The organism is Mucilaginibacter aureus, assembly GCF_053514885.1.
In genome coordinates, this window is record NZ_CP170601.1 from 4549591 (window position 1) to 4607261 (window position 57671).

Genomic DNA, 57671 nt, shown 5'->3' on the forward strand with positions numbered 1-57671 from the left:
CCGAAATACAGGAAAATAAAAAGAAACCTGAGGATAAAACCAAAAAGAAATCGGCATTTGCACAACGTATGGATGATTACATGCGCCAGCAACAACAAATACAAGCTAAAAAGAAATAAGCTTATTCCGTTTGAATGCTAAGGTAAGCTCTGTATATTTGGTTATACAGAGCTTTTCTGTTTAGTATAAACTATAAACCGGCTTATTGCATGTTGCGTACATTTACTGTTTTTATACTGGTCATTATTGTCCAGATTTCATTTGCACAGGAAACTATTGAATTAAGTGCTTATCACGGCGGAGGTATAACTGAAAGGTATCATGCGCTGAAAACCGACCGCAAAATAAAACAAGGTTTATATCAACAGGTAACCCGTAGAAATACCGCTGTCGTATCCGGAAGCTATGAGCATAACAAACGCGTAGGGATCTGGCACTTTTATGATAAGGAAGGAAGAGTAAACGAGTTATATAATTACACCACCGGCAAATTACTTTATGAGGCACCTGTTGATAGCGCCCACGAATACATCGGGTATATTTTTGATAAAAGGGTGGAACGTACCGATACTGCAACCAAACCCATCCGCATTGGCGGCACCTGGTTTGGTTACATGCCTTATATTAAATTGTTTAAAATAGATCCCGGAAACTTTTATGCTTCTGCACCTATACGTGCCTTTTTACAAATGCTGGTAAGCCCGGGCGGCCGCTTATCCGAATGTAAGCTGCTTGTACAGTTAAAGAGCAATAATAGTATTTTGGACACCTATTTACTAAATAACGACCTGTTAGATGAATACGATAAGCAATTTGTACCCGCTACCGTTAACCATCAACCTGTTGTATCAACCATATCTGTCCTCGTTAAAATAAACGACGACTGGACGATCAGCCTTTATTAAAAAAGGCCCCCTTTAGTGGAAGCCTTTAACGATATATTATTGTTTACTAGGGGCAGGTGGTGGTGGCGGGCCCTGTGGGCGTGGCGGACGCATTGTTTTTTCTACTTCGGTATATTTAGTAAACTGCGCCGGTGTAAGCACCTTTTTTATCTCGGCATCCCTGATAGCTACCAGGCTATCGGCCGATTTCTTTTTTCCAGGCGGTAATGGCGGCGGTGGTGGTGGCGGCGGCATTTTGCCCCTTACTTTTTCCATGCTTGTAAAAAAGCTTTTGTAAGCTGTTTCAACTTTTAATTTCTGTGCAGGGGTTAGCGTCAGGTCTTTTTCAAGCTTAGTGCTCACCTGCTTTGAATGCTCTTCGGGCGATGGTGGTTTTGGGCCCGGTGGCGGCCCTTGCTGTGCCTTAACCACGCAGGTAGCTAAAAGCAAGCCGGATAATAGGATGGAGATTTTAGTTTTCATAATTTAATTGCTTTTAGTGTATTAGATGTCGCTTTGATATAAATCCTGCGTTGTGGTTATTTTATTGCGGCGGCCCGGGCGGAGGGCCCTGCCCTTCACCTGGCGGCGGTGGCGGAAAATCACCTCCCCGGCCTGGCGGTGGTCCTTGCGGCCTTCCACCTCCCGGCCCCATCATGCGCAACACCTGTTTAATAATATTATCAAATTTTGTTTTTTGCGTATCGTTACACAACGCCCTTACTTTTTTAAAGTGCTCGTAAGTGATCATATCCAGCTTACGTTCGCACTTCGCGATGTGTGCCGATAGTGTATCTACCTCTGCCTGTGATGTTTCCGGATGCGCTATTGAGTTAAAAAATGCATCTTTTGCTTCCCTTAAATCATCCTGCACCCTACCTACATTTTCGCGATGCTGTTGTACCAACTCCTCATAGGCCCGTTGTTGCGAAGCATCCAAACCTAATTCGGCAATAATAAATTTTTGGGTGTTTGATTGCCCGCGAGGCAGATCAGCTATTTTATTACTGTGAAGCTTGATATACCAGAAACCTGCAAGCGTTGCAATATTGGCCACAACCAATAGGCCTACAATAAAGCCCCACATCCTGTTTTTTAATACCTGATCCATTATCTTTCCGAATTATTGTATATCGAAGTTGTGTTCATATTGTATTCAACTGCAAAATTTTGCAGCGCATTGGCAGATTTCGCCGTGTTTGAATTAACCGGCGCCATTCCCTTAATGGCCATAATATTCAACACTAAAAATACGGTAAGTACACTAACCGCTATTGCGGGCCGGTTTAACATTTGCTGTAATAAGCCATCAAACATCGATGTTTTTCTTTGGTGCAGCTTAGCCTCGAGCCGGGCATAAAAAAACGGAGGCGCCTCTGCCCTGCTTATCCCGTCAAGGCTATTTAGCACAGCCTCAATTTTGTTATTGATATCACCCTTGTTTTCCATTGTATTTGTTATTTATCGGTGTAATAATAAGTCTGTAACAGCTTTCGTAAATTTTGCTTTGCGCGATGCATGTACGATTCGACCGCGCCAACGCTAACGCCCATAATATCCGCCACATCCTGGTAGTTTTGCCCTTCAATCTTATTGAGTACAAATGCCACCTTTTGATTTTCGGGCAATTGATCGAGCGCTTTAAACAATATTGCCGATCGTTCCTTGTTCTCCATCAGTACACCCGGATGTACAAAATCGGGAACATCCCGTTCTACCTCGTTATTAGCGCCGAACAAACTGGTTATTAAGGCAAATCGTTTTTTACGTTGTTTGTGTCGTTGCCAATCCAATACTTTGGTTATGGTGATACGATAGATCCAGGTTGATAATTTTGATTCGCCTTTAAATTTTTGCACCGATTCATAAACCTGTATAAAAACCTCCTGGGCAATATCTTCAGCCTCTTCCTGGTTATGTATCATACTTAAAGCAGTATTAAAAACCATATGCTGAAACTGATCAACAAGCTGCCTGAAAGCGTTTTGCTGCTTGTTTTTCAATGCCAAAACCAAATGTTCTTCGCTCAAAACCAACGGTGTGTTTAGGGGTTAGACGATATTGTAAAAATAATCCTGCGGTGTAATTTACTTTTTTTTGATAATTAATTATTGATATCCAAAATTTAACCCGGCGACCGCTTAATTAAAGTGTTAAATTTTTGCAACAACTGTGTTAACGCTTACAGATATGCCATTTTAGTAATACCTTAGTAATTGTGAAAAAGTACCCTCTGCTTTTAATTTTAGTTTGCATGTCGGCCGTTTTAAAAGCCCAAACGGATACTGTTGCAGCTAAAATAAGTAAGATACCGGTTATACATGTCGACGTTTTGGCCAAATTTCCGGGCGGCGATTTTACCAAATACATTGCAGCTAATATCAGTTATAAAAAAAAGTCTGACAGAGATTTACGCGGCCAGGTAATCATATCTCTAAAGATAGACACCAACGGCCATGTATCCAATGTAAATGTGCTGAAAAGCGTAACCCCGCAAATAGATCAGCAAGTAGTCCATGTGATCAAATCATCTCCCAAATGGCAGCCCGCCATGACAAAGGGTAAACCTGTAGGCGTTTATATGGTTTTTAATATCGATATGGGAGTAATAAGCGCCCTTGCTCTTTCGGCACCAGCTAAAACACCGGTAGTAAACGCACCGGAGGCGATCAAAAAACCGGTAATAGAACCTGTAACGACTAATAAAAAGCCCCCGGTAAGTGAAAAGAAAGCAGAGGCATCGCCCATTTTAAATGAGAACAAACCCGGTTTAAAGGCCGTTAAAAAGCCGGTTCCGCCGTTTGATAAAAAACCTGTACCTGTTGAAAAGAAGCCGGTTGCGCCAGTTGTAAAAAAAACGCCGCCACCGCTACCGGTTAAGAAAGCTGGACCCGTAGCAGTTAAAAAGCCTGTTGCTGCACCGGTTATTAAAAAAACACCGCCACCGGTGAAGAAGCCTGAACCAGTGATAGTTAAAAAGCCGGTTGTACCGGTTGCTAAAAAAACACCACCACCGCCACCGGCTAAGAAAACTGAACCGGTAGTGGTTAAAAAACCTGTTGCTGCACCGATTGTTAAAAAAACGCCTCCACCACCACCGGTAAAGAAGGCGGAGCCGATAGTAGTTAAAAAGCCTGTTGCTGCGCCGGTGGCAAAAGTGACAGCTAAGCCTGCTGAGAAAAAACCAGTTGCAGCACCGGTGATCAGGCACAGGGTACTGAGCGCTAAAAGCAAACAAAATCCGGCTGATGATCTGAATCAAACACTCGGCCCATCATCAGAGGCACAATTCCCTAACGGTGGATTGCCTGCTTTTTTTAAGTATCTAAGCGATAATATTCATTACCCCATCCTGTCTAAAATAAATAAAATAGAGGGCGAGGTTAATTTAACTTTTATAGTTGATAAAGATGGCACGGTTACTGATGTTAAAGTAATAAGTGCGCCGGCAGAGGATCTGGCACAGGAGGCAAAGCGTGTTATCCTGGCAGCGCCTAAATGGAAACCCGCTATGCAAAATGGCGTAGCTATAAAAGAAACGTTTACCGTGCCTATAAATTTCAAGTTTCAAGACAAACCAAGTCAACCTTAAATTATGAAGTATATTTTTTTGCAGTTATTGTTTTTATTCCCCTTCGTGTTAAAAGCGCAAACAGTAACCGTTACCAAACATGCCAACACGGCCCTAAACTTTAAAGCCATAGATGTTGAACCACAGTTTCCGGGTGGCACCAAGGCCTTTAACAAATACTTATCTAAAAATGTGATCTATCCCGCAAATGCTACCGCTCAGGAGATGAACGGTTCGGTAACATTGGCTATGGCTATTGAAAAAGACGGGACTATAACAGATATCAAGATCGTAAACGGATTATCGGAAGTAATGGACAGAGAAACCGTGCGCCTGATGACCGCCTCACCTAAATGGAAGCCAGGGGTGCAGCGCGGCCAGCCTATACGTGTGCGTTATACTTTTACTATTAACTATGCACAGATCGGCGATAAACGCGGTTAAATTGGGGGCATACCCCTATCTCCCTGAAACAAAATAGATATCCAATAAAAAAGCCTCACCAGAATATCCGATGAGGCTTTTTATATTGTTGTTTGCTGATTACTCAGCAGCTGGTGCTTCTTCTGCTTTATCAGCAGCTGGCTCAGCTTTTTCTTTTTTAGCTTTTGGTGCTTTTGCTACCGGAGCGGCTTCTTCTGCAGCTGGTGCAGCTTCAACAGCAGGTGCTACGGCTTTAGGTGCTTTTTTTGCAGCAGGTTTTGGTGCTTCAACAACAGCAACCGGCTCTGGTGCAAATGGGATAACTGATACGTATGAACGGTTATCTGCTTTCTTTTTGAAAACTACAGTACCATCGATCAAAGCAAATAAAGTATGATCTTTACCGATACCTACGTTTTTATCAGGATTGTGTGGAGTACCACGCTGACGAACGATAACATTGCCGGCAATAGCTGGCTGACCGCCAAATATTTTAATACCTAAACGCTTGCTATGTGACTCGCGACCGTTTCTGGAACTACCGGCCCCTTTTTTGTGTGCCATTTTTAATATTTTTTACGAGCCAATAACAGGCTCTTGAGGTTAATAATTATAAAGAAATACCTGTTATCTCTATTTTAGTGAATTGTTGGCGGTGACCATTTTTCTTTTTGTAACCTTTTCTTCTTTTCTTTTTGAAGATAATTACTTTATCACCTTTTAAATGAGACACGATCTTAGCTGTTACTTTAGCGCTCTTCAAATCAGAACCTAATTTGAATTTACCTTCGTTTTCGGCTAACAATACTTTGTCAAATTCAATACTAGCGCCTTCATCTCCCTGTAAACGGTGTACAAAGATCTGCTGGTCTTTTGCAACTTTAAATTGCTGTCCGGCTATACTTACTATTGCGTACATTATTGTTAATTATTTAGTTATTTAAAATGAGGTGCAAATATAGGGTTTTGTTTTAAAAAATGCAAACGGTAATATGTTTTAATGTTGTAAGGTTTGAAAGTTACGGTATCCGCTACTACCCCTCACGCAAACTATTCGGCACTACCTATTTCCGATCCCTGCTATCGGCTTCGTCAAGACGGGATTGCAGCGACTTCACCATCATTTCTGCTGCATCTTTCAGTTTAGGGTCGCCGTTAAAGGCATCATCAAACCAAACGGTTTTGGTTTTTCGCTTATACTTAAACTGAATATAATAGTGGGGTGCTTTGTTAAAACCAACCTCCATACTATCGTAACCTATTTTGGATGGAAAATCCCAAAAACCGAGTTCGGCAGCTTTTCTGTGCAGAATCAGAAAATCGTCGTATGTCAATCTTAAATGCTTTTTAACCAACGAATCGTGCGAGTTTACGTATTGATAGTTACCCGTTTTAGAGCTGTATTTATTGATCAGGCTGTCACCTGTGCCATAATTAAAAGTGATGGAATCAAATTCGGTAAATTTATACGGAGCGTTTTTAAGCATTATCCCATAATAGTAAAAACAGTAGAATAAAAACGGTAATACAATACTTACCAGGAGAAATATTTTTTTGGCTCTGAGGGACATTGGTTATTCGTTATTGTGTTATTAGTTATTGTTAAACAGGGCTCAAAGTTAATTGTATTATTGGCACGCATGCAATTTTTGTGATCAATTACTTTGTCACTTAATAATCTATTAACCTATAACAGTCTCTTCTGCCAATTCACCTTCCCACTTGCTTACTACCGCTGTTGCCATGGCGTTACCCAGCACATTGGTTGCTGAGCGGCCCATATCCAGCAATGGATCGATGCCTATCAATAAAGCCAAACCTGCTTCCGGGATATTAAACGTAGCAATAGTACCGGCAATAACCACTAATGATGCCCGCGGCACACCCGCTACGCCCTTGCTTGTAAGCATCAATATCAGCAGCATGGTTAGCTGCTGCCCTAATGATAACGGGATACCATATGCTTGCGCGATGAACAGCGAGGCAAAGGTCATGTACATCATAGAGCCATCAAGGTTAAACGAATAGCCCAGGGGCAATACAAAGCTCACTATCTTATCTTTACAGCCAAATTTTTCGAGTTCGATAAGTACACGCGGATAAGCGGCTTCGCTGGTTGAGGTGCTGAAGGCGATCAGGATGGCATCTTTAATATTATTAACCAGCGTAAACGCCCGGCTCTTGAGCACTACAAAACCAACGCCAATGATCACGATCCACAGAATTAATAAGCCTGAATAAAACTCGCTTATAAATACCGCGTAGGTCGACAAAATGCCCAATCCCTGCTTGGCTACAATAGCGGTAATGCTGCCAAACACCGCTAACGGCGCCAGGCTCATTACATAGCCGGTTATCTTCATGATAATGTGGGCAATGGCATCCATGGCTTTGATCACGATCTTGCCCTGTTCGCCTACTGCTGCCGTAGCCACTCCAAAAAATATGGCAAACACCACTATTTGCAATATCTCATTATTCGCCATCGATTCGATAAAGCTTCGCGGAACAACGTGGCCGATAAAATCCCGTAAGGAAAGCGCCGACTTTTTAATATCGGTACCTAAATGACTATCAGGTAACGGAATGTGCATATGGCTGCCCGGCTGGTAGATATTAACCAGTATCATACCCAACAGTAGCGATATTAACGTGGCCGAAATAAACCACAGCATGGTTTTACCGCCAATACGCCCCACGGCGCTGATATCGCCAACCTTGGCAACGCCTACCACCAGCGTAGTAAATACCAGCGGCGCTACGATCATTTTAATGAGTCGCAAAAATATATCACTTAAAATGGTAAAGCCCTCCAGTTTATCTTCGCGAATGGTGTCGCTCTCTTTGCGGATCTTTACATTGGCTGCCCGCAGCGCTTTTAAGGCTTTGTAGTCTGCCCGCGTAGTATCTTTTATTAAAACGATCTGGTTATCAAGCCCCTTTATGGTGGTTTCGGCAGTGGCTATTTTATCGTTATATGGTTTAATAACGGTTTCGTTATAAATATACCCGGCAATAACGCCTGCAATTAATGCGATAAAAATATAGAGTGTCAGTTTGTTTTTAATCATTTGTGGTTTTTATTGGATCACGAAAATATAACAAAATTTCGATTGTACGTGTTTACAACACAGCATGTTGGTACTACATACGCCAAATTTAATTGTAACGTTGCGTCGGCGTATCAACAATAAATCATTATTTTGCCAATATTTATGAGCATTAAGCAATACGGTTTACAGGAAATAAAGAAGGAGTTGCAGCACCTGGATGATAAACAGGCCGCTTTGCTTTTATTGCGTATGGCGCGCTATAAAAAGGAAAACAAAGAACTACTTGCTTATTTATTATTTGATGCTGATGATGAACTGGCTTTCGCCGAAAGTTTTAAACACGATATCGGCCTGATGATGAGCCAGGCCCCCTCACGCAGCTATGATACTGCCAAGCTATTACGTAAGATTTTAAAACTCACTAATAAATACATCAAATTTACGGGCTCGAAACAGGTTGAAACCGAATTGTTGCTGACATTTTGCCGCAATTACCTGGATTATGTTGACAGGCGCACATCATTTAAACCTTTAAGATTAATATTGGTTAAGCAGCTCGAAAAAACCAAAAAGGCCATTGATAAACTGCACGAAGACCTGCAGTTTGATTATATGACCGAATTTGACGCCCTGGTTGAAGACGCCGAAAAGCGTTTACCCTGGTTCTATAAAAATGAATTAACGTTGTAACAAGTATTACCTCCCTTCGTCTAAACCAATATAAATTAAACTTAAGTGACCAATAAAGAGGCGGTTTTTAAACAGATTTTTGAAGCTAACTCAAAAAAGATCTTCCATTTGTGTTATGGTTATACCGGCGACGACGATGCCGCGAACGACCTTTTGCAGGAAACTTTTTTGAAAGTGTGGCAAAACCTCGAAAAATTCCGCAACCAGGCTATGATCTCGACCTGGATCTACCGGATTGCTGTAAATACCTGCCTAACCTACCTAAGATCGGAAAAGCGACAAGCTAAAGACGAACTGACTCCATTTATCGCTGAAACTAAAATAGACGAGGTGAGCGAGAAAAACGAGCAGGTTGCCTTGCTGTATAAATGTATATCCAAGCTTGATGAATCGGAAAGAATAATTATCACTATGGTTTTAGATGAGATGCCGTATCCTGAAATAGCAGAAATATCGGGTATATCCGAAGGTAATCTGCGCGTAAAAATTTATCGTATTAAACAGAAATTAACAGATTTATATAACCACTATGAAAGACTTTGAGCATTTGATGGCGGTCTGGCAAAACCAGCCCGTAAAGGAGCAGCTTTCGGTGGATGAGGCTCTTAAGCAAGTAAAAAAGGGAATGGGCAGCCTTAGCCGGAAGTTGATGTGGGGGATTGTGGCCATGATAGTTGCTATAGTGAACGCCTTTGTAATTTTATTTTTTATGGTATTTCAGTCGTGGGTAACTTATGTGGGGATATTGATCATGCTGGTACCCATGGTGATCTACGTGGTGATGATGGTGCGCGATTACCGCCTGATACACCGCCGCGATGTTACCGTTAACCCTACCGATTACCTGCAAAGCCTTAAGGAATACAAAAAGAACCGTGCTGTGTTATACGGCAAATTATATTACTCATACATTATATTGCTCAGTATAGGGCTTGCGCTTTACTTTTTAGAGGTATTGAATGATGCTACCCTTGTAGGCAAAATAGTTGTTTATAGTTTAACCTGCATCTGGTTTTTGATATGCACCTTTTATTTGAAAGACCGCATTGTAAAAAACGAAGAAGAAAAGATAAACCTTATTGTTGAAAGGTTGGAGCGGTTGAAAGATCAGTTTGCGATGTAAAAAGATGGAAGATGTGAAAGGTAAGATGGAAGATGTAATTGACATCGTTCAACTATTCCTTTTGAGATGATAATTTTATACTGGCAAATATCTTTTTCAATTCAGTAGCTTCCTGAATGTGCTTTTCAAAGCTTAGCTTATAAATATCTTCTTCGTATAACTCACGCAAAACCCGTAACCAGTATACCGACTCCCTTGCTTCACGATATGAAATATTAATCCTATTATTGAAATCTTTCTTTGACGAAGCCCCTTGCGCTTCTTCATAGTTAGCACCAATAGAACCAGATGATCTGGCAACCTGAAGTTTTACAACTTTATAGATTTGATCCTCCGGCAAGCTTTTCAAAAACTTAAGAGTATTTACACCGAAATAAAAAGTGCGATCGAGTAGTTGTAGCGTTTTTTCATTCATTTTTGAATATACATAATTTGCATTATTTCAAAAACTCCTACACATCTTCCATCTTACCTTTCACATCTTACATAAGGTTTACCGTGTATAATTCGGTGCTTCTTTTGTTATGGTAATATCGTGCGGGTGGCTTTCGCGGATACCAGATGCCGTGATGCGTACAAACTGCGCCTTTTGCAAAGTTTCGATATCTTTTGCACCGCAATAGCCCATACTGGCGCGTAAGCCACCTACGTATTGGTACATTACTTCGGCTAAAGTACCTTTAAATGGTACACGGCCTACAATACCTTCGGGAACCAGTTTTTTGATATCATCTTCCACATCCTGGAAGTAGCGATCTTTTGAACCCTGTTCCATCGCTTCTATAGAACCCATACCGCGATATGATTTAAACTTACGGCCTTCGTAAATAATGGTTTCACCCGGCGACTCTTCCACACCGGCAAACAAAGAGCCTGCCATAATGGTACTGGCACCCGCGCCTATAGCTTTGGCAATATCACCTGTGTGTTTTATACCACCATCGGCAATTACCGGAACGCCTGTACCCTGCAAAGCTTTGGCACATTCGTACACGGCATATAATTGTGGTACACCAACACCGGCAATAATTCGGGTGGTACAAATTGAACCCGGCCCTATGCCCACTTTAACCGCATCAGCACCGGCATCGGCCAGGGCCTTTGCACCTGCACCTGTTGCCACATTACCTACTATTACCTGCAGTTTAGGATATTTACTTTTTACTTCTTTCAGTTTATCAATAACGCCTTTACTGTGACCGTGGGCTGTATCAATAGCGATCACATCCACACCGGCTTTTACCAGTGCATCTACCCTATCTAAAGTATCGGCGGTAACGCCAACAGCGGCGCCAACACGTAAACGGCCATGCTCATCTTTACAGGCCGCAGGGAAATTTTTAAATTTCTGGATATCTTTAAAAGTGATCAATCCGCATAAACAGCCATTTTTATCAACTACAGGCAATTTTTCGATCTTGTAGTTTTGCAATATCTCTTCGGCCTGTACAAGGGTTGTACCTTCGGGTGCAATAACCAGGTTATCTTTAGTCATTACTTCGCTAACCGGTTTAGCCATTTGTTTTTGAAAGCGCAGGTCGCGGTTGGTCAGGATGCCCTTTAATTTTCTATCAGCATCAATAACCGGGATACCACCGATCTTGTACTCCTTCATTATTTTAAAGGCATCGGCCAATACCGCAGTTTCCAGTAAGGTAACCGGGTCTTGTATCATGCCACTCTCTGATCTTTTCACCTTGCGTACCTGTTCGGCTTGTTGCTGTATGCTCATGTTTTTGTGCAACATACCAATACCGCCGGCCTGTGCAATGGCAATGGCCAGTTGCGACTCTGTTACGGTATCCATAGCGGCCGAAACGATAGGCACATTGAGCCTGATATTACGGGTTAAAAAGGTACTGGTGTTAACTTCGCGCGGCAGCACATCAGAGTAAGCCGGGAGCAATAAAACATCGTCGTAAGTTAAACCTTCGGAAACAAATTTGGCGGGATCGAGTGACATGGCAAATGAAGATTAAGTTTTCTTATTTGCCGGGCAAAGATAGGTTTTTTTATGGAAGATGCGAAATGGAAGATGGAAAAGATAACGATTTATAAAAAATGTAATGACTAGTCATTTAAGCCCTGACATTGGCTCCTGGCGATTGTCCCAAAAGCAGATAATTAAAATTGTGTTTTCGTATATGGTATAGAGTATTGAGCAATTTTTATGTAATATACATTTTCGCACACCTGTTTCTTCATCAATAAGCGGGTACAAGTAGGTGTAACTTCAATTGTTTTAAGGCTGCTCCAAACCTTAGCTTCAAATTTCGATACGAAGACATCGCCCCATCTTTGTTGTAGCTGTGTTATTACCGCATCAAAAGTATCTTCAGCTTCAGGGGTAAACCTGATTTCAAAATTCATTTTTTAGAAAAATGTTTTTGAGTAAACTCATCTAAAGAAATTGTCTGCCCGGCTTCGTATTCCTTAATACTCTTATTAATACTGGCAGTTACATGAGGAGGTAATGTTGCTGTTTGAGATTCAAACGGAACTTTTAAAGCTTTTAATACTGCTTTTACGGTTTTTAGTTGAGTTGCGTTTTCGGGATGTATCAGTATAGCTTCCATTATAACAAATATAACAGAAGATGTTGTTACAAACAATAATCATTGGTAATTTACCTATGTGTAAGTTTCGAGTTATCTTTGAATATGTCATCTACCAACCTGCTTAACATCGCCAAAAGGCTAAAAACCATGTCGCATCTTGGCTTAACTTATGCCAATAACGAATACGATACCGACCGTTACAAAGAACTTGAACAGATCAGCCTGGAGCTGATCAATATGGTTACCGAACATCCCCTGGAAATATTAACCACTTATTTTCATCATAAAAAAGAATACATTACCCCTAAAGTGGATATACGGGCGGTGATTTTTAATCCGGACAAAGAAATACTGCTGGTTAAAGAAAAATCAGATGGCCGATGGTCGCTGCCGGGTGGTTGGGCCGATATTGGGCTTTCGCCGACTGATGTGGCGGTAAAGGAAGCTCTGGAAGAAACCGGCTTTACGGTGAAACCAACCAAGTTACTCGCTGTGATGGATAAACGCTGCCATACCCACCCACCTGAACTGGACTATGTATATAAAATTTTTATCCAGTGCACGATCATTCATGGCGAATACCACCCGGCTTTTGACATTTTAGAGGTGGGCTTTTTTGGACGGGATGCCATACCGCCGTTATCGTTGGACAGGGTTTTGCCCGCGCAGATCGACCTGATGTTTGATTATCTGGATGATCCGGATAAAGTGGCGATGGTGGATTAAAAATTTAAATTTAGTACTCACATGAAAAATTCAAATATACCCACTCTCTACGAATGGGCCGGCGGAATGGAAACCTTTGAGAAACTGACTGTTTTGTTTTATGCAAAGGTTTTAAAAGACGAATTGCTTGAACCCATATTCAGGCACATGTCGCCGGAGCATCCAAAACATGTGGCACATTTTATTGCCGAGGTTTTTAAAGGGCCCGAGATTTATAGCCAACGGGAAGGCAGTCATTATCAAATGATCCAAAAGCATTTTATGAAACACCTTACCGAAGCGCATCGCCAGCGGTGGGTTACTTTGCTGCTGCAATCGGCGGATGAAATTAAATTGCCGAATGACCCGGAATTCCGCTCTGCATTTATGGCTTATATTGAGTGGGGAACGCGTATAGCGGTAATTAATTCGAACGTCGGCGAAATCCCCATGCATCCGGAGGCACCAATGCCTAAGTGGGGCTGGGGCGAACCTGGCGGCCCGTATATTCCGGAACAATAAAAAACCTCCCCGGTGTTATTGGGGAGGTGGTCTATAATTGGTCAGTCAACACAACCGCGTGGTTAATGCGGTATCTCTTTAAGCTGCGCTGTCCAGCGCTATTTTTTCGGTTTTTAAGCTTTGCTCTATCTGGCTGATGGCGTGAACAGTTTTGAAGAACGAATCGGGCGTAACCGAAATGGTATCGATACCCTGTTCTACTAAAAACTGTGCAAAATCAGGAAAATCTGAAGGGCCCTGGCCGCAAATACCTACTTTGATATCAGCTTCTTTTGCAGTTCTGATCAGCATTTTGATCATTGATTTAACAGCATCGTTACGCTCATCATAAATATGAGCTACCAGGGATGAATCGCGATCCAAACCTAAAACCAATTGGGTCAGGTCGTTTGAGCCGATGGAGAAACCATCAATATGTTCAGCGAACTGGTCGGCCATGATCACGTTCGATGGCAATTCTGCCATCAGGAATACTTCCAAACCGTCCTCACCCCTGTTCAGGCCGTATTCGTTCATCACCTCGTAAACCTGTAAAAGCTCTTTTACCGTGCGGCAGAAAGGGATCATCACCACCACGTTCTTCAATCCCAGCTTTTCGCGAACCAGTTTAATGGCTTTACACTCCAAACCAAAAGCTTCCTTGTACTCGGGTGAGTAATAGCGGGATGCGCCTCTCCAGCCGATCATGGGGTTTTCTTCGATAGGTTCGAAATATTTGCCACCTAACAGGTTAAAATACTCGTTGCTCTTAAAATCGGAAAAACGAACGATCACTTTATTAGGGTAAAAGGCAGAAGCGATACGGGCAATACCACAAGCCAGTTTTTGTACAAAAAAGTCCTCTTCGTTTTTAAAACCGCGGGTCAGGTTATTGATCCGGGCGGTTAAATCAGCATCGTTTAATTCTTTATGATGCATTAATGCCATTGGGTGCACCTGGATGTAGTTGTTGATGATAAACTCTTCGCGGGCTAAACCAACGCCTTTGTTTGGATAATGCGAAAAGTTGAAGGCCATATCAGGCGAAGCTACGTTGAGCATTACCGGTGTTTCTGTTTCTGGCAGTTCATCCAGGTTGTATGTCAATTCTTTAAAGGTTATTGCACCGTTGTAAATGAGGCCATTATCACCCTCGGCGCATGAGGCTGTGATCAATTGATCTTGTTTTAAAAGCTCGGTAGCATTACCGCAGCCAACAATGGCAGGTACGCCCAATTCGCGGGCAACAATGGCTGCGTGGCAGGTACGGCCGCCTTTATTGGTAATGATAGCCGAAGCAATTTTCATGATCGGCTCCCAGTCGGGGTCGGTCATATCAGTCACCAGCACATCTCCTTTTTTAAAGTCGATATGGGTGAGATCATCTTTATGCTTAGCTACCAGGATGTTTACTTTACCTGTGGCAATTTTATCACCAACGGCAATACCTTTTAAGATCAGGTGCTCGGCACGGTTGGCATCATCAATGGTATAACCTGTTATGGTATTGTATTGCTTACGCGAGTGGATAGTTTCGGGGCGGGCCTGAACAATAAACAGCTGACCGGTTTCGCCGTCAACGGCCCATTCAATATCCATTGGGCACCAGCGGTTTTTAATACGCGAGTAGTGCTCTTCGATAGTAACTACCCAGCGGGCCAGTTGTAATACCATCACATCGCTTAAGCAAAAACTATTGAACTCCGCAATGTCGGTATCCACAATTTTAACCCGCTCACTTGCCGAATCGCCGTACACCATTTTTTTATCCTTAACGCCTAACTTACGTTCGATGATGGAATCAAAACCCTGTTTCAGCGTTGGTTTAAATACCATAAACTCATCCGGAGAAACCGAACCTTGAACGATCAACTCGCCCAAACCGTAAGAACCATTGATAATTACCGCATCTTTAAAGCCACTTTCGGTATCTAATGAGAAGGCTACACCTGATGCGGCCAGATCTGACCGTACCATTTTTTGCACACAAACCGAAAGGCCGATATCGAAATGATCGTATTTAAAGCTTTCGCGATAGCTGATGGCCCTGTCGGTAAATAAGGAAGCAAAGCAATTACGCACAGCATCCAGTAACCCGTCAATGCCGCTTACATTTAAGAAGGTTTCCTGCTGACCGGCAAATGAAGCATCGGGCAGGTCTTCGGCTGTAGCTGATGAACGTACCGCAACATCGAGATTATTTTGACCGTATATTGTTGAAAGTTCGTGGTATGCATTGGTGATCTGTTCGGTTAACGCAGGCGGAAAAACACCCGCTGCCACCATACGCCTAACTTTCTGACCTGTTTTGCGCAGCGCATCAAGATCATTTAAATCTGTAGACTGGATGATGCTCTTAATTTGCTCTTCCAGTAAATTATACGAGATATATTCATGATAAGCTGCAACAGTGATGATATAGCCACCCGGGATACGGATATTCAATTTAGTTAAGTGTTGGATCATCTCGCCCAACGAAGCATTTTTGCCGCCTACTATATCTATATTATCAATACCAACCTCGTTCAGGTTTAGAATGAATTTTGTATGTTTCATAACAATTGGTTTTTTATGTATTTGAATACGATACAAAGAACAGACTTATTTAAGTAACGGTTTGAATACAAATTAACCATTTTTGATACTATCTTAACCACTATTTTGTATATATAGCATTTTATAGGTTATCTTAGTACTATTAAATGAATCCACAACTATTTAAGATATCAACCGGCGCCGAATACTCCTTTAGTATTAAGCACGATATTGTGTCTTATTTTTACAATCAGCTGCACTATCATCCCGAAGTTGAACTGGTGCATATCATCCGCGGTACGGGCAGCCGTTTTATTGGAGATAGCGTACATGGCTTTAAAGGTGATGAGTTGGTGCTGATCGGGGCAAATGTGCCCCACCTGTTCCGTAATGATGATGATTACTATAACGATCTGCCCGGTTTAAAGGCCGAAGCAATAACGCTGCACTTTTTACCCGAGATATTTGGCGCGTCATTTTTAAGCATACCCGAAAACAGACCTATCCGGGATCTGCTTGACAAAGCGCAATATGGCATCACCATCCATGGTAAAACAAAGGAACTGGTAAAAAAACAAATGGAGGCGCTGAGTTTTGCCGGTAAAAGCGAGCGCATTATTTTACTGATGCAATTGCTGAACACTATCGCGGCGTCACCGGATAACCAACCTATCGCGCATTTTAATGCCAGCCATGTGCTTAATAAGTCCGACGAAAGCCGGTTAAACCGCGTTTACCAATACACTTTAAACAACTACGCGCACGAAATTACACTGAAGGAGATAGCCGCTATTGTTTACATGGTACCCCACTCCTTTTGCCGGTATTTCAGGCAGCGTACAAAAAAAAGGTATTCACAGTTTTTGCTGGAAGTGAGGGTTAGCCAGGCATGTAAACTGCTTTCGGGGACAGATTACAGTGTCGCGGTGGTGTGTTACGAAAGCGGTTTTAAAAACTTCAGCAATTTTAACAGGCACTTTAAGGCCATTGTAGGCAAATCGCCGTTAGAATACCGGAAAAGCTATCGCACTTTGCAATAACGTTTACAATTTGTAGCTTTAAGCACCAATTATAAGTGTCAAAATGAAAAATATTTCTACATTATTAATTACCGGTCTGCTTTCGATAACTGCTACTGCTTTCGCCGATAAAAATCCGCCCGCAGATACCGTTATCCACTCGAACAGTAACCCAATCATTACCCACAAGTTTACCGCCGACCCTGCCGCAATGGTTTACAAGGGCCAGGTTTATTTATATACAGGGCATGATGTTGCACCAGCCGGCCGCGCCGGTTATGTAATGCACGACTGGCTTTGTTTTTCGTCGCCAGATATGGTGACGTGGACGGAGCACCCCAGCCCGCTAAGCGTAAAGGATTTTGCGTGGGCAAAAGATGATGCCTGGGCCGGACAGGTAATTGAGCGTAACGGCAAATTTTATTGGTATGTGGCTATCAGTCATGGTACGATACATGGCAAGGCAATTGGTGTGGCGGTGAGCGACAGCCCGACTGGGCCGTTTAAAGATGCGCGTGGTTCGGCAATCATTACCAATGATATGACCACCGACACTAAAATAAGCTGGGATGATATTGACCCGACTGTTTTTATTGATGACGACGGACAGGCTTATTTGTGCTGGGGCAACACCTATTGTTATTACGTTAAGCTGAAACCCAATATGATCGATATGGATGGGCCGATAGTTAAAATTGACGGCTTACCGCATTATACCGAAGCACCGTGGATTCACAAGCATAATGGCTGGTATTATTTATCATACGCCTACCAGTTCCCGGAGAAAACCGCCTATGCCATGAGTCGCAAGGTTACCGGGCCGTGGATCTATAAAGGTATATTGAATGAAATTGCAGGCAACTCAAATACCAATCACCAGGCTATTATTGATTTTAAAGGAAAAACGTATTTTATTTATCATAACGGAGCTTTGGTACCTGATGCCGGAAGTTTTCACCGCTCGGTTTGTATTGATTATTTATACTACAACCCCGATGGGACCATGAAGCGTGTGGTAATGACCAGCGAGGGGGTGAAACCTGCTAAGTAAATAATTATATTAACCACAGAGGTCACGAAGAGAAAGAACACAGAGAGACACGGAGCTTATATGGATAACCCGGTGCCTCTCAGTGAAAAACGCTGTGTACTTTGTGGTAAAAAAACAAAAAGGCCCGAAATTTTTCGAAGCATTATATATGTTTAATAGTTAGATGTGCTGTTAAGCGCGCATTACGCCGATGTGCTCGCCGTTCCAATCGGGGAACAGGGATTTATCGTTTTTAATGTTCAGGTGCCTGTCGGCTACTTCGCTAAACACCGAGCGGAAATCGGTAGTAACTGCCAGGTCGCGGCCATCCTCTAAAGTTTCGAGGCTCATTGGCTGTACTTTGTTGTGAACTATACCACCGTTAACATCATTACCCAAAATAAAGTTACATGATGCACGGCCGTGATCAGTACCGCCGGTTCCATTTTGTTTAACGGTACGGCCAAACTCGGTCATGGTCATCAGGGTAACATCGTCGGTATACTGGCCAAGGTCGGTCCAGAAGGCTACGATACAATTGCTCAAATCGTTCACGTTACGGGCAAAGATACCGGTGTCCGATCCCTGGTTAAAATGGGTGTCCCAACCGCCCGATTCGGTAAAGGCGATCTCCAAACCAACATCCATTTTGATCAGTTGGGCAATTTGCTTTAACGAGTTACCTACCGAAGTATTTGGATAAACTGCGCCATTGGCCGGTTTGTAGTTTTTGATATCTGTTTTTTGAAGCATTTTCATCGCATCAAAACTTTCTTTACCTGTTGATTTCAGCAAACTTGATGATGTTTGATCGTACAGGTCTTCAAAGCTTTTTGCAGCCATATTTACACCTTGCGGGTTGCCACGCATCTGGATAGCAAAATCCTGCAGGTTGCTGATAGCTACCGACGGGTTATCGCCATAGAACGAACGAGGCAAGGCTGAGGTTAAGCTCACGGCCTGGAACGGTGTTGCAGGCGCACCCGCATCATGACCCAACAATCCAACCGCACGGTTTAACCAGCCGCTTGCAGTACCTTTGTTAAACGGCGTGCCCGACTCCATATAATCCTGCGCATCAAAGTGAGAGCGGGTGTTATTTGGTGAACCTATACCGTGCACTATAGCCAGACGCTTATCGCGAAAAAGCGGTTCGAATGCACTCATTGACGGGTGCAGGCCCCATTTGCCATCCAGATCGATGAGCGGTGTTTTGTTGCCGTTACCACCTTTGGCTGCTGATAAAAACAGCGTTGGGCGATTGGTTTGCAGATATTGCTCGGTAAATGGTGTTACAGCCATTAAGCCATCCATAGCGCCGCGCTGAAAAATACAAACCATTGTTTTTTTCTTTTTATACGGGCTGATGATCTTGTCGCTGGCTGCGGCTTCGGCTATAAATGATGGGATACCGCCCATTAAACTTATTCCAAATAAGGCTAATCCGCCTGCTTTAAGGAAACCTCTTCTCGATGTCATGATCTATAAATGTTTTAGGTATGTGTCTTGCTTTTAATTAAAATCTCAATTTTAACGGCGTTGATACTCGGGCGAACCGATCAAGATGCCAACAACCTGTGATAGCATGGTGTTTTGGCCCGGGCTGTTCTGCATCGCGTACATCAGCCTATCGCCAGCCGCGCCGCCGCCTTTATTTAATTTAGCTTTATAGTTTTTAGGATTATCGGCCATCTGCATCATGTTGGTATCATCGCTGCCAGCGTTCATATCCTGTACCGATTTAGTTTTACCTGCTGCTTCATCAATCTTCCTACCCAATTCCGGGTCGTTTAACATCGGCGTTAAGCGTGCTATGGTTTGATCTAAATTACGCTCGGGCATAATGAGTTTGCCATACGTAACTAAACCTTCCTGCGCACTTTCGGGTTCGTGATTATTGTTCAGCGCTTTCAGGTCGAATGTGATCCCTGGTATACGTTTGGTGGCCAGGGCCAGGCCAAAGTTCATGCGGTTAAGCAAGGCACCGGTATTGATCCAGTATTGGCCCCTATCAGGGAAACCGGTTGGCGCCTGGTAATAATATAATTTTTGGCCCATTTTAGTGATCCATAAGTAAAGCGGATAAGGAGCAACAACGTGCGCGTTTAAAGCACGTACCGAACTGATAGCCAACTCAAATGGCGATTTTGTTTTTTCGCGTAAGGCCTGGGCACTCCAAAACTCGGGCGACGAAGCCATAGTGATCAATACTTGTTTGATATCGCCATCGTGATCGGTAAATGACCTGGCCATTTTATCCAGTAAGCTTTGCGGAGGCACATCGCTCACAAAACGAACGGCAATTTTTTTGGTGATAAATTTAGCTGTAGATGGGTGGTGCGCCAGCATTTCTAACAGGTCGACACCTTCCTGATAACCACCACCGGCAGGGAAAACATGGCCCAAAACTATTTTCTGACTTTCTTCGTGGCGGTTGGCGTTGAATAAAAAGTCGCCATCGCGCACAAAGCCATTTTTTTCCATATTGGCGGTGCCATAAGTATCTACAATTTTGCGGGCTGCGTTGCCATAGCCATCATTCATAGGATAGATAGTCCAGCCGGTTAACACTTTTGCCGCTTGTGTAACGTCGGTTTGTGTATAACCACCATCAACGCCTAAAGTATGCAGCTCCATTACTTCGCGGGCGTAATTTTCGTTTAGGCCCTGGGCCTTTTTAGCTTTTTGCGCGTTAGCCAAAAATTTAGCCTGAGGCGAGTTTGGATTAGCCTCCATCATTTGTTGTTGCTGTTGTTGTACCAACTGGGCACGCCTTGCGTTTGGTTGTTTGGCGTTGGGGTTTACGCCTACACTGCTAAAGTTATCTAAAAAGTATAACATGGCCGGCGATTTGGCGGTTGCCAAAAGCAGATGATCGAACTTGCCCAGAACATTTGGGCGGATAGCATCGCGCTCGTAAACCGGTATAAATTCGGAACAGTCGTTTTTTGTAAAGGATACATTAAAATGATTGAACCAGAAATCGGTCAAAACCTCCTGTAATTGATTATTGGTGTAAGTAGCTCTTAATATTTTGGCATTAACAAACTGGCGTAAAAGTTCACCCTGAGGCTTTAAGCCTTTTTGATCCATCAGCTCCTTTATTTTATCACGGTATTCTTTTTTGTCAGTTTTAACAGAGTCCTTATTAATCAAACCTTCTTTAACGGCCATTCGTAACACCTGCCCATTTTTTGGATATTCGGCAACTATTTGTTCGTTGTTTAATTTAAGCGCGTCGTATTGGTTAAGCATGCTATCAAGCGCAACATCACCTTGTTTGGCTTCCAACTGTTGCTGAAACCATTTTTCGAGCCCCATTTTCACTACGGCATCAATCTGGCCCGGTGTTGCACCATAAGTAAACCTGTTTAATAAATGTGCTGCCGCCTGGCGCTCGGTTAAACCCGCCTTTTGATAAGGAAACGAATAAGATTTTGCGGGTAAGCCTGGCCCCCTGAAAAACGAGGTGAGGATCACTGCGCTTGCGATAAACGTTGCAAATAATAGTAGGTATTTAAACTGGGCTTTCATAATAAATAGCTTTAGGTTAGCATTTAACTGTGAGACGGTTAAAAATTACCGAAGTTTAATCGGGTAGTTAAATTTAATGAAAATTAGATGAAAATCGGAGAAGGATTTGTTTCCTACCAGGATAACAAATAATTTTCAAGCTTATTAAGTTATGTTTTGAGAGGTTTAAATAAGGGATACCTATAATTTTATTGGGCGTTGCCTGCGGCCGCGCTATCCGCTCATACTACACAGGCCTTAACTACGGGGCCGGTATCCGCTGCTATCGCTAACGCAAGTCTTTTGGTAAAAAGTTAACATTAATTTAATATTGCACAATTGCCCGTTGTTTAAAAATAGCTAATTTAGCATTCTATGAAACTTCAGAAAAAACTCATTTTAATTGCACTTTGTATCTATATGCCGATACAAACCATGGCATGGGGACAATTGGGGCACCGTGTTGTTGCACAAATTGCCGATAGCTATTTAACACCTAAAACACGCTTAGCCTTAGAAAAAATATTAGGTAACGAGTCGCTGGCAATGGCTGCCAACTGGGCCGATTTTATCAAATCTGACCCAAACTATCGTTATTTATCATCATGGCATTATGTTGACCTGAACGCAGGCGAAAGTTTTGCTGACGCGAAGGCTTATCTGGAGAAAGATACCATACCCAACGCTTATAACAAGCTTAACTTTATGATCGGGCAGCTAAAAACCAATAAGGCTTTACCGGCTGATAAAAAGTTATTGTATGTACGGATGATCATCCATATTGTTGGCGACCTGCACCAACCCTTCCACGCCGGCCGTGCCGACGATCAGGGCGGTAATAAGATACAGTTGATGTGGGGTAACGAGCAAACCAACCTGCACAGTATTTGGGATAGCAAATTGATAGAGACCCAGCAATACAGCTATACCGAATACGCGCACAACCTTAACCACACCACAGCGGCGCAACGCGCTGAGTGGCAAAAAGCAAGTTTGATACAGGTTATCTGGGAATCGAACCAGATAGCCGAATCGGTATATAACGAAGTTAAAGAGCCCAATCAAAAGCTCAATACCTATAACTATGTATTTGCACACATCCATACTGCCGAAGAGCAAATGCTTAAGGGCGGTGTTAGACTTGCCGGTATTTTGAACAGTATTTTTGGATAAAAACTTAAAGCCATGTCTGCTGACCTGTTAAACCAACAATATGAGTTGCTCAAAGGCAGCAGACAGGTATTATTTGACTATTGCGAAAAGCTTTCGATAGAAGAATTTACCAAAGAAATGCCGCAATTCGGGCATGGCAGTATCCGCAATTTGTTTACCCATATTGCTGATGTATATATCCATTGGCTGCAAAACTTCGCGCTAAGCAGGTTAACACCTTACCCGGATCCATCTGATATAAAGCAGATGAGCGATGTGCACCGCATATTTACCCAGGCAGACCAATGTGTTGAAGATTTTATCAAACATTTTGGTGCTGATGTGAACAAAGAAATTACAGCTCCTATCCCGCAAGGTAATAAAACACTCACCACTACCCCATTAACTTTATTTAGCCATGTGCTTACGCATGAATTTCATCACAAAGGGCAAATTTTATCGATGAGCCGGCAGTTAGGCTATACGCCTGTTGATACGGATATGATCCGTACTTAAAACAACTGTTTATATGTTGATAAATTAACTATCGGCTAATAAAATGTTAGGTTAATTTAGCAGCCTGATATTTATAAATTAAATTATTAAAGTGAAGCTAACCCGATCAATGCCAATGGCGCTGGTTATTATTGCTATAGCGATAAGCCAGGCTTTTTCACAAAACGCGGCTGCCGTACTGGCGCGCAAACAAGTGCCTATTTTATGCTATCACCAGATACGCGACTGGACTGCCAAAGATTCCAAAAATGCTAAGGACTATATCTGTCCGATAGCTACCTTTAAAGCGCATATGAAAATGCTGGCCGATGAGGGTTACCATACCATTTTGCCCGATCAGCTGTATGCTTACCTCACTACGGGCGCTGCACTGCCAAGTAACCCCATTATGCTTACTTTTGATGATACCGACCTTGACCAGTTTACGATAGCTGACCCGGAGCTAAAGAAATATCATTTTAAAGCTGTTTATTTTGTAATGACAGTATCGCTTGGCCGCCCGCATTATATGACGCCGGAAATGGTTAAAAAGCTATCTGACGAAGGTAACGTGATAGGCAGCCATACCTGGGATCACCACATGGTAACCAAATATTCGCATACATCGGGTATGAAAATGGCTCCGGATAAAAAACATCCTAACGGTTATACCAAACCAATGGACGACTGGGTTACCCAGATCGATAAACCAACTAAAAAACTGGAAGAGATTACCGGCAAAAAGATAGAGTACTTTGCGTATCCGTTTGGTTTATGGAACAAAATGGCCATAGCCGAGATCAAGAAACATGGTTTTAAAGCGGCCTTTTCGTTAGCTGATAAACGCGATGACGCCGACCCATTGTTTACCATTCGCCGGATTATTACCAGCGGGTACTGGAGCCCGAAAACTTTGAGTACCAGTATTAAGCAATCGTTTTAACTGAGTGGGGATTACACCGATTTGTGTGTGATTACACTGATACAAAAAGGTTACGGTAGATGATATCGTAACCTTTTTGTATTGCTAACGGTGGAGTTATTTGCCTGTTAGCTGTGGTAAACCGATCCGGATGTAAACGGGGGGCTTGCGTGTGGGGTGAGCGCTCCCTCTACGCCGCCCGGAACACCACCGCTATGAACAGCGTTTTGACTAATCAGGTGCAAGCCAGGCGCTTCCCATGTTTTTTTTGATACAGGGAAGCCTAAATCATCTTTCTGTTTGTTTTCCATCATATGCAATCCGGGTCTACCTTTTTTTCCAGTTCGGCTTTCTTTTCTGCTTCGCGCTCTTTGTCTTTCCCGATCATTTTTAACAGAACCGGTAATACGATCAGTAATAAAGGCAGGGCAAATATCAACCCGCCGATTACCGCAATAGCCAGCGGCTGGTGTAATTGCGCGCCTGTACCTATACCTAATGCCAATGGCAACAGCGCGATGATAGCGCCGGTAGCCGTCATTAACTTAGGGCGTAAACGCGCGGCAATGGCGTGTACGATACTCTCCTGGGACGTCCACGCGTAACTGCCGGTATCGTATTGATGATAGGTAAAAATGGCGTTTTCGGCAATGATGCCGATGATCATGATAATGCCGGTGTAGCTGCCTACGTTTAGAGGCGTATGGGTGATGAGCAAGGCCAGGAAGCATCCCGCCGCTCCTAACACCGCCAGGAAAATAATAATACCGGCTGCCAAAAAGTTACGGAACAATACCAGCAACACGATGAATACCAATATACTGGCTGTGATGAGGATGATCAATAACTCTTTAAAAGCCTGTTGCTGCTGCGCATAATCGCCGCCGTACTCAATGTGGTAGCCGTTGGGCATGGCCAGCGTGCTCAATTTAGCCTGTATTTCTTTTAAGGTGCTGCCCAGGTCGCGGTTATCAAGGCGGGCTGTTATTACGCCCATCATCTTTTGATTTTCGCGAACGATCTCGGCCACACCTGATTCTATCTTAACATTAGCTAAGGACGAAAGCGGCTTGCTTTGTCCGTTTGGCAAAAATATGTTTGCCGCACGAAATTGCTGAACCGAAGTTTGCGAGGCATTAGGATAAATCATCCGGATATTGACCGATTGTTCTTTATCTACAATACTACTAATCACGTTTCCGTCGAGCTGGGCCTGTAATTGGAACTGGAAATCGGCGGGGTTCATACCTAACTGGGCCAGTTTGGTTACATCAGGGTTAACGTTGATCTCGGGGCCGGCAATGGTTATCCCGTTAAAAACGTCGGCGGTGCCTTTTACTTTTTCTACCAGTTCGGCAGCTTGTTGAGACAGGTCCTGCAATTTGGCCTGATCGTCGCCATAAACTTTAATTTCAATAGGCTGCGCCGATGCCATTAAGTCGCCCAGCATATCTCCTATCACCTGGCCAAAATCGACGGTCAGCTGCGGCAATACGGCCTGTATCTTCGCGCGGATCTCGTCAGATACCTCGTCGGTGGTTTTATCGCGCTTCTTTTTGAGTTGAATGAGATAATCGCCGGTATTAGGTTCGGTAATAAAAAAGCCCATCTGAGTACCCAGCCGGCGCGAATATGAGGCTACTTCGGGTGTATGCAGCACAATATCGTCCACCTGTTTTAACATGCGGTCGGTTTCTTCGAGGGTAGTTCCGGGCGGGCTCTTAAAATCGAGCACAATGGCGCCTTCATCCATAGCCGGTAAAAAACCCGATTGCAGTTTGCCGGGTATAATAACGATCATGGCGATGCAAACCGCAATAAATACGATGCTGATAACCGGTACCCGTAAAAAGAATTTGATCCAGCCGTCTTTTACCGGTTTCTGCTTATGTTCTTTTTTCGGCTTAAGCGGGATAAAAATAAACAGCATAGGCAGCAGCAGCCAGGTGACAAAAAACGACATACTGAGCGTAATGATCATGGTGAAGGCCAGCACTTTAAAATATGCGCCTGCTACCCCGCTCATCAGCACAAAGGGAATAAATATCACAATGGTGGTGAGCGAAGAGCCTATCATTGACGGAAAAAGGTACGAGATGGCCTTACGCACGGTATGGTGCATGCCTTCGGCTGGATGCTCTTCGTAGCTGCGGAAGATCTGCTCGACCACAATAACCGCGTCATCTATCATTAAGCCTATAGCTGCGGCTATCGCGCCAAGCGTCATGATATTGATACTGTAGCCGGTTACCAATAAAACAACTATGGATAATGCTAATGTGGTTGGGATGGTAATGAGGATAATGGCGCTCGCTCTAACCGAACGGAGAAAGACGATCACCACCAATATAGCCAGTACCAAACCTATCCAAAGCACATCTTCGATGCTCTTTACGCTGTCGTGAACAAAATCAGCTTGTTTGTAGTAGGGTTTGATGTGTACATCTTTGGGCAGTATTTTGCTTAGTTCGGCCACCTTTTGTGATACATCGTTATTCACATCGATCAGATTGGCATCGGGCTGTTTGATCACCGCAATGAGCGGTACATCTTTACCGTTGGCATTGATGCGTACGTACTCCTTTTGCTCAGTAATTTTGACATCGGCAACATCTTTTAAAAAAATGGTACGGCGTGGGCTATTAAGCACCACCAGGTTTTGCAGTTTATCGATATTATCGATAGCGTTGTTGGTGAGGTTAAGATAAAGCCTGCCATGATCATTAATATACCCGTTTGACGCCAGGATATTGGCCTGGGTAATGGCTGTTGATATTTGCGAGGGCACAATGCTGAGGGCCGATAACTTTGCCGGCTGCAGGATAACCTCGTATTCTTTGGTTTTACCGCCAATAATGGCAATATCGGCAACGCCAGGCGCCGCTGCTAAATACGGGCGCACCTGGTACTGGGCTATTTTTTTAAGCTCGATGGCTGACCGGTTACCTTCGAGCGAAAAACCCATGACCGGTAAAATGGAGGGATTCATTTTCTGGACATTGATCTGCGTATTGGCCAGCAGGTCGCCTTTTACCTGTTCGGTTAAAGCCTGTACCTGCGCCATTGCTTTATCGATATCGGTATCCCAGTTTAAAAAAATATTGATCTCCACACTTCCGCGCGATGTAGCTGAACGGATAAGGTTTAACCCTTCGGTGCGCTTAATGGCATTTTCGAGCGGGATGGTAACCGTGGTCATCATTTTATCTACCGGCTGCTGCCCGGCATCGGCTATCACCTTTATTTTAGGGAAGGTAATATCCGGAAACAAGCCTGTTTTAAGGTTGTTAAAGCTATACACGCCACCCATAATGATGAGGATGAGTAAGCCTAACAGCGGTTTTTTGTAACGATGATGAAGCCCCCCTAACCCCTTAAAGTGGGAGTTTGCACCTTTTGGCTGATCAGTCATTTGACTTTCCTCCGCCTACTTTTACTTTTGATGAATCGGCTAAGCCATAAGCGCCATCCAAAATAATTTTATCGTTTACGGTCAGTTGGTTGGTTTGCACTTCCTGGAGCGAGTCGGGCGAAATTTTGCCTGCCTTTACGGCTATCTTGTATGCCTTGCCATCGGCACCTAATTTAAACACCCAAAAATGCTCCTGTGTTTCGTCGGTTTGCACAGCCTTAACCGGGACAGCCAATCCTTGCTGGGGATCGGACAACGGAATAACAACCTTTAAATTAGCGCCTTCGGGCAATTTTGCGGATAATATGGGAACGATAAATGATTGCGTTTGCGATGCAGGGTCGGCGGTTGGCAAACCCGACTGCAGGATTTTGTTTACTGTACTGCCATCGGGTAATATAACAGTACAGGGTGTACCGGCATGTACTTTTCTAAGATATTCGACAGGTACATTAACCAGCAATACCAACGACGATTGCTGGGTCATGGTAGCCAGGATATCGCCTTCGGCAACATAATCGCCGTTTTGGTAGTTTACCGCTGTAAGGATACCGCTTGTACCGGCCACCACAGGGATGGGCGCACCGAATTTGGCCAGTATACCCGATTCGTCGATCTTTTTAAGCGCCTGCTGCTCTTTACTGGTAATGGTGCAATAAACGCTGCCTGCCTTTACGTTATCGCCCATTTTCCAGCCCCGGTGGTGTATATAACCGGCAATAGCTGCTCTTATAACCGCTTTTTGCTGGTATTGGGTTGTCCCTGTAAAGGTAATGCTGTTGCTAAAGGTATGGTTAACCGGGTTACCAACAGTAACCACGGGGATGCTTGCTACCGCGGCATCCTCACCGGCAGCCGGTGGGGCACTTGAGCATGCCGCCTGCAATAAAAGCAAAGTACCTAAACCCAAAATGAGGTGAATGTTATTTTTCATTTTACCAGTTATAATAGTTGTATTGGTTGGTGAGCGTAAACAGCTGAACCCTGGCTGTTGTAAGGCTCTGTCTAACGGTAGCGTAATCCTGTATCGATTTTACGTATTCTAATATGGATAGCTGCCCGTGTTGTAATTTTTCCCTGTCTATACGGATCAGCAGCTCCTGTTTTTCGCTGAGTTGTTTGATCAAACCAATGCTGGTGTTGAACATATCGATCTGACGTTTGATGTTTTGCAGGTAGTTTTTTTGTTGCGCGGTAAAGTTTTCGCGGGCGTAAGTAATGTTTTGCTGACTTATTTTAACCTGGGCATCATTGATCTCTTTTTGTTTACCATCATAAAGTGGTATATTGAGATGTAAGCCTGCCTGCATACCTACATTGTGATAAATATTGGAAATGTCGGATGATAAAATACCAGTATTGGCTGCAAGGCTTAACTGCGGCTTGTATTTGTTATTAAACACATTTTGCTGCGCCACCAGGGCCAGGCTATCCAGCTTAAATTTTTGTTTGTAATAGTAAGCCTGCGGATCGGGCGCGATGGTGAGGTTAGGTTCTGATAATTTAACCATGGCGGTATCAGTTATTACCGCCGAGCTTTTAAGAGCCATGTAAGCATTAACTTCGGCTATCCGGGCTTGCGCCAGATCGTTCTCATGGCCGTTCTGCTCAATTTCGAGCAGTAAATAATCGCTTTGCTGTAATAAGCCGTGTTTTACCAATGCCTCAACCGTAGCTTTACGGTTTTTTACTTCGTTTACTATCTGAGTTAAATATTCTTCCTGCTGCTGAAACTGGTAAACCTGGATATACTGGTCGGTTATAGCTTTACGCAGATCATGCTCCAATTGCGCTTTTGCATTACTATTGATGGCTGCCTGATTGTTATTTTGCTCCTGCAAATTGTTGATAATGCCTTTATTGAACAAGTTATAGGATAAGTTCAATTGCGTTGCATACAAGCCACCGTTGGTGAGTGCCGGGTCGTAACCAAAGGCATCGGCGGGCGGATTGGGTGAGATAGTTAACGCACGGCCGCCGCCAAAATAGGGTACAAATAAATAATCGGACGTAAAATTAACCTGCGGCGCCTTGTTTTGCGCATTGATCATCCTGGTTTGCAAAGTATAAAACTGCTGCTGGTTAATATTTTGCCTGATACCGGGATCGTTCTTTAAAGCGTGATCGATAAAGTAATTTAAATCAAGCTGTTGCGCCTGCGCGGGCTTAAACAAACACAGCAAGATACAGGAGGATATAATAGATAGTATGGTGGACCTCATTAAAACAAAATTGCTTGTATATAACGAAAATAGCATTTAAATCTGTAGAAAAACTGAATCAAGTAAATATAGATATTTGCAATATGCCTACAGCACATCCACGTGCCGACTTAGCTTTATCACACAGATATTACAATAATTACTTAGTGATGTTTTAAACTAAACTGGATTATCTTAATCAAATGCCTAATTTTACCAATAAAATAATCCGGGGTAACCCGCCTATATGACAGCTACCGATAAACTGTTCGATGAAGCGCTTGCTTTGCTTCAGCACCTGATAACAACGCCATCTTTTAGTCGTGAAGAATCGGCTACAGCCGAAATTATTAACGACTTTTTAACCAGCCGTGGTGTAAAAACATACCGTAAGATGAACAATATATGGGCCTATAATCTGCATTTTGACGCGGCGAAGCCTACTATTTTGCTCAACTCGCATCACGATACGGTAAAGCCGAACAGCGGTTATACCCGCGACCCGTTTGAAGCTAAAATTGAAGATGGCAAGCTTTTTGGCCTTGGCAGTAATGACGCCGGCGGCCCGTTAGTATCGCTTATCGCGACGTTCCTTTACTTTTACAATCGGGAAAACCTGAAATACAATATTTGTTTAGCTACCACTGCCGAAGAAGAGATATCGGGCAGCAATGGTTTGGAGCTGATCATCCCCGACCTTGGTCCGCTTGATTTTGGAATTGTGGGCGAACCTACCCAAATGCAGCTGGCTATTGCCGAGCGCGGGTTAATGGTGTTGGATTGTACAGCCTTAGGCCGTGCCGGGCATGCCGCCCGCGAGGAAGGCGACAACGCGATCTACAAAGCCATGAAAGATATCGAATGGTTCAGGACGTATAAGTTTCCGAAAGAGTCGGAATTGTTCGGGCCTATCAAAATGTCGGTAACCATTATCAATGCGGGCTCGCAGCATAACGTGGTACCGGCAAGCTGTACCTTTACTGTTGATGTACGCGTTACCGATGCTTACCGCAATGAAGAAGTACTGGAAATGATCAAGGAACATGTGGAGTGTGAGGTTAAGGCACGTTCTATCCGCTTAAAACCATCATCGATAGATAAAAACCACCCTATTGTACAATCGGGCATTGCACTTGGACGCGATACTTATGGCTCGCCTACCACGTCGGATCAATCGTTACTGGATATCTCATCGGTTAAGGTTGGCCCGGGCGACTCGGCCCGCAGCCATACGGCAGATGAGTTTATTTATGTGCATGAGATAAAAGAAGGTATTGAGCTGTATGTGAAAATGCTGGAAGGAATTGTTTAATCCCTTCGCTGAGCCCTTGCTTATTTCGGATTTCGGATGTTCGATTTCGGATTTATTATGATCGGCTAATTCAACCATTCAATCTTAAAATCGGTGGGTGGGTATTTGTCGGTATTTTTTATAAAAGATCAGGCAATATCCCTATTTAAACGCTGTAATATGCTTTTTTTACTTTTTATACCCGCCAAACAGGGTGGGTATTGGTGGGTATACCCACCTTGTACTGTAACAGATCAATTAACGTTTATTCGATCATTCAAAATCAATCATTCGATCCTTAAACCCAGGGGGGAAATAGTAAGAAATATTTCAATGATCTTATTGCAGTTTAAAGAACGATCACTTGATGTGTGACGATGTAAATATACTGAAAATAAGTTAATTATCCAATATTGATAAATCCGAAATCGAACATCCGAAATCCGAAATCAAATCATTTGCACCTTATTTATACCCGCTATTTGAGGCTTTATTGCTCATATAAAACACCAGTTTACCGCCGCTCATAATTTCGGTGTGGGTAAGGTAAGGATGATCTAAAAATTGGCCGTTAAGGGTTACTTTTTTGACGTAAACGTTCTTTTCACTTTGGCCTACAGCTTCGATACTGAATGTTTTGCCATTGCCTAAGTTTATGGTCGCGCCATCGAAAGAGGGGCTCCCTAAAGAATACCTGTCCGATCCCGGCGCTACCGGGTAAAAGCCCAGCGTGCTGAAAATATACCAGGCACTCATTTGCCCGGTATCGTCGTTACCGCCTAAGCCGTCGGGCGTTGGCTTATACATGCGCGGGATGATCATGCGCACACGTTCCTGGGTTTTCCAGGGTTGACTGGTCCAGTCGTACAGATAGGCTACGTGGTGGCTTGGTTCGTTGCCATGCACATAATTGCCGATGATACCGTCGCGGGTAATGTCTTCAGTTTCGGCAAAGTATTTATCGGGCAGATTCATGGTGAAGAGCGAGTCGAGGTAAACGATAAAGCGCTTATCACCGCCCATCAGTTTGATCAGCGTGGCCGGGTCGTGCGGCACGTACAGGGTATAGTTCCAGGCATTACCCTCAATAAAACCCTGGTTGATGGTGGATAGCGGGTCGACGTTCTTTTTGAAAGTGCCGTCGCCAAGCCTTGGCCGCATAAAATGAGTTTGCGGATCGAACACATTATTGAAATTCTGCGACCGTTTGATGAACTCGTTATACACATCGGTACGGCCAAGTTTTTTAGCCAGCTGGGCAATGCACCAGTCATCGTAAGCAAACTCCAGGGTTGATGACACCGCGTTACCATCCTTATCGTCAGGAATGTATCCCATATCGATATAATAACCCAAACCCATAAAAAAGCGCTGATGGGCAGTGGTTACGCAGGCATCCAAAGCTTTGCTGGCATCCACACCTGGCGCGCCTTTGATGGCGGCATCGGCCAGTACGGATACGCTGTGGTAGCCGCTCATGCACCAGTTCTCATTCGCCGAGTTTGACCAGATGGGCAGCATACGTTCCGGACTTTGCTCAAAATGCGCGATCATCGACCGTACCATATCTGCATTACGCTGGGGCTCAATGATATTGAACAGCGGGTGCAGCGCACGGTGCGTATCCCACAGCGAAAACGTGGTATAATTTGTAAAACCCTCGGCGTGGTGCACATTTTGATCTAGGCCTTTGTATTGCCCGTCAATATCCATGTAAACCGTCGGGTTGATCATGGTATGGTACATCGAGGTGTAAAAGTTCTGCTTGTCGCCGATGCTTTTAGTATCGATAGTGATCTTGCTTAGCTCCTGCTGCCAGGCTGCCTGCCCGTCGTTCTTTACTTTTTCAAAATCCCAGCCCGGTATTTCGGCCTGCATGTTTTTCAAAGCGCCGTCCATACTTACGGGTGATATCGCCATCTTTACTTTGATCTTCTCGCCTTCGGTGGTCGCAAAATCGAAGTAGGCCCTGATCTGCTTCCCGGCCACTTCGGGGAAGTTTTTGCTTTGGTTGAATTTGCCCCAAAAGCCCCGGTAAACTTCGCGCTTTGAACCATTGACGTTACCATAAGCCACAAACGGTTTTGAAAAACGCATTGCAAAGTACAGCGCGCGATTTTTGGCCCAGCCGTTGGTTTGGCGGTAACCCACAACGGTACCGTCATCCATTACACGCATATAGGTCCAAACGTTCTTATCCTCATAATTGTAAATGCCGGCTATCAGATCAAGGATAATATGTGCCTGATCTGACTTAGGGAAAGTATACTGATGAAAACCCACGCGGGTACTGGTAGTCATTTCGGCAGTGATGTTGTAGTCATCAAGCTTTACCTTGTAGTAGTTTGCCTCCGAAACCTCATTGGCATGTGTAAAGGCCGAACGGTAGCCACTGCGCGGGCGATCGGCGGTACCGGGGTTGAGCATCAGCTTGCCAACGGTAGGCATGATCAGGAAGTCGCCCAGATCTGAGTGACCGGTACCGCTGAAATGGGTATGGCTAAAGCCAACGATGGTTTTATCATCATACTGATAACCGGCGCAGTATTTATATACATCCGGGTCGTACTTACCGTTCTTTACATAACCAACCGTATCGGTCTCGGGGCTCAGCTGCACCATCCCGAAAGGTACCGTAGCACCCGGGAAGGTATGCCCCATGCGCTGCGTACCAATAATGGGTTTTACGTATTGCACCAGGTTTTCGGCAGGTTTGGTTTGCGCCAGGCTGATAACAGGAATAACAGAAATAATTGCGGTGAGTAGTTTTTTCATTTCGTTGGAGCTGTGTTTCGCACGATGCAGGGATCGTATCTCAAAATAGCACAAAAAAAGCCGCATTCCGAAAACGGGAAACGCAAAAATGATACACCAGGTGAACCGGTAAAACTATTTGTTTACTAAACAGTTATTCAAAAAAAAACTAAAGTCATGGAAATTACTGTTGACCGCAGCATCAGGCATTGGTGGGTATTTGTACTAAGGGGTGCAGGCTTCTTTTTTTTGGCCATATACCTGTTCGGTTCGCCCGAAAACGCCTTGCAGATCATGGGGTACCTGTTTAGCCTTGCCATTTTATTTGCCGGGCTGACCGAAATTTTCCATGCCTATAACGATCGTGGATCACCGGTACGCAGCTGGCACTGGATCATCGGTATCGTTGATATTATACTGGGCCTCATTCTTTTTAGCCATGTGGGTACCAGCATTACCATTTTACGCATCGTGTTAGGATTGTACATTTTGTTCCGCGGCATATCGATACTCAGTTTTCGCCGGTCATTCGGCCGTAACTGGTGGGTAACTGTCGGCGGTCTTATTGTATTTATTTTCGGACTGATCGTTTTATTCAACGGCGCATTCGGTAACATGACCATGGTTACCTGGACGGCAATTGCTTTTCTGTTTATGGGCCTGCTTAACATTTTGCTGGGATTGAGGCTAAAGCCTAAGAGCTAAAAGATACCTCCAGCCAAAAAACCCGAAATCGAACATCCGAAATTCCAGATGCGCCAATTTAATTGAATAACGCGCCAATACCGTTCAATTTACCATGCGGTTTTATTTGCATTTTGTGCAGCATGACTTCTACTAAAAAATCGTTATTTGTTCTTTGTTTCCTTGCGGGATTTACCGCTCCCCTGTTTGCCCAGGATACTGAAAGCTGGGATAAAAATGTATCCGGTAAAGAGCACGCCAATATCCAGTGGTTTAAAGATGCCAAATTCGGCATGTTTATTCATTGGGGTTTATTTTCGCAAACAGGCGGCAGCTGGAACGGTAAAAACTACTACGGCATATCCGAATGGATGATGAACCGCGGGAAAATACCCGCTGCCGATTATGCTACCATTGCGAAACGCTTTAACCCTACCCGGTTCAACGCACAACAATGGGCACAGATAGCCAAAGATGCCGGGATGAAATATATGGTAGTTACCGCCAAGCACCACGAAGGTTTCGCGATGTTTGATTCTAAAGTATCCGATTTCAACATCGTAAAAGCAACACCTTACGGTAAGGATCCGATGAAGGATCTGTCGCAGGCGGTGCGTAACGCGGGTTTACAGTTCGGGTTCTACTATTCGCAATACCTCGACTGGCACGAGCCTAACGGCGGCGGTAACCGCTGGGATTTTGATGATAAAAAGAAAGATTATGCACTGTATTATAAAACCAAATCAATCCCGCAGATCAAGGAGCTGGTGAGCAACTACGGCCAGTTAGGGTTGCTTTGGTTTGATCAGTCGGGCGGTTTGGATAAAGCCGGTACCCAAAACCTCATCAACGAAGTGCGGGCCATCCAACCCGGATGTTTGATCAGCAGCCGTGTGGGCAATGGCCTGGGCGATTTTAAGGATTATGGCGATGGTGAAGTGCCTGCCGTAGTAACTACGCCCGGCGCGTGGGAGGCGCTGTTCACGCATAACGATTCGTGGGGTTACAGCAAGTTTGATTATAACTTTAAAACCCCGAAGGAGATCATTCGCCTGCTGGCGACCGTATCCTCAAAAGGTGGTAACCTGATATTGAACGTTGGCCCTGACAGTACCGGGCAGATCCCACCCTACTCGGTCAAATACCTGCACCAGGTAGGGCAATGGCTCAAGGTAAACGGCGAAGCTATTTATGGTACAACGCAAGGCTTTATCGGCCCACAGCCCTGGGGAGTTACTACCTCAAAACCAGGCAGGCTATTTCTGCATGTTTTTGAAAGGCCCCGCAATGGGTTTATTGTAATTCCGGGGTTTACACAGGCGGTAACCGGTGTACATTTGCTGGCAGGCAAACGGCCTTTGACTTTTACTAAAAAGGGTAATGATATCTTAGTCAAGCTACCGCCTTTGAGCGATGATCAAAATACGGTACTCGTGATAAATTATGCTGGTAAGGCCAATCGACCGGATATCAATGCGCCACTGATGGTTTCATCGCAATATGCCAACAATCCGCTTGACGCGGTGTATGCCCATGTATCGGGCAACAGCCAGGTAAAAAGCATTACTTCGAGCCATTACTTTGGCGATTGGAAACATAGTACCTGTATCACCAACATGACTGCACCCGGCGACATTGCCACTTTTAAAACCCGTGTTATGGAACCGGGCGATTATAAAATAACACTGGAGTATGCCTGCAGCCCTGCGCAAGCCGGACAGGAAGGCGCGGTGACCATCAATGACAAAACTTACCAGTTTCAAACTTTAGCAGTTAACGATTATGATAGTCATAAACCATTGTTATTTATCCACCAAACGGTGGCAATTACCAGTATTACTAAAGCCGGTTTATATGAATTGGCTATACACCCCTTACAACAAGGCAACGAATTATTTAAACTGAAAACCATTTGGCTCGAGCCTGTTAATTAACTTATCTTTAATCAACCAATCAATAAATCAATTTTTTATGAGATCATTTTTATGCCTGTTACTTATTGGCTGTTCATCGTTTGCTTTTAGTCAGGATGCGGCCAATACCGAAAAAACTGTTCGCCTGGTGGCCGATCGGATCATCCAGAACACTACCTTTAAATTTGTAAACAATAAAACCCATGAAAAGTACGATTCGACCAAAGGGCTTGAGCCTTCTGCCGATATCCGGGCCGAAAGCACCTACAATAAATGGGCCTATGTAAACGGGGTTTTAACCGTTGGTATGGTACACATGGCCGATGTGCTGGGCGACAAAAAGTATTCGGATTACTCACAGCATAACTTCAATTTTATCTTTGATAACCTTGGTTATTTTGAAGGGCTGTACAAAGCTAAATCACCCAAACCCGAATATGGCGCGGTGTTCAGCATGAGCAACCTGGATGCCTGCGGTGCTATGGCTGCGGGGCTAACCGATGTTGATGCTTTAGCTCACCGTAATGACTTTCGCGCGTATCTGGACAGGGCTGCCGATTACATCAGCAACAAACAACTGCGCCTGCCCGATGGTACACTATCCCGTCCCCAGCCACGCTACATGACGCTTTGGGCGGATGATATGTACATGAGTATCCCCTTCCTTGCACGTATGGGTAAATTAACCGGCAATACCAAATACTATGACGATGCCATTAAACAAGTTGAAAATTTTGCCAAATATCTATACGATCCGTCGACAGGTTTGTACATCCACAACTATTATTCGGATGTAGCGATGAACGGCGTGGCACATTGGGGCCGCTGCAACGGCTGGATAGCCATGGCACAGGTTGAACTGTTGAGCAACCTGCCCGTTAATCACCCAAAACGTGCTGAGCTGATCAAATTATTATTGCGCCAGATAGTTGGCTACTCACGTTACCAGGATCAAACAGGTTTATGGCACCAATTGCTTGATAAACCGGATTCGTATCTCGAAACATCGGTAACCGCTATGTTTACTTATTCGGTTGCCAAAGCGGTTAACGAAGGCTGGATCCCGGCAAGTTATATCGACATTGCTAAACAAGGCTGGAAGGGCCTGCAAACTAAAATAACCCCTGACGGTCAACTGCAGGATGTTTGCATTGGCACCAATATGGAAGAAGACATCAAGTTTTACTACACGCGCCCTACCGAACTCAATGATACCCACGGACTTGGCGCTTTACTGTTAGCCGGAACAGAAATGATCAGGTTTGACAAAACGCCGAAGAAATAATATCCAAAACAGAAAGGCTTATCGCAATTGATAAGCCTTTCGTAGTTCTTTGATCTGATCTTTATAAACCTTTCAGGTGCCTGCGGTTCTTCACCCAAAGCAGGCGGGCAGCAATCTGTGGCGACGAGCCAACTTTATTGCGGGTAATTTCGATATTACCGATCAATTGATAAGCATCCGGGCGAATATCGGCCCAGTAAATGTATTCGTCGCGCACAAAGTCATCACCGCCACCGTGGCCCGTACCGGTTGTACCGTCAACACGGCCTGCAAATTTGCCATCCTTAACCGTGCCTAATACCACATCGATATAGGTATTGGCAAACGGCATGATGTCGCTCAGTTTTAACCCGTAAAGTCCGCTGTTATAAGCCAGCACTAAACCTTCCGAATCGTAAGCAAAATGGTTGGTATCCTCCATGCCGCGGGGCTGAGCAAGCGAGTACGGGTATACCCGGCAATCTGAACCAATAGCCGAGCGATTAGGATGTGCAGTTTCGATAAACCAATACACGTTGGATTTGCCAATGGCTATGTATCGCGCCAAACGTTCGGGCTGGTCATTCAGCAACCTGTGGCACAGCGCCAGCCGTGTAAAGCCATCGGTAAGCAGCCATGCCTGGTTCCAGGGCGCTTCTTCGTTTGCTTTATAGGTATTGGGCGCACCCGGAAAATAATAATGGTTTTTATCTTTTGTGCGGATAAAATGCGGCATTATCCAATGGTCGATCACATAGTCGCCCTCGGTTAGATACTTTATGGCGCGTTCTTTATAGGTTGCGCCAAAGTTATTCGGGTCGCCAATGCTTACTTTATCGTTCCATATGGCAGGGGTTTGTAAGATCAGGTAGGCACAATAACAAATGTGCCCCACCGTGGCGCCTTCTACAGTTCCGCCACCACCAGCAACATCGCCGGTCTTTGCCGGGAAGGGCCAAACCGGCTCTACACTGCCTGTCCACATTTTTAACTGCCCGCCTTTGTCGGCTGCTAAAATATCGTCGCGGCCAGAAAGCGCGACATCGCTCAGCAGGATCATCTTATCCAGGATCTCCTTGTCGTGCGAAACTTCATACATCATGCCGCAGGCTTCAATAGCCTTACCGGGATTGCCAAACACCCAGCTATTGCCGCTATTAGGCTTGGGAGTCTCCCAATTGGCCATGTAATTTTTAAAGGCATCAATTTCATTTTTGGTAACCGGCCCGCTTAAGCTTTCAATGATCATCGGGCTGCCTGGTGCAGGCACTTTAGGTTTATCCGTAAAGGCTACACAACAAATCGCCAAAGGCAATACCAATAATTTATTCACTTTCATAATTTATGATATCAATCAGTTAACCGGAATTAATTCAACTTCCAATGTTTTCATCAAATTTGCTTTGCCGATCTGCAAGGCATTCAATTGCAGGGTATGCGTACCGGGTTGTAAGCTTACCGTGCCTATCTCCTCTTCTTTCACCTGTTCTTTAGGCGTTGATTCCACCTTGCCACTTTTCGCGAGGTCACCGAGCTTTAACTCGTAAGTTCCTTCGTCGGTATTATCAGCCAGGTATTTCAAAACCACTTTAAATTTGGCAGCCTGTATCAACCTGAAAGTCCATTGAATGTGCTGATCGGCATTTTTCCAGCCATCAACATAATAATGGTCGGTTTTACCATCGCCAAAACCAAAGCCTTTGCCTGTTAGCTCGGCATCAAAGGCCAGCAAATGATTGGTAACGCCGGTACTGGTCACCAGGCGTGTTTTATCAGTTTCAATATCGCCTTTGGTTTCTAACACGATCACAGTATTTACCGGATCAGGTGCTTGTGCCGGAACGTTGATGTTTACATCCAGCGGGTTTACCCTTTTAACGGTCAACGCTTTTTTAGCCGGGTCGGTCAATAAATATGCTTTCACGATATTGCTTTTTAAGCCGCCAATAGTAAGTGACCCATTTGTGGGCCAGTTAAACACATGCAAGTACAACAAATTGCCTTTACGTGTTGATACGCCCCAGCTTTGAAACGGTAGCGGTGTTTTGGTGGTTTGATAAATGCTGACTGCGTTTTTATCCATCCATTTGGCGATGCCGTTCAGGATGTTCATATCCTCCGGCGCAAATTCACCATCGCCCATCGGGCCGATGTTCATCAGCAGGTTACCCCCGCGCGAAGCAGATTTAGCCAGCAGCTGAATAAAAAAGCCGATAGGTTTATGGCTTTTATCAAATTTTGAATATCCGTAAGATTCGTTGGTGGTCGGTATGGCTTCCCAATCGCCTGTTACCGGGAAGAACTCTGCCGGGCGGTCAGCCGTATTTTGATAATCGCCCATCTGTAAACCGCCGCCACCACGCGCCAAACGACCATTCACCACTACGTTCGGATCTGTTTCCCGGATAGCTTTCAGTATGCGGATATTTTCGGACAATGGTAATTTTTGCGGCGTATCGAACCATAAAATATCGGGGTGATACCTGGTGATCAGTTCTTTGATTTGCGGGATGGCCTTAACGTTAACATAATTTACTGCTTTCGGCAGCAACTCCGGGTGCAGATCATACCAATCGCGGCCACCAAACAGGTTTTGATCGCCGCCCGGGTTGCCGTATTCCCAATCGTTACCTGGCGCGTCAGGGTGCTCCCAATCAAACGCGTGCGAATAATAGAACCCGAACTTGATGCCATATTTTTTGCAGGCCGCCGATAGATCAGCCATCGGGTCATGTTTCCAGGCAGTTTGCTTTACTACGTTGTAATCCGTTACATCCGAGTTAAACATTGCAAAACCATCATGGTGCTTGGCCGTAATGATCATATAACGCATGCCGGCAGCTTTTGCAGTCTTAACCCAGGTATCGGCATTAAACTTCACAGGGTTAAACTGATGTGCCAGCTGCAGGTATTCGGCACGGGGTATACGTTCTTTACGCATCAGGTGCTCGGCATAACCGCTCACCTTTTTGCCTTTCCACTCGCCTCCGGGCAACGAGTAGATACCCCAGTGGATAAACATGCCAAAGCGGGCTTCGCGCCACCACTCAACGCGGCTGTCATGCGTTTTCATCGACGCCGTCCACCAGCCGTTCTTTGCCTCGTCAATAGCTTTCTGATCGCGGTTTTTAACATCATTGGCCATGGTTTTATCTTCATCACCTTTGTTTTGTGCATTAGCGATAGTTGAACCGAAGCCCAATGTACAGATCAAAAGAAAATACGGTATACCGTTCTTTAATTTCATAAGAGTTTTTAGATAGTAACAGGATAAGCTAAGCTACTTGCTGCGCTTTGTTTAATATTCATCGTTGTTTGCAATTTATTATGCAATATCACATCAATGCTGTTTAACAAACATAATCTCGCCTGATGTTTGCAAGCCTTTATCATCAGTGGCCGAAATATACCACATGGTTGTGCCTAATGGCAAAACAGGCGCCGTTATGCGGCCATTATTAAGTGTTGCTTCCGCTGATTCCCATTTACGGTTCATCAGTACGCTGGCTGTATCACGTGTAAAATTTAAATAAGCTTTAGCTACAGGTGCGTGCGTATCAATGTTAGCGCTTACGCCTTCACCGTCATATTCGGGTTTTCCAATCTTATTAAGCGGGGTTGTTTTATTGAGATAGCTGTTGATGAAAGCAAATGTTTCATCATTGCTCCAACCCAAATGATGATTATGCCTTAACCCGATCTTGATGCACAAATTTTTATCTTTTACCAGGTTATAGGTTTTGGAATAACTGTCTAAGTAAAAATGCGGGTCGTTGGCTCCGTTTAAAAACAACATAGGTGTTTTGGTTTTGCCGATGTAATTTAACGGATCATATTGCTTAACCCAGGTTTGCCGGTCGGCCTCATTTAGTTTTAAAAGTTCTGCCCGCATCGAGCTGTTTTGCAGCAGGTAACCACAACCATAAACCGGAACGGCGGCTTTATACCGGTGATCTACCCCGGCCATCAGGCAGGTAATAATTCCGCCCCAGCTAATACCGGTTATCGCCGTACGGTTTGCATCAACTTCAGGGAAGCTGCGGATCAGGTTATGCGCCAGTATCACATCGGCTACAGCCTGAAACATCCATTGCTCACTCACCTGTGGTGTGATGGTAAAATATGGAGTTAGCGAATTAGGCTCGTCAAAACCGCCATCAATGTGCTTTTTACCCGGTCCGTTACCACGCGTATCCATAGCAATGGTAGCGTAGCCCTTTTTTGCCCAAAGTAGGGCCCACTCTCTAAACGCCATACCGCCCCCACCGTGAACCAACACTACAGCAGGCAGGTTTTTATCTTTCGACCTGTCGCCGCTCAACGTTCCCGGCGTAGCATACCAGGCAAACACATTTTGCGCTTTACCTTTATATGTCAGTCCCTGGTAGATCATCCCAATGGCCGAATCGGCACTCACTACTTTATACGCCGGTACATCGTGTATGCCTTTAACATCCCACAAAGTGCCTTTAATTTGTGCCTGTGCGATATTAGCCGCTACCAATGCGATCAGCAGGGCTGCTATTTTTTGAATGGCTCTCATGTTACTTAACTGCTTTTTTAAGGTACAAACCAAACTGGCTGATAGCCGGGTATGCCGATGATTTGAGTACGGTAAGCTTAACCTTCCAAACCGTTGTTTTTGGAAAGGTGGCTATCTTGTTTTGACCGATGGTAGTTCCCTGTGCCAATAATTTCCAATCGCTGTTTACCTGGCCCTCAATCTTATATTGCAGCACATGCTCCAGGCCTTTAGGCTCGCTTATCTGCAGCGCATCAATATCAACCGGACCTTCCATATCCGCTTCAATATAAGGCACAGTTGTTTCGTCCTTAGCCGCCCAGTAAGTTGCATCGTTACCATCCAGTGCCTTTTCGCCACTGTGTATTAAACCATCGCGGTTACCATTGGTATTCACCGGCCGTAGATATGCTTCGTCCTTACCTAAACCTTTATCAACAGATACCGGCACATGCTGCGGTTTAACCTGCTTGTTTTTAAACTCAGCAATGGTGTTTGATCTGTAGCCGATGTTGTTTAGTGCCTGCATGCCCAAACGTTCTTTTAATTGCGCCAGATACAAACTTTGTACAGCTACAGGTTCATTGTGTGAGTCAAAAAAGCCTTCAGGCTCTATCGGCGAGCTATCAAATAGGCGGGCGGTTTGCTGGCGGGTGCCGGTACATCCTATGGCCCAGTTGGTCGCCCCCGGCGGTGTTTGAATGATATAGGTTTTGGCAATGCAATTCCAGGCTACGGCCCAACCCATTGTCCAGCCGTGACCTGAGCCGGCTACGCCCCTGTTCATAAAATCAATACCGCCGTCGGGCACACTGCAGTTATCAACCAGCATGCCCGTTGCCCAGCGCTGGTGTGGTTGTATGCGGCTACCTAATCCCGTAAAGGTGCAATTGAGCAATACGTTTGGCCCAGGCACCAAACCCGATGTCCACACAAAATAAGTATTGCCGCCACTTATTTCGCAGCGGTTTATCAGGTTTTGGCTGCCCTCTAAACTAAAATCGGTAGGTTTTGATGCGCCAAGGTTGGTGTAGGTATGTTTAACAACCACATGCTCCATGGTGATGCGGCTGCCGGCCAATACGGTAGCATTCATAGTTTCTTCGCAAAAAACATCCTTTACCCAGCAATCGTCGCCGCCAACACGAATGGCCGAGTATGGCGCGTGGCCGTAATCGCTTTCCAGCGCTGGGCATTGGATATGCAGATTTTCAATACCAACATGAGTAATGCGATGCGAAGCCTCCGCTTTAGCGACAGTTGTTCCTGCAGGATTTAAATATCGTGCGTCGTATGAGTCAGAAACGGAGATATTAAGAGTCAGTTTATTGCCGGTTATCTTTTCTATTCTCCGTTTAATGATCCCTTGCCTGGTTTTGGCTATCCAGGTTTCTTTTTTACCATCGCGATACATATCATCCATGCGCATAAAGTGTACCCAGGCATCGGTAACCGGTCGCCTGATGATGATAGTATCACCAACAGCAAAAGCTTTGGCATCAGCCACTGTAATGGTGTTTGTCCCGGCAGGTACATAAGCATCCGTTATCTGCGTTCGTGTTGATACGATCTCACTGTCATCGGCTTGCTCGGTACTGCCTAATTTGATATTGATATTGCCAACACCGATAATTATCGCAGCATGTGGATTGCCGGTCATGTGGATAGTAGTGCCCTTATTAGCCATGCCGCTGCCTTTTAAAACCACGCCGCTTACCGGCAATAACAATGGCCCCGAACAGGTAAAATCACCCGGCGCTAATAACACCGCCCCCCGAAAGCCATTTATCAACGGCATAGCCGCAATTTCATCAATAGCGGTTTGTATTTGTTTGGTATCATCCCCCCCCGATGGCTTTACAGTTTTCCTTACGGAGATGATGGGTAGCGCCACGCCCCCGCCCATATAGCCGGCCTGCGAAAAATCCATTATGCGATCGCCATTGGCGGTGGTTTTGTAAACTAATTTACCATTTGCGCCGGGGTACACCCATTGGCTTTGTGGTTTTTTTTGTGCAAGTAATGCTGCCGGCAACAGCAGTATAGTTAAAGTACTTATCAAAAATTGTTTCATGTCAGTAAAAGCGGTTAACGAAGCATCTGCTTAAGCCCGTCTCATATGGTGATACAGTCAAAGTAATCAATAAACAGGTGGTTATTACTATGCATTACTGGCAAATTGATATGCTCAATAAACAGGATAATGTAGGCTGCCCGGCAGGAGAAATTTCGTTCGAAAAATAATCTGTTAATAAATATTTAACACAATGGTTTTATTTCAGAAATATAGCTCCGATTACTTTTGTTGTTACAAATGAGTACAGAAGATATGCCGATTTTGAGCACGCTGGATGGTTTTGAAAGCATATTTAAGGAGAATTACACCCCTCTTTTCCGCTATGTTAACGGAATTGTTAAAGATGACGCCCTGGCCAAAGACGTTTTATCGGATCTGTTTTTAAATCTTTGGCAGGAAAAAGATAGGTTGAAGATCAATAACCTTAAGCCATACCTGTTCCGTGCGGCAAAAAACGGTGCATTAAAAGCGCTTACCTCCCATAATCAAACATCCTCTCTTAACGAAGAGCTTTTTGATATTCCTTCGGATACCTACAACCCGTTTGAAAAATTTGTAGCGAAGCAATCGATCGTCATAGTTGAAGACCTGATCAATAAACTAACACCTTTACGCAAGCAGATTATCGAATTGCGTCTGCTCGGTCTAAAATATGCAGAAATAGCAGAGGCTTTGGATGTACCTGAAAAAAAGGTAGATTATCACCTTCGCGAAGCTATTGAGCAATTAACAAGAAGCATTAACCATAGGGATCTGGACAAGGCTACCATTGCCGGCGGCTTAATGATGATCGGCCTGCTTTTCGTGATGTTAAACTAAGCCCCGCTCTTCAGGCTATAGTTAACAAACATTTAACAAACACTTAACTATTTCTTTTGGTGGAAAAGAGTGATCCGTTGCTCTTCTCTACAAATGAATACAGTAAACTGGGAACTATTAATAAACTACATCAACGGCGATTGCAGCGACCATGAAATGCAGCAGGTGCTGCAATGGAGTGCAGAGCAAGCCGAAAACCGTTATCTTTTAACATACCTTGAACGCCGGCAGGCTCAACTACAGCAACCGCTTAAGCAAGCAGATATTGATGAGCAATGGCTCCACCTGCTAAGCAGGATGTTTCCGGTTAGCCAAACGGACAATGATCAAACAAACTCATCTAAGCCTTACTGGTTTATGGGCTTGGCAGCAAGCCTGATGCTTTTTAGTCTGTTAGGTTGGTTTTATTACAAATCATCGTTAAACGGTGGCCAATTGCAATTTGCACAAACCAATGCAAACACGCGCAGCAAAGTTTCGCTGCCCGATGGTACGTTAGTGTACCTCGCCCCCGACTCAAAACTAACTTTTAAAAACTTTGATGGCCCAAAACGGGAAGTTAACCTGTATGGAGAAGCTTTTTTTGATGTAAAGCACATTTCCGACAGGCCATTTATCATCCACACCAATCAGCGCCTATCTATCACCGTATTAGGAACCTCTTTCAATGTTTATACCCGTAAACACGTTAACGCCGAAATAAAAGTTGCAACAGGTTTGGTTGGGATAATAATTAATAACCATACACATTTTTTGAAAGCCGGAGAACAGCTAACCAGCAATGCTGATAATTATAAAGTTGCCATTAAAAAGGTAATTATAAAAGATGCATCGGCACTGCAAAACGGCACCCTGGTGTTTAATAACTGCGATGCGTACGAGATAGCACAAAAAATACAACGCTGGTATAATATTAAAGTAAAGGTTTCGCCAACGGCTAAAAAAGCCCGCCGTTTTAGCGGCGAAATGAAAGATACAGGCATTGCCGACCTTTTAAACGGCCTGAGCTATGCAACCGGTATCCACTATCAATTTGAAAAAACAAACACACTACTATTATTCTAATTGCTTATGAAACAACTTAAACTCTTGTTCTTCCCTAAAACAGTTTCCCTGCTGGTACTCTGTTGTATTTATTCGCTAACGGTGCTGGCACAGGTAAAAATGCCGGCGCAATTTACTTTCCAACAAAAACGCGTAAGCGTTCAATCAATTGCTGATCGTCTTAAAAGCAATGGATTTAAGGTTTCATTTGATACCGAAGTAAATATGCAGCAGACGATAACCCTTGCCTCAGAAAATATTTCTTTTGATAACCTTGCACTGGCATTACAGCAGCAGGCAGGTATTGGAATGAGGAATATTGAGGGCAACATCGTGATCAAAAAACTCGAAATGATCTCGGTAAGCGGCACAGTGTTCTCTTCTGATGATAAACAGCCGCTAACAGGCGCAACCATTACCGATGCAGGTAAAAGATACCTGGGTTCAACCGATGTTGCCGGCAAGTTTTCGGTACGTATCCCCCGTGGTACGTCTATCAATTTATCCATGGTGGGTTACAAGCCACAGTCTCTCACTTATAATAGTAATGAGGCTGGTATAAATATCACCATGGAGATAGCTAATTCGGCCCTTACCGAGGTGGTAGTTACCGCGCTGGGTATCAAGCGCGATGAAAAAGCCTTAGGGTACGGCGTAACCGTGCTCAAAGGTGAGCAGCTTACCGATGCGGTTTCATCAAACTGGAGCGATGCCCTTTCGGGGAAGGTGGCCGGTTTAAACCTGGTGCGTTCAAACAGCGGCCCTACTGGTTCAAACAAAATAATTTTACGTGGCGAGAATAACCTTACCGGCGATAACGAAGCACTAATTATTGTTGATAACGTAGTGATCAACAACAGCAGTGGCAAGCGCGTAGGTATTGGAGGCGAAACGGTATACGGTACCGGCAGCGATAATATGCCTGCCGATTATGGCAGCAGCGTTAACGATCTGAACCCCGAGGATATTGAAAATATTACCGTATTAAAAGGTCCGGCGGCAGCCGCTTTATATGGACAGAACGCGGCAAACGGTGCGGTTATTATTACCACCAAAGCGGGTTCGGCACACAAAAAGGGTTTGGGCATTACCTTCAATTCAAATGCATCTATTGAGCAGGTAAACCGCTGGCCCGATTTTCAATATCAATATGGCCAGGGCCTGGCTGGTGCAACCTATTATTCGTACGGTGCCAGCGCAGATGGTGCCAGCACAAGCGGCACAAGCTCGGCTTACGGCCCTAAATTTGATGGGCAGATGTTTTACCAGTTCGACCCGGTAACACAGGCACAGGGCAAAACGCGCACGCCCTGGGTTGCCTATCCCGATAAGATCCATCATTTTTTTAACACAGGTAATACATTAACCAATTCGATCAGTATTGATGGCGGATCTGATAAAACCACCGCACGTTTTTCGGCAACCAATGTAACCAACAACTGGATAGTACCCAATACCGGTTACAGCCGCAATACGGTAGCTATGTCGGTAAACTCAAAGATCAGCGACAAGCTCACTATCAGTTCGAAAATAAACTATCAAAATAAATCAAGTGATAACTTACCGGGCGCAGGTTATGGAAATCAATCCTTGATGTATTGGTTTATCTTCTGGCAGCCTAATGCCGATATCGATTGGCTGAAAAACTATTGGAAGATCGGGCAAACCAATCGTGTTATTGAATATCCGTACAGCTCATTTCCCGAAAATCCATACGCGGTTGCTTACGAATTTATCAACAAATCAAATCGCAACGCGGTAACCGGTAACGTACAGGCTACTTACAGCATCACCCGGGAACTAAGCCTGCAATTGCGCACCTCGTTAGATATGTCGTACGAGCAGCGCTCACAGCAACGCCCGTATGATGCCGGTACAAAATATCCAAAAGGCTCTTTCCGTACACAGGATATTTACACGCAATCTGTTAGTGCCGACTGGCTATTGAAATATAATAAAAATATCACCAAAAAAGTTAACCTGACAACAACGGTTGGCGGCAGCATGTTGAAAACCACCTTTAATGAAAATGAGGTAAGGGCCGATTCGTTGACTTTCCCTGGTATTTATTCGATGGCTAACAGTGCAGGCGTTTTAGTTACCGTACCTTACAAATATCAAACGGCCCTGAATAGCTTTTATGGCTTAATGACAGGCAGCTATAACAATATATTGTTTGTAGACTTAACCGGCCGTAAGGACTGGAACAGCGTTTTGGCAACCCCTCAGCGTACCGACAAAGTAGGTTTCCCTTATTGGTCACTAAGTACAAGTTTTATTTTATCGGATGCGGTTAAATTGCCGCAATTATTCAGCTATGCTAAATTACGGGCGTCGTATGCAAGTGTAGGTAGTGGCAGCAATGTGCCTTACCGTACCTCTTTCGCATATGTATCTGCAGGCAGCACCTATTCTGGCGGCTTGCAAAACCCAACAATATTGCCTAACCCTAACCTCGAGCCATTAAGCACCGAAACTTATGAGGTTGGTGCCGATGTGCGTTTCTTTAAAAATCGTTTAGGTTTCGACCTGTCCCTTTACTCAGGCGATACCAAAAACCAGATCCTTAACCGTATCATTGATCAATCAGCAGGTTATGCACAATCTGTGGTTAATATTGGTAAAGTAGGCAACAAAGGTATTGAGTTGGCAGTAAACGGCACGCCTGTACAAGGCGGTTCAAGAGGCCTTACCTGGATGGCTAATTTTACCTTCTCGGCAAACCGTAATAAAATACTGCAACTTTCAGACAGTTCGGTTGTGCTGCAAACAGGCCCTACAGGCAGCGGACAGATCGTTGCTAATGTAGGCGGCAGCATGGGCGACCTTTATGGCCGCGGTTATCTGCGCGCACCCGACGGACAAGTAGTTTTTGATTCAAAAACCGGTGTTGCTTTACTTTCGCAGGATCTGGTTTATTTGGGTAATACCCAGCCTAAATGGAAAATGGGTTTCAATAACGATTTCAAATTCCGCAATTTCCATTTCAGCGTCCTGTTTGATGGTCAATACGGTGCCGTGGCTTATTCGCTTACAGCATACAAACTGGCCGAACAGGGTAAAACAACCAATACCTTGCCGGGCAGATACGGAGGTATAATTGGTAACGGTGTGGTGCAAAACCCTAATGGCACTTATCGTAAAAACGATGTTATCGCTACTGATATTGACCAGTACAACCAATCAAACTTTGGAGTTAACAATGCCGAGGGCGCAACCTTCAGCACCAATTTTATTAAACTAAGAGAAGCCAGACTTGATTATACCATACCGGTAAAAATAAGCAGCAGGCTTGGTTTACAGCGTGCAACAATCGGTGTTTATGGCCGCGACCTGTTTATATGGAGCAAATGGCCGGGATTTGATCCGGAGTTTGGTACTCTTAGCGGATCAGACATTACCCAGGGTTTTGAGATCGGCCAGTTCCCCTCAACCCGTACTATGGGTGTTAACATAATTATTTCACTTTAATCACTATACAGAAAATGAAAAAGAATATTTACGGTGTTATAGGTGCAATAATACTGATAGCAGTTTTTCAAACATCCTGCAAAAAAGGGTTTGAGGACTTAAATACCAACCCTAACACAACACCTACTGCGTTGCCACAGCAACTGCTTGCCCCCGCCCTGGTTAATACCCTGGCAGCAAACATGCTGCGTAACCGTAATTTCAATAATGAGTTGATGCAGGTCACCGTGTCTGAAACAGATAACGATGGAGCCATCTTCAGGTATGATATTAAAACCAATCAGGCCGATAATACATGGAACAACTGGTATAAACAGCTGTCAAATTTTAAAGATATTTATAAAATTTCCAGTCAGCCTTTAACCTTAAACAAAGGTTACCAGGGTATATCCCTGATCTGCCAGTCGTGGATTTATTCGCTGCTTACAGATACTTATGGTGATGTGCCTTACTTCCAATCCAACGAAGCCAGGGATAGCCTGATCTATGAACCGGCGTTTGATAAGCAAAAAGATATCTACCTGGATATTTTTAAACAACTGGAAACAGCTAATACCTTGCTTAACGGAGCAGCCAACGTGGTAGCGTCAAGCGATCCTGTTTACAACGGCGTATGCGCTGAGTGGCGTAAATTAGGTAATTCACTGTATTTAAGACTCTTGCTAAGATTATCCGGCAAAGCCGAAGTATCGGGTCAATGTATTGCCAAGATCAAGGATATGATAGACACACATGCCTCTACTTACCCTATCATGACCAGCAACACTGACGCCGCCATTTTACGATGGACAGGTTCGGGTTATCTCACTTCACCGTATGTTAATAGTGTGCGCGAACAGGATTGGCGGTCACCTGCTATCGGCGAGTTTTTTATCAATCATTTGGTGATGTGGTCCGATCCGCGCATCAATATTTCAACTTATGCGACAAGCGGTTTTAACAGGTGGGGAATTGCCCAGGGTCCGGGTGGATTTGACGGTATACCAAGCGGCTATCTTCCGGGTAACGGACCTATAAAACAGTCTTACTTTTATTCAAATACTTCAGCGGTTTCGTTAATGAGCGACCCCTTGACCGGGATGATCATGAATTATTCCGAAGTACAATTTATCCTGGCCGAAGCTTCAGTTAAAGGTTTTATTACAACCGGTACCGCCCAAACCTATTGGGAAACCGGAGTACTTAACGGTTTAACCTTATGGCTGCCTACCTGGCCTAACCCGGTTGCTGCGGGCGTACCTTCGCCGGCACCAACAATTGCGTCGCCAGATTTTCGCAACTATTTAACCGGTGCAGCTATCTCATGGGATAATACAGAATCGGTAGACGCCAAGATGGAGCGCATTCACCTGCAAAAATATTATGCTTTGTTCCTTGCCGATTTTCAGCAATGGTTCGAGTTCCGCCGCACGGGCCACCCTGTATTGCCACTTGGGCCTGGCTTGCTGAACAACAGCGTAATGCCTGCAAGGCTCAACTACCCGGTTTATGTACAATCAGCCAACCCCACAAATTATAAAGCAGCGGTTGCCTCGCAGGGAACCGATGTGATCAGTACACAGGTTTGGTGGCAAAAACCATAATTAGTAAATGCTTTTTTAATTAATACAACAATTATTAAGATGAAAAAAACAATATTTTATGCCCTTTTGCTATCAGTAGCATTTATATGGGCCGGGTGTTCAAAGTCAAACAACTACCCCGGCGGCGTGATTAGCCCATACATCCCGATGTACGATCTGCGTAACCTATACAAAGGTAGCGATGTGGCCTTAAGCACAGATAACATGTATGGATGTGATAAAATTACCGGCCTTGTAGTTTCTGACTATACCGGCAAAAACCTGCCTGCCGGCTTATTGATCCTGGAAGATCACCGTCGTTTATCATTATTAAGGGGTATTGCTGTAAACATTGGCGATGCTGCTACAAATTACAAATCGGGCGATTCTGTGATCGTTACTATTGCGGGCGGCACGTTAACCAGGCAAAATGGTACATTACAGATCGTCAATGTACCGGCCAGTGCGGTAACCAAAATTTCGAGTGCAAATGATATCGCACCAAACCGTGTTCCAGCCAGTTCTATATTAAAAGACCCCAATACCTACGAAAGTACATTGGTTGATATCGTTAAAGGCGGGTTCGATCCGCTACCCACCCCTGCCGATACCTACCTGGGCGATAAAATAGTTAACGATGGTTTTGATAATATTATCTTGCACACCGAGCCTACGGCCACATTTGCGGGGAGCTCATTGCCCGGAAGCGCTAATTTTAACGGCGTGGTTTTTACACCAATAATAAACGGTACAGTAACGCCACAAGTGCGTATGCGCATGGCAAGCGATGTTCAGGTTTTGAGCTCGACAATAAATGTTACCCCAATTGTTATCGCCGGCTTTATTAACGATGTTATTGGCGGTGATGGTAATTACGAGTATATACAATTACTGGCCACGCAGGATATTAACTTTGCCACAACACCATATTCGGTAGTGGTTACCAACAATGCGGGTGCATCAACCCCTGCCGGTTACCCGGCAAACGGATGGGCCACAGGCGGCGGTTCGGTTGCGGTTGGTTCGGTTGCCGCTACAACCTTCCGTACATTTAAATTTAACCTCACTACTGGCTCTGCCGCAAAAGGCACCTATTTTTATGTAGGCGGTTCAGGCAAAACCATTAACGGGTCGGGTTCAACAAGCATGGCTACATCAAACTGGATACGCGCATTTAACTACACCACTACCGATGGTGATGGCTTTGGTATCCGTAACGGTGGTTTCTTCGCTAACAGTGGCAATGCTTTCGGTATGGCCGTATTTGCAGGTACTAACGTAACCAAAGATACTGCACCTATCGATGTAATGTTTATAGGAAGTGGCGGTTCACTGTTCCAGGCAGGTACACCGCCTGTAGGTTATAAAATTGCCAATACCGATTTTTACGATATCATCAACCCAATTAACCTGCAATCGCAGCCATATTACAGGCAAGGCTCAAACACTATTTGTTTAGCCTACACCACTCCTGCCGATGTTGGTTACTTTTACAAGCTTGGCGGTGTATATAACCCACGTTTGGGTAAATGGGTAAAAGCCCGCAGCCAGCAAAATATTATCCTGAGCAAAACATCTACACTTACTGAAATAGAAGCTGAGTTCCCGGTTGGTTCGGGTATTGTACCAACTACCCTGGCTAATTAAAACATACCTTTTTACAGGCGGACTGGTGGTGTAAACTTACCGGTCCGTCTGTATTTTAACCACTATCATAACCCTACATTTACGCACCTACAAAACGAAAAACACAAATGGATTCACGCAGGGATTTCCTTAAAAAAGTAGCCTTAATATCCGGTGGCGTTGCCATGACGAATATGCTGCCGGCCGCTGTACAAAAGGCAATGGCCATTAACCCCGAAACCGGGAGCACCTTTTTAGATGCCGAACATATTGTGATACTGATGCAGGAAAACCGTTCATTCGATCACTGTTTCGGCACACTGCAAGGCGTACGTGGTTTCAACGATCCAAGGGCCATTCAACTGCCTGATAAAAAACCGGTGTGGCTGCAAACCGATGCCGTTGGTAACACCTTCTCGCCGTTCAGGCTCAATATTAAAGATACTAAAGTTACCTGGATGGGATCTTTACCGCACTCACGTGCCAGTCAGGTAGATGCCAATAACATGGGCAAATACGATAAATGGCTCATCGCAAAAAAATCGGGTAACCCGGCTTATCGCGAAATGCCTTTAACCATGGGGCATTATACCCGCGAAGACCTGCCGTTCAATTATGGCATGGCCGATGCGTTTACTGTGTGCGATCAGAATTTCTGCTCGGCCATGACCAGCACCACGCCTAACCGCTCGTTTTTTTGGATCGGTAAAATTACCCACATGCAAAATGGCATCCCCAAAGCAAATATCCGTAACAACGATTATACCTATGGTGATATGCCCTGGGAAACCTTTCCGGAATTATTGGAACAAAACAACATCCCATGGAAATTTTACCAGAACGACCTGAGCTGCGGCGGTGGTTTTGTCGCCGAAGAACGCGCCTGGTTGGCAAACTTTGGTTGTAACCTGTTAGAGTTTTTTAAGGCTTATAACGTTAAGTTTTCTGACAGGTATATCAAAAATCTGCAGAAACAAGCTGAGGAACTTCCCGGACAGATCAATAAGCTACAGGAAAGAACGCCATCTGATGCGGCCGCAACCACAAAGGCGCTTGATGCTATCAAAAAGAAACAGGCAGTTTTGGATAATGCCCGCAGCGAGTTGAGCAAATGGAATAAAGAGAGCTATGAAAAGCTATCTGATAAGCAAAAGAGCCTGTACAAACGTGCCTTTACCATCAACTCGGGTGACAGCGATTTCCGCAGTATTGCCGAGCTGACTTACAGCGATAACGGCGAAGAGCGTAAAGTAACTGTGCCTAAAGGCGATTTGCTGCACCAGTTCAGGCAGGACGTGGACAGTGGCAAACTGCCAACTGTGTCCTGGCTGGCCGGTCCCGAAAATTTTTCAGATCACCCGGCAGCGCCGTGGTATGGCGCCTGGTATGTTTCGGAAGTTTTGGATATCCTGACCAAAAACCCTGAAGTGTGGAAAAAAACCATCTTTATAGTTACCTATGATGAAAATGATGGATATTTCGATCACGTGGTTCCTTTCTCAATTCCGGATAACAAGCTGCCGGGTACCGGCAAATGCTCGCCTAACATCGAAACTGAAATTGAATTTGTACGTCTGGAGAACGAACTAAAACAGGATGTACCCAAAAATCAGGCCCGCGAAGGTGCCATCGGTCTTGGTTTCAGGGTTCCGATGCTGATCGCTTCGCCATGGAGCCGTGGCGGTAAAGTATGTTCTGAAGTTTTTGACCATACCTCTACCCTACAGTTTTTAGAGACATTTGTAAATAAAAAGTTCAATAAAAACATCAGGACCAATAACATCAGCGAATGGCGCCGTACCATCTGCGGAGACCTGACCTCGGCTTTTAGCCCCTACAATGGCAACAAGTTAGAGTCCATCCCATTTTTGGATCGCAACAAAAACGTGGAAACCATTTACAATGCTAAGTTTAAACAGGAACCGGATAGTTTCAAAAAGCTATCAGCAAGCGAGATCGAGCAGATCAGTGCTAAACCTTCGCTAATTACCTTACAGGAACCAGGCGTCAGATCAGCATGTGCGTTGCCCTACGAATTATATAGCACAGGGGCCTTAGCTGCCGATAAGAAGAATTTCGAAATAAGCTTTGCTGCCGGTAACGAGGTTTTTGGCAAAAACGCGGCAGGCTCGCCATTCACGGTTTATGCCCCGGTTAAGTACAATGATGAAACCAGCAAGGATGAAATTTCAAGAAACTGGTCGTTCGCCGTTGTTGCAGGTGATAAGTTAACTTATAACTGGCCTGTAAGCGCATTCGAAAATAATAATTATCACTTGCGTGTGCATGGCCCTAACGGTTTTTACCGCGAGTTTAAAGGCAACCAAAATAATCCGCAGCTAAAAATAACCTGCGAGTACGAAAAAAGCGGCGCTAAATTAACCGGCAACGTTGTGGTTAACATTAGCAATAACAGCACGCAGGCGGTTAACGTCGTGATAAACGATAATGCCTACAAAAGCGGTAGCATCAACAAAACTATTGCAGCCAACAGCAAAACAAGCACGGTTTTAAATCTTTCAAAGAACTTTAACTGGTACGATTTCAGCGTAAAGCTGGATAACAGCACCTCTTTCGAAGAACGCTTTGCAGGCCACGTTGAAACAGGTATGATCACTAAAACCGACCCTGTAATGGGCAGAATTGTATAACGATGAGCACACGTAAAAACTTTATAAAATCAAGCATAGTAGGCGCAGCGGGTTTAACCCTGCTGCCTGCAATCCAATCGTTTGCCGGGCAGCCAATTGGCCATACCGGTAAGGCTGCCGGTAATTTCAAATTACGTTTTGCCCTGGCTTCTGATGGGCATTACGGGCAGCCGGATACCGATTCGGACGGCTTTTACAGCGATCTGGTTAAGTGGCTCAGTAAAGAGCATCACGCCAACCATCTTGATCTGGTTGTCATCAATGGCGATCTGGTGCATAACCGTCCGGATCTGCTGCCAAAGGTAAAGCAAACTTACCTGGATAAACTGCCTGTACCCTACTACACTATCCCCGGTAATCATGATTTTGCCGATGCCGCAGTTTGGAAAAACGTTTTTGGTTACGAAGACAAATATGTGGTAGATAAAGGCGATATCGGTTTTATCTTTGCCAATACCGCTGATACCAAGGGTGGTTATGTTTGCCCCGATCACGCCTTTTTGAAAGCTTCTTTGGAGCAGTTTAAAACCAAACCCATCGTGTTTGTTATCCTGCATATCCCGCCGCACCAATGGCTGCCCGAAGAAAAAACCATATTTGTGGATTGCCCGGAGATTGTTGAGTTACTGCACAGCTACCCAAATGTAAAAGCTGCGTTTCATGGGCACGACCATAGTTTGGACGGCATCCGGTACACCGGAAAGCTACCACACCTGTTCGATTCGCATTTTGGCGGTAATTGGGGCACGGCTTACAAAGGCTATCGCGTTGTAGAAGTTAGTGTATCTAACCAGATCTCTACCTACCAGGTTAATGCCAGTCAAAACCCAATGCTGAATAGCTTTACGCTTTAGTATTTTAGCCACCTTTCACTTCTCGATAAAAGAATGCCTATCCTTTTTATAGTGATAGGCATTTCTTTTAAATATAGTGTGCGTTACTATCCTTATTATTTTGCTTTTCGCAGACTGATCATTACCACGCCATGCTGGGCAACATCGGCTTTAAATTCGCCCTCAAATGTGCCCAGGTCTTTTTGGCGCCATAAGTCGCGTACAATGTATTTTCCGGTAATTTTCAGATCTGCCCAGTTCAATACCACTTGTTTGGTCCCTTCATCGCCGGGGTTAAACAAGCCAACTGCTTTTGATCCGTCTTCCAGATCTTTAGCCATAACACCTGCTTCTCCCTGGCGGGATATTACCGTAGCCTGTTTGCCTAAGGCATCCTGGTTAACAGCCAAAACCTCATCGTTAGTTAACAAGCTTAAAGTAAAAGCATCAAGTTTGGTGAGGTCGCAGCCCAGCAATAACGGCACCGACATTAAGCACCAGGCGCTTACGTGTGTATATTGCTCATCTGCGGTCAGGTTACTCGGATGATAATCCTTTCCCCAACCAACAACACCCACAACCATCATATCCGGGTCGTTCCAGTGCCCTTGCCCTGCATAAGGCTCCCATTTATCCTGCGAAAATAAACGGGGTTTTAAACTTTTCCAGCTATCGCGGATATCGCCCCCTGTGCGCCAGGTGTTTGCTACTTTAGATAACTCGCCTATCGAGGCAAACGGCGTACTGTTCGATAAGCTGAACACAATATCGCGGTTGCTTGCGCGCAAAGCATCAAACATCTTTTTGGTTTCGGGCATCTCAATAGGGTTCCAATCGTATTTCAAATAATCTACACCCCATTTCGCCCATTGCTTTACGTCCTGGTCGCCAAAATCATAGCTGCCTATTTTGTATGGAAAAAGCTTTTTATTGCGCGGCACCTTATCTGTTTCGGGCGTTCTTACAAACGTCCCTTCGGCATTATCCGCCGATCCGCCAATATGATGTCCGTACGATTCGATCCACGGTGTAGAGTAAATACCCATTTTCAAACCCATCGCATGGATCTCGTTACTGGCCTTTTGCATATCCGGAAAGGTTTCGGGGTTAGATTGTATAGCGTGAAACTCGCCTCCCCTTGCTCCCTGCCAAACATCATCAATGTTCATATAACTCCACCCGTGATTGATCAAACCCGATGTTACCATAGCCTTCGCGTTAGCCAGCAGCAGGTCTTCTGTCACTTTGGTAGCGTAGATATTCCAGCTGTTCCAACCCATTGGCGGTGTAAGAGATATGGTTTCGCCTACCATAATTTTGAATGATCTTTTGGCTTCGTTTACCTTATTTTTGGCATGCAATACCATTTCGTA

Annotated in this window: 50 protein-coding genes (2 of these 50 only partly in view); 25 read left to right on the plus strand and 25 right to left on the minus strand. The window is 44.5% G+C overall.

Annotation, left to right across the window (positions count from 1 at the left end; genetic code table 11):
* Together yidC and ACFGVR_RS19580 are read left to right on the plus strand one after the other, a co-directional pair.
* Positions 1-119: the end of a membrane protein insertase YidC gene (gene yidC, locus ACFGVR_RS19575; RefSeq protein WP_448699161.1), read on the plus strand. It extends 1696 nt beyond the left edge of the window; only the last 119 of its 1815 coding nucleotides appear in the window; the start codon falls outside the window, past its left edge; its stop codon occupies positions 117-119.
* Between the two features lie 90 nt (positions 120-209).
* Positions 210-905: a hypothetical protein gene (locus tag ACFGVR_RS19580; RefSeq protein WP_448699162.1), complete on the plus strand. Its 696-nt coding sequence runs from the start codon at positions 210-212 to the stop codon at positions 903-905.
* Between the two features lie 36 nt (positions 906-941).
* On the opposite strand, the gene ACFGVR_RS19585 is transcribed toward ACFGVR_RS19580, so the two are convergent.
* The 4 genes from ACFGVR_RS19585 to ACFGVR_RS19600 all read right to left on the minus strand — a co-directional run bounded on the left by ACFGVR_RS19585 (position 942) and on the right by ACFGVR_RS19600 (position 2914).
* Positions 942-1367, minus strand: coding sequence for a hypothetical protein (locus tag ACFGVR_RS19585; RefSeq protein ID WP_448699163.1), 426 nt, complete (start codon positions 1365-1367; stop codon positions 942-944).
* Between the two features lie 61 nt (positions 1368-1428).
* The gene (locus tag ACFGVR_RS19590; RefSeq protein ID WP_448699164.1) at positions 1429-1995 is read right to left on the minus strand and encodes a Spy/CpxP family protein refolding chaperone; all 567 of its coding nucleotides are present in this window, start codon (positions 1993-1995) and stop codon (positions 1429-1431) included.
* Positions 1995-2333 (minus strand): hypothetical protein, encoded by a 339-nt coding sequence (locus tag ACFGVR_RS19595; RefSeq protein WP_448699165.1) that lies wholly within the window; start codon positions 2331-2333, stop codon positions 1995-1997. The genes ACFGVR_RS19590 and ACFGVR_RS19595 overlap by 1 nt, the downstream gene beginning before the upstream one ends.
* Before the next feature lie 8 nt (positions 2334-2341).
* Positions 2342-2914, minus strand: a complete 573-nt coding sequence (locus ACFGVR_RS19600; RefSeq protein WP_448699166.1) for an RNA polymerase sigma factor — start codon at positions 2912-2914, stop codon at positions 2342-2344.
* 224 nt (positions 2915-3138) lie between these two features.
* Here ACFGVR_RS19600 and ACFGVR_RS19605 point away from each other — a divergent pair, with 224 nt between their 5' ends.
* On the plus strand, positions 3139-4476 hold the full coding sequence (locus ACFGVR_RS19605; RefSeq protein WP_448699167.1) for a TonB family protein: 1338 nt from the start codon (positions 3139-3141) through the stop codon (positions 4474-4476).
* A gap of 3 nt (positions 4477-4479) precedes the next feature.
* Positions 4480-4899: an energy transducer TonB gene (locus tag ACFGVR_RS19610; RefSeq protein ID WP_448699168.1), complete on the plus strand. Its 420-nt coding sequence runs from the start codon at positions 4480-4482 to the stop codon at positions 4897-4899.
* A gap of 99 nt (positions 4900-4998) precedes the next feature.
* Here the strand turns inward: ACFGVR_RS19610 and rpmA are convergent, their stop codons facing one another.
* From rpmA to ACFGVR_RS19630, 4 genes are all read right to left on the minus strand, one after another.
* Positions 4999-5442, minus strand: a complete 444-nt coding sequence (gene rpmA, locus ACFGVR_RS19615) for a 50S ribosomal protein L27 (RefSeq protein ID WP_448699170.1) — start codon at positions 5440-5442, stop codon at positions 4999-5001.
* A 46-nt stretch (positions 5443-5488) separates the two neighbouring features.
* Positions 5489-5797 carry a 50S ribosomal protein L21 gene (gene rplU, locus ACFGVR_RS19620; protein ID WP_448699171.1) on the minus strand — a complete coding sequence of 103 codons (309 nt, stop codon included), beginning with the start codon at positions 5795-5797 and terminating at the stop codon, positions 5489-5491.
* Positions 5798-5942: 145 nt separating this feature from the next.
* Positions 5943-6365 (minus strand): hypothetical protein, encoded by a 423-nt coding sequence (locus tag ACFGVR_RS19625; RefSeq protein ID WP_448699172.1) that lies wholly within the window; start codon positions 6363-6365, stop codon positions 5943-5945.
* Between the two features lie 195 nt (positions 6366-6560).
* Complete coding sequence (locus tag ACFGVR_RS19630) at positions 6561-7949, minus strand: dicarboxylate/amino acid:cation symporter (RefSeq protein WP_448699173.1); 1389 nt, start codon at positions 7947-7949, stop codon at positions 6561-6563.
* A 144-nt stretch (positions 7950-8093) separates the two neighbouring features.
* On the opposite strand from ACFGVR_RS19630, the gene ACFGVR_RS19635 reads away from it, so the two are divergent.
* Genes ACFGVR_RS19635 through ACFGVR_RS19645 form a run of 3 tightly spaced genes read left to right on the plus strand, consistent with a single transcriptional unit; the run spans position 8094 to position 9744 of the window.
* A complete protein-coding gene (locus ACFGVR_RS19635; protein WP_448699174.1) occupies positions 8094-8621 on the plus strand; it encodes a hypothetical protein in 528 nt (175 codons plus the stop codon).
* A gap of 45 nt (positions 8622-8666) precedes the next feature.
* Positions 8667-9164: an RNA polymerase sigma factor gene (locus ACFGVR_RS19640; RefSeq protein WP_448699175.1), complete on the plus strand. Its 498-nt coding sequence runs from the start codon at positions 8667-8669 to the stop codon at positions 9162-9164.
* Positions 9151-9744 (plus strand): hypothetical protein, encoded by a 594-nt coding sequence (locus ACFGVR_RS19645; RefSeq protein ID WP_448699176.1) that lies wholly within the window; start codon positions 9151-9153, stop codon positions 9742-9744. The genes ACFGVR_RS19640 and ACFGVR_RS19645 overlap by 14 nt, the downstream gene beginning before the upstream one ends.
* Before the next feature lie 52 nt (positions 9745-9796).
* On the opposite strand, the gene ACFGVR_RS19650 is transcribed toward ACFGVR_RS19645, so the two are convergent.
* The 4 genes from ACFGVR_RS19650 to ACFGVR_RS19665 form a co-directional block, all read right to left on the minus strand.
* Entirely contained in the window at positions 9797-10159 is a 363-nt protein-coding gene (locus tag ACFGVR_RS19650) for a four helix bundle protein (RefSeq protein WP_448699177.1), read from the minus strand.
* Positions 10160-10237: 78 nt separating this feature from the next.
* Complete coding sequence (gene guaB, locus ACFGVR_RS19655) at positions 10238-11707, minus strand: IMP dehydrogenase (RefSeq protein WP_448699178.1); 1470 nt, start codon at positions 11705-11707, stop codon at positions 10238-10240.
* Positions 11708-11868: 161 nt separating this feature from the next.
* Entirely contained in the window at positions 11869-12114 is a 246-nt protein-coding gene (locus ACFGVR_RS19660) for a hypothetical protein (RefSeq protein ID WP_448699180.1), read from the minus strand.
* Positions 12111-12320 carry a DUF2683 family protein gene (locus tag ACFGVR_RS19665; RefSeq protein ID WP_448699181.1) on the minus strand — a complete coding sequence of 70 codons (210 nt, stop codon included), beginning with the start codon at positions 12318-12320 and terminating at the stop codon, positions 12111-12113. Before ACFGVR_RS19665 ends, ACFGVR_RS19660 begins: the two co-directional genes overlap by 4 nt.
* A gap of 84 nt (positions 12321-12404) precedes the next feature.
* Between ACFGVR_RS19665 and ACFGVR_RS19670 the strand changes: the two genes are divergently transcribed.
* A complete protein-coding gene (locus ACFGVR_RS19670; protein WP_448699183.1) occupies positions 12405-13028 on the plus strand; it encodes an NUDIX hydrolase in 624 nt (207 codons plus the stop codon).
* A 21-nt stretch (positions 13029-13049) separates the two neighbouring features.
* Entirely contained in the window at positions 13050-13529 is a 480-nt protein-coding gene (locus ACFGVR_RS19675) for a group II truncated hemoglobin (RefSeq protein WP_448699184.1), read from the plus strand.
* Between the two features lie 78 nt (positions 13530-13607).
* On the opposite strand, the gene ppsA is transcribed toward ACFGVR_RS19675, so the two are convergent.
* On the minus strand, positions 13608-16064 hold the full coding sequence (gene ppsA / locus ACFGVR_RS19680; protein ID WP_448699185.1) for a phosphoenolpyruvate synthase: 2457 nt from the start codon (positions 16062-16064) through the stop codon (positions 13608-13610).
* A 146-nt stretch (positions 16065-16210) separates the two neighbouring features.
* On the opposite strand from ppsA, the gene ACFGVR_RS19685 reads away from it, so the two are divergent.
* Together ACFGVR_RS19685 and ACFGVR_RS19690 are read left to right on the plus strand one after the other, a co-directional pair.
* Entirely contained in the window at positions 16211-17083 is an 873-nt protein-coding gene (locus ACFGVR_RS19685) for an AraC family transcriptional regulator (protein ID WP_448699186.1), read from the plus strand.
* Positions 17084-17126: 43 nt separating this feature from the next.
* On the plus strand, positions 17127-18113 hold the full coding sequence (locus ACFGVR_RS19690; protein ID WP_448699187.1) for a glycoside hydrolase family 43 protein: 987 nt from the start codon (positions 17127-17129) through the stop codon (positions 18111-18113).
* Positions 18114-18284: 171 nt separating this feature from the next.
* Here the strand turns inward: ACFGVR_RS19690 and ACFGVR_RS19695 are convergent, their stop codons facing one another.
* Positions 18285-19571 carry a DUF1501 domain-containing protein gene (locus ACFGVR_RS19695; protein WP_448699188.1) on the minus strand — a complete coding sequence of 429 codons (1287 nt, stop codon included), beginning with the start codon at positions 19569-19571 and terminating at the stop codon, positions 18285-18287.
* Positions 19572-19622: 51 nt separating this feature from the next.
* The gene (locus tag ACFGVR_RS19700; RefSeq protein WP_448699189.1) at positions 19623-21626 is read right to left on the minus strand and encodes a DUF1800 domain-containing protein; all 2004 of its coding nucleotides are present in this window, start codon (positions 21624-21626) and stop codon (positions 19623-19625) included.
* A 354-nt stretch (positions 21627-21980) separates the two neighbouring features.
* Between ACFGVR_RS19700 and ACFGVR_RS19705 the strand changes: the two genes are divergently transcribed.
* The 3 genes from ACFGVR_RS19705 to ACFGVR_RS19715 all read left to right on the plus strand — a co-directional run bounded on the left by ACFGVR_RS19705 (position 21981) and on the right by ACFGVR_RS19715 (position 24195).
* Positions 21981-22778, plus strand: coding sequence for a S1/P1 nuclease (locus tag ACFGVR_RS19705; RefSeq protein WP_448699190.1), 798 nt, complete (start codon positions 21981-21983; stop codon positions 22776-22778).
* 12 nt (positions 22779-22790) lie between these two features.
* Positions 22791-23273, plus strand: coding sequence for a DinB family protein (locus ACFGVR_RS19710; protein ID WP_448699191.1), 483 nt, complete (start codon positions 22791-22793; stop codon positions 23271-23273).
* 115 nt (positions 23274-23388) lie between these two features.
* Complete coding sequence (locus ACFGVR_RS19715; protein WP_448703049.1) at positions 23389-24195, plus strand: polysaccharide deacetylase family protein; 807 nt, start codon at positions 23389-23391, stop codon at positions 24193-24195.
* Positions 24196-24302: 107 nt separating this feature from the next.
* Here the strand turns inward: ACFGVR_RS19715 and ACFGVR_RS19720 are convergent, their stop codons facing one another.
* From ACFGVR_RS19720 to ACFGVR_RS19735, 4 genes are read right to left on the minus strand one after another with little or no spacing between them, the layout of a single operon-like run.
* Complete coding sequence (locus ACFGVR_RS19720; protein ID WP_448699192.1) at positions 24303-24488, minus strand: hypothetical protein; 186 nt, start codon at positions 24486-24488, stop codon at positions 24303-24305.
* A complete protein-coding gene (locus tag ACFGVR_RS19725) occupies positions 24485-27586 on the minus strand; it encodes an efflux RND transporter permease subunit (RefSeq protein ID WP_448699193.1) in 3102 nt (1033 codons plus the stop codon). Before ACFGVR_RS19725 ends, ACFGVR_RS19720 begins: the two co-directional genes overlap by 4 nt.
* Complete coding sequence (locus ACFGVR_RS19730) at positions 27579-28520, minus strand: efflux RND transporter periplasmic adaptor subunit (RefSeq protein ID WP_448699195.1); 942 nt, start codon at positions 28518-28520, stop codon at positions 27579-27581. The genes ACFGVR_RS19725 and ACFGVR_RS19730 overlap by 8 nt, the downstream gene beginning before the upstream one ends.
* 1 nt (position 28521) lies before the next feature.
* Positions 28522-29769: a TolC family protein gene (locus ACFGVR_RS19735; protein ID WP_448699196.1), complete on the minus strand. Its 1248-nt coding sequence runs from the start codon at positions 29767-29769 to the stop codon at positions 28522-28524.
* Positions 29770-30034: 265 nt separating this feature from the next.
* On the opposite strand from ACFGVR_RS19735, the gene ACFGVR_RS19740 reads away from it, so the two are divergent.
* Positions 30035-31099, plus strand: a complete 1065-nt coding sequence (locus tag ACFGVR_RS19740; protein WP_448699197.1) for a M20 family metallo-hydrolase — start codon at positions 30035-30037, stop codon at positions 31097-31099.
* Positions 31100-31543: 444 nt separating this feature from the next.
* Here ACFGVR_RS19740 and ACFGVR_RS19745 read toward each other — a convergent pair whose 3' ends face one another.
* Positions 31544-33853, minus strand: coding sequence for a GH92 family glycosyl hydrolase (locus ACFGVR_RS19745; protein ID WP_448699198.1), 2310 nt, complete (start codon positions 33851-33853; stop codon positions 31544-31546).
* Between the two features lie 156 nt (positions 33854-34009).
* On the opposite strand from ACFGVR_RS19745, the gene ACFGVR_RS19750 reads away from it, so the two are divergent.
* The 3 genes from ACFGVR_RS19750 (at position 34010) to ACFGVR_RS19760 (ending at position 37714) form a co-directional block, all read left to right on the plus strand.
* Entirely contained in the window at positions 34010-34537 is a 528-nt protein-coding gene (locus ACFGVR_RS19750) for an HdeD family acid-resistance protein (protein ID WP_448699199.1), read from the plus strand.
* A gap of 122 nt (positions 34538-34659) precedes the next feature.
* Positions 34660-36450, plus strand: a complete 1791-nt coding sequence (locus ACFGVR_RS19755; protein ID WP_448699201.1) for an alpha-L-fucosidase — start codon at positions 34660-34662, stop codon at positions 36448-36450.
* 37 nt (positions 36451-36487) lie between these two features.
* On the plus strand, positions 36488-37714 hold the full coding sequence (locus tag ACFGVR_RS19760) for a glycoside hydrolase family 88/105 protein (RefSeq protein ID WP_448699202.1): 1227 nt from the start codon (positions 36488-36490) through the stop codon (positions 37712-37714).
* Between the two features lie 61 nt (positions 37715-37775).
* On the opposite strand, the gene ACFGVR_RS19765 is transcribed toward ACFGVR_RS19760, so the two are convergent.
* From ACFGVR_RS19765 to ACFGVR_RS19780, 4 genes are all read right to left on the minus strand, one after another.
* Complete coding sequence (locus ACFGVR_RS19765; RefSeq protein ID WP_448699203.1) at positions 37776-39032, minus strand: alpha-1,2-mannosidase; 1257 nt, start codon at positions 39030-39032, stop codon at positions 37776-37778.
* A 15-nt stretch (positions 39033-39047) separates the two neighbouring features.
* A complete protein-coding gene (locus ACFGVR_RS19770; RefSeq protein ID WP_448699204.1) occupies positions 39048-40940 on the minus strand; it encodes an alpha-L-fucosidase in 1893 nt (630 codons plus the stop codon).
* A gap of 93 nt (positions 40941-41033) precedes the next feature.
* Positions 41034-42236 carry an alpha/beta hydrolase family protein gene (locus ACFGVR_RS19775; RefSeq protein ID WP_448699205.1) on the minus strand — a complete coding sequence of 401 codons (1203 nt, stop codon included), beginning with the start codon at positions 42234-42236 and terminating at the stop codon, positions 41034-41036.
* Between the two features lies 1 nt (position 42237).
* Positions 42238-44289, minus strand: a complete 2052-nt coding sequence (locus tag ACFGVR_RS19780; protein ID WP_448699206.1) for a discoidin domain-containing protein — start codon at positions 44287-44289, stop codon at positions 42238-42240.
* Positions 44290-44529: 240 nt separating this feature from the next.
* Here ACFGVR_RS19780 and ACFGVR_RS19785 point away from each other — a divergent pair, with 240 nt between their 5' ends.
* From ACFGVR_RS19785 to ACFGVR_RS19815, 7 genes are all read left to right on the plus strand, one after another.
* Positions 44530-45111 (plus strand): RNA polymerase sigma factor, encoded by a 582-nt coding sequence (locus ACFGVR_RS19785; RefSeq protein ID WP_448699207.1) that lies wholly within the window; start codon positions 44530-44532, stop codon positions 45109-45111.
* Between the two features lie 93 nt (positions 45112-45204).
* Positions 45205-46176 (plus strand): FecR family protein, encoded by a 972-nt coding sequence (locus tag ACFGVR_RS19790; RefSeq protein WP_448699209.1) that lies wholly within the window; start codon positions 45205-45207, stop codon positions 46174-46176.
* 6 nt (positions 46177-46182) lie between these two features.
* Complete coding sequence (locus ACFGVR_RS19795) at positions 46183-49626, plus strand: SusC/RagA family TonB-linked outer membrane protein (protein ID WP_448699211.1); 3444 nt, start codon at positions 46183-46185, stop codon at positions 49624-49626.
* Between the two features lie 14 nt (positions 49627-49640).
* Positions 49641-51209, plus strand: a complete 1569-nt coding sequence (locus ACFGVR_RS19800; protein WP_448699212.1) for a SusD/RagB family nutrient-binding outer membrane lipoprotein — start codon at positions 49641-49643, stop codon at positions 51207-51209.
* A 39-nt stretch (positions 51210-51248) separates the two neighbouring features.
* The gene (locus tag ACFGVR_RS19805) at positions 51249-52835 is read left to right on the plus strand and encodes a DUF5689 domain-containing protein (RefSeq protein ID WP_448699213.1); all 1587 of its coding nucleotides are present in this window, start codon (positions 51249-51251) and stop codon (positions 52833-52835) included.
* A 107-nt stretch (positions 52836-52942) separates the two neighbouring features.
* A complete protein-coding gene (locus ACFGVR_RS19810) occupies positions 52943-55465 on the plus strand; it encodes a phosphocholine-specific phospholipase C (protein ID WP_448699215.1) in 2523 nt (840 codons plus the stop codon).
* Positions 55466-55467: 2 nt separating this feature from the next.
* Positions 55468-56319 (plus strand): metallophosphoesterase family protein, encoded by an 852-nt coding sequence (locus tag ACFGVR_RS19815; RefSeq protein ID WP_448699216.1) that lies wholly within the window; start codon positions 55468-55470, stop codon positions 56317-56319.
* A 95-nt stretch (positions 56320-56414) separates the two neighbouring features.
* Here ACFGVR_RS19815 and ACFGVR_RS19820 read toward each other — a convergent pair whose 3' ends face one another.
* On the minus strand, positions 56415-57671 hold the 3' portion of the coding sequence (locus ACFGVR_RS19820; RefSeq protein ID WP_448699217.1) for a putative Ig domain-containing protein. The gene runs 300 nt beyond the window's last position; the window shows 1257 of its 1557 coding nt (coding positions 301-1557); its start codon lies off the right edge, out of view; the stop codon is at positions 56415-56417.

What these genes read in the sequence shown, in the direction of transcription:
- ACFGVR_RS19580 (WP_448699162.1), top strand. Translation starts at nt 210, where the DNA reads ATGTTGCGTACATTTACTGTTTTTATACTGGTCATTATTGTCCAGATT.
- ACFGVR_RS19585 (WP_448699163.1), bottom strand. Translation starts at nt 1,367, where the DNA reads ATGAAAACTAAAATCTCCATCCTATTATCCGGCTTGCTTTTAGCTACC.
- ACFGVR_RS19590 (WP_448699164.1), bottom strand. Translation starts at nt 1,995, where the DNA reads ATGGATCAGGTATTAAAAAACAGGATGTGGGGCTTTATTGTAGGCCTA.
- ACFGVR_RS19595 (WP_448699165.1), bottom strand. Translation starts at nt 2,333, where the DNA reads ATGGAAAACAAGGGTGATATCAATAACAAAATTGAGGCTGTGCTAAAT.
- ACFGVR_RS19605 (WP_448699167.1), top strand. Translation starts at nt 3,139, where the DNA reads ATGTCGGCCGTTTTAAAAGCCCAAACGGATACTGTTGCAGCTAAAATA.
- ACFGVR_RS19610 (WP_448699168.1), top strand. Translation starts at nt 4,480, where the DNA reads ATGAAGTATATTTTTTTGCAGTTATTGTTTTTATTCCCCTTCGTGTTA.
- rpmA (WP_448699170.1), bottom strand. Translation starts at nt 5,442, where the DNA reads ATGGCACACAAAAAAGGGGCCGGTAGTTCCAGAAACGGTCGCGAGTCA.
- rplU (WP_448699171.1), bottom strand. Translation starts at nt 5,797, where the DNA reads ATGTACGCAATAGTAAGTATAGCCGGACAGCAATTTAAAGTTGCAAAA.
- ACFGVR_RS19625 (WP_448699172.1), bottom strand. Translation starts at nt 6,365, where the DNA reads ATGCTTAAAAACGCTCCGTATAAATTTACCGAATTTGATTCCATCACT.
- ACFGVR_RS19630 (WP_448699173.1), bottom strand. Translation starts at nt 7,949, where the DNA reads ATGATTAAAAACAAACTGACACTCTATATTTTTATCGCATTAATTGCA.
- ACFGVR_RS19635 (WP_448699174.1), top strand. Translation starts at nt 8,094, where the DNA reads ATGAGCATTAAGCAATACGGTTTACAGGAAATAAAGAAGGAGTTGCAG.
- ACFGVR_RS19645 (WP_448699176.1), top strand. Translation starts at nt 9,151, where the DNA reads ATGAAAGACTTTGAGCATTTGATGGCGGTCTGGCAAAACCAGCCCGTA.
- ACFGVR_RS19650 (WP_448699177.1), bottom strand. Translation starts at nt 10,159, where the DNA reads ATGAATGAAAAAACGCTACAACTACTCGATCGCACTTTTTATTTCGGT.
- guaB (WP_448699178.1), bottom strand. Translation starts at nt 11,707, where the DNA reads ATGTCACTCGATCCCGCCAAATTTGTTTCCGAAGGTTTAACTTACGAC.
- ACFGVR_RS19660 (WP_448699180.1), bottom strand. Translation starts at nt 12,114, where the DNA reads ATGAATTTTGAAATCAGGTTTACCCCTGAAGCTGAAGATACTTTTGAT.
- ACFGVR_RS19665 (WP_448699181.1), bottom strand. Translation starts at nt 12,320, where the DNA reads ATGGAAGCTATACTGATACATCCCGAAAACGCAACTCAACTAAAAACC.
- ACFGVR_RS19670 (WP_448699183.1), top strand. Translation starts at nt 12,405, where the DNA reads ATGTCATCTACCAACCTGCTTAACATCGCCAAAAGGCTAAAAACCATG.
- ACFGVR_RS19675 (WP_448699184.1), top strand. Translation starts at nt 13,050, where the DNA reads ATGAAAAATTCAAATATACCCACTCTCTACGAATGGGCCGGCGGAATG.
- ppsA (WP_448699185.1), bottom strand. Translation starts at nt 16,064, where the DNA reads ATGAAACATACAAAATTCATTCTAAACCTGAACGAGGTTGGTATTGAT.
- ACFGVR_RS19685 (WP_448699186.1), top strand. Translation starts at nt 16,211, where the DNA reads ATGAATCCACAACTATTTAAGATATCAACCGGCGCCGAATACTCCTTT.
- ACFGVR_RS19690 (WP_448699187.1), top strand. Translation starts at nt 17,127, where the DNA reads ATGAAAAATATTTCTACATTATTAATTACCGGTCTGCTTTCGATAACT.
- ACFGVR_RS19695 (WP_448699188.1), bottom strand. Translation starts at nt 19,571, where the DNA reads ATGACATCGAGAAGAGGTTTCCTTAAAGCAGGCGGATTAGCCTTATTT.
- ACFGVR_RS19700 (WP_448699189.1), bottom strand. Translation starts at nt 21,626, where the DNA reads ATGAAAGCCCAGTTTAAATACCTACTATTATTTGCAACGTTTATCGCA.
- ACFGVR_RS19705 (WP_448699190.1), top strand. Translation starts at nt 21,981, where the DNA reads ATGAAACTTCAGAAAAAACTCATTTTAATTGCACTTTGTATCTATATG.
- ACFGVR_RS19710 (WP_448699191.1), top strand. Translation starts at nt 22,791, where the DNA reads ATGTCTGCTGACCTGTTAAACCAACAATATGAGTTGCTCAAAGGCAGC.
- ACFGVR_RS19715 (WP_448703049.1), top strand. Translation starts at nt 23,389, where the DNA reads ATGGCGCTGGTTATTATTGCTATAGCGATAAGCCAGGCTTTTTCACAA.
- ACFGVR_RS19720 (WP_448699192.1), bottom strand. Translation starts at nt 24,488, where the DNA reads ATGATGGAAAACAAACAGAAAGATGATTTAGGCTTCCCTGTATCAAAA.
- ACFGVR_RS19725 (WP_448699193.1), bottom strand. Translation starts at nt 27,586, where the DNA reads ATGACTGATCAGCCAAAAGGTGCAAACTCCCACTTTAAGGGGTTAGGG.
- ACFGVR_RS19730 (WP_448699195.1), bottom strand. Translation starts at nt 28,520, where the DNA reads ATGAAAAATAACATTCACCTCATTTTGGGTTTAGGTACTTTGCTTTTA.
- ACFGVR_RS19740 (WP_448699197.1), top strand. Translation starts at nt 30,035, where the DNA reads ATGACAGCTACCGATAAACTGTTCGATGAAGCGCTTGCTTTGCTTCAG.
- ACFGVR_RS19745 (WP_448699198.1), bottom strand. Translation starts at nt 33,853, where the DNA reads ATGAAAAAACTACTCACCGCAATTATTTCTGTTATTCCTGTTATCAGC.
- ACFGVR_RS19750 (WP_448699199.1), top strand. Translation starts at nt 34,010, where the DNA reads ATGGAAATTACTGTTGACCGCAGCATCAGGCATTGGTGGGTATTTGTA.
- ACFGVR_RS19755 (WP_448699201.1), top strand. Translation starts at nt 34,660, where the DNA reads ATGACTTCTACTAAAAAATCGTTATTTGTTCTTTGTTTCCTTGCGGGA.
- ACFGVR_RS19760 (WP_448699202.1), top strand. Translation starts at nt 36,488, where the DNA reads ATGAGATCATTTTTATGCCTGTTACTTATTGGCTGTTCATCGTTTGCT.
- ACFGVR_RS19765 (WP_448699203.1), bottom strand. Translation starts at nt 39,032, where the DNA reads ATGAAAGTGAATAAATTATTGGTATTGCCTTTGGCGATTTGTTGTGTA.
- ACFGVR_RS19770 (WP_448699204.1), bottom strand. Translation starts at nt 40,940, where the DNA reads ATGAAATTAAAGAACGGTATACCGTATTTTCTTTTGATCTGTACATTG.
- ACFGVR_RS19775 (WP_448699205.1), bottom strand. Translation starts at nt 42,236, where the DNA reads ATGAGAGCCATTCAAAAAATAGCAGCCCTGCTGATCGCATTGGTAGCG.
- ACFGVR_RS19780 (WP_448699206.1), bottom strand. Translation starts at nt 44,289, where the DNA reads ATGAAACAATTTTTGATAAGTACTTTAACTATACTGCTGTTGCCGGCA.
- ACFGVR_RS19785 (WP_448699207.1), top strand. Translation starts at nt 44,530, where the DNA reads ATGAGTACAGAAGATATGCCGATTTTGAGCACGCTGGATGGTTTTGAA.
- ACFGVR_RS19790 (WP_448699209.1), top strand. Translation starts at nt 45,205, where the DNA reads ATGAATACAGTAAACTGGGAACTATTAATAAACTACATCAACGGCGAT.
- ACFGVR_RS19795 (WP_448699211.1), top strand. Translation starts at nt 46,183, where the DNA reads ATGAAACAACTTAAACTCTTGTTCTTCCCTAAAACAGTTTCCCTGCTG.
- ACFGVR_RS19800 (WP_448699212.1), top strand. Translation starts at nt 49,641, where the DNA reads ATGAAAAAGAATATTTACGGTGTTATAGGTGCAATAATACTGATAGCA.
- ACFGVR_RS19805 (WP_448699213.1), top strand. Translation starts at nt 51,249, where the DNA reads ATGAAAAAAACAATATTTTATGCCCTTTTGCTATCAGTAGCATTTATA.
- ACFGVR_RS19810 (WP_448699215.1), top strand. Translation starts at nt 52,943, where the DNA reads ATGGATTCACGCAGGGATTTCCTTAAAAAAGTAGCCTTAATATCCGGT.
- ACFGVR_RS19815 (WP_448699216.1), top strand. Translation starts at nt 55,468, where the DNA reads ATGAGCACACGTAAAAACTTTATAAAATCAAGCATAGTAGGCGCAGCG.